Raw genomic sequence first — 57,671 nt, 5'->3', positions numbered from 1 at the left:
CACCCTGCGCCAGCTCGAACGCGACGGCCTGGTGGAGCGCACGGTCTACCCGACGGTCCCCCCGCGCGTGGACTACGCGCTGACCCCGCTCGGCGCGAGCCTGCACACGACCATCAAGGCGCTGGTCACCTGGACCGAGGCGCATCAGAACCAGATCGCCGCGGCGCGAGACACCTACGACCGGCAGCAGGCACTGGCCGAGTCGGGCGCGCTACCCGTTGCGCTCGCGCACTGACGTTCGGAACCGGCAGGGCGCGGGCGCACTGGCTCATCGTGAGTGATTCGGGCCGCCACCGTGGTGACGGCCCGTCGGATCAGGCCGACGCGAGGAACTCGGTGACGATGCGCGTCAGCGCTTTCGGGTCCTCCAGCATCGGGAGGTGGCCCGTCGCCAGCTCTCGGGGGGCGGCGGGGGTCAGCCGGGCGGCGTAGCGGCGTTGCAGGGCGGGGGCGAACTCGCGGTCGGCGGTTGTCACCACGTAGCCGGCCCTTTCGGGAAAAGCGTGCGGGGACAGGCGATCCCGGTACAGGCGCTGCGACTCCGGGGTGAAATCGGCGACGAGGCGGGTGAGGTCGCCCTCCCCCAGCCCGGAGCCGAGGCCGGCGCGAATCGCTTTCTCCGGCGGGCGAGTTCCCGCGATGCGCATGATCGGCCCGATGACATAGCGCTGCGGCACGGGCAGCGCCGAGACGAACGAGCCGCCGGGGACGGGGATCGAGGCGGCGACCCCGAGCACCCCCGCAACCCGATCGGGGGCGGCCGCGACGATCTCACCGGCCACGGCCCCGCCCGCCGAATGCGCGACCAGGACGAAAGGCCCCTCCGGGGCCTGAGCCAGCGCGGCCTCGGCGTACTCCCGCAGGCTCGCCCGGCCACCCCGGGGATACTCCGCGACCACCGAGGACACCGGCAACTCGGCGCGCACCGCGTCCCAGATCCACGCGGGCAGCCCCGCGCCGCTGAGGAACAGCACCGGGGTGGAGGACTCGAGCGGCATGTCCGCTCCTTTCCGACTAGTGGCGAGCCCGGATCGGGCACGGGCGGCGGCCATCGGCACGACCGCGCCGCCGAACACGACGACACCTGCAACCGGGTCGCGCACAGCGATCTTCCCCGCTCGGGCCCGGACGGGACGTTCCGGGGCCGAGCGCGGAGATCGCGGCGACGTGGGCGACAACCACGCCGCCGACCGGGGACGGTACCGACGCGGCCGGGATGGGATGCTTGGCGGATGGTGTCGGAAAGCGCGGACGTTCCCGGTGGACGGTGGGGTGACCACAACCTGGAGCGCCGGCGCGCCATCATGGCGGCCCTGATCGCCCTCATCGAGGAGTCCGAGCCCGGGGCCGAGATTCCCCTGCAGCTCATCGCCGAACGAGCCGGGATCCGGCGGTCGGTGGTCTACCGGCACTTCACCGATCGCAAGGATCTGGACGCCAAGACCCGCGAGTTCGCGGTCGAATCGAATGTGGACCGACTACTGCCGACCCTGGACCTGTCGGACAGCCTGTACGACACCGTCTCCGGGATCGTCGGGCCGTATGTGGCGCTGGTGGAAGCGCATCCGCGCCTGCACGAGTGGGTCGAACACGGTCCCGGCAGCCATGACCCGGCCGGGCGCGCGGTGGTGACCGGCACGAAAGCCGCCATCGCGGAACGTGTTTCGACGCTGTTCAGCATGTCGATGGCGCTGCTCGACATCCAGGAGCCCGGGGTGGAGATCGCCGCCTTCGCCGTGGTGTCCATGGCGGACGGCGCGATCACGCGCTGGATGCGAACCATCCCCAGGGAGTATCCGGCGGCCGAGGTGACCCGGCTGCTCACCGATTCCATCTGCTACATGATCGACGGCCACGCCCGCGCGCACGGCGTCGAGATCGATCCGCACCTGCCGCTGCGCGAACTGCTGGACCGGACCACCACCGACGCCTGACCGGCCGCCGCGCGCTCGCGGCCGGCCGCGCATTCTGTTTGCGACACGATGTCGCGATCACTCTTGTTCGACGCCACCCCGCCGGGGTACGGTCGTGTCACGACGTGATCGCGACACCGTGTCACGTTCATTCGATCAGGAGTGCTGGGGATGAATTCCACGACGCAGACCGCAGCCGCGCAGTCCGACGCGCACTACACCGAGACACTGGCGACCCTGTCCTACGGGTCCGTGCACAAACGCTTCGACCCGTACCTCGACATCGACTGGGACCACCCGGATTTCGCGGTCCGAGCCGATGACCCACGCTGGGTCATGCCCCCGGAGGACGCGCTCGGCGCGCACCCCTGGTACCGCGCGCTGCCGCTGGATCGGCAGATCGAGATCGGCATGTGGCGCCAGGCCAATATCGCCAAGGTCGGCCTGCAATTCGAGAACATCCTGATCCGCGGGCTCATGCAGTACGTGTTCTCGGTGCCCAACGGCTCACCCGAATTCCGCTACTGCACACACGAATCCATCGAAGAGTGCAACCACACCATGATGTTCCAGGAGGTGGTGAACCGGATCGGCATGGATACCCCGGGGATGCGGACCTGGGTGCGCTACGTCGGGCCGCTGGTCCCGTTCCTGGCCTCGATCTTTCCCGAGTGGTTCTTCGTCATGGTGCTGGCCGGGGAGGAGCCCATCGACCACGGGCAGAAGCTGCTGCTGCGCGCGGGCCGCGACACGCACCCGATGATCCAGCGGGTGATGGCGATCCACGTGGCCGAGGAGGCCCGGCACATCAGCTTCGCGCACAACTACCTGGAGAACGCGGTGCCGCGGATGGGGCGGATCCGCAAATTCGCGCTGTCCCTGCTGTTCGCGCCGACCATGCGCATCATCTGCGATCTCATCGCTGTGCCCACGCGCAAGTTCCGCGAGGACTGCGACGTGCCGAAACACGTAGTGGACGAGATCTTCTGGAGCAGCCCGGAATCCCGGAAGAACCTGCGCGACTTCTTCGCCGACGTCCGGATGCTGGCGGACAAGCTCGGCCTGATGAATCCGGTCGCGCGGCTGCTGTGGAAGCTCTGCAAGATCGACGGCCCGGTCTCGCGCTACCGCAGCGAGCCCGCTCGCACCGCGCACTGAGCCGCGCCCATGCCGCACATCATCACCCAATCCTGTTGCAACGACGCCTCGTGCGTCTACGCCTGCCCGGTCAACTGCATTCATCCCACGCCCGACGAACCCGATTTCGGGCGGGCGGAGATGCTCTACATCGATCCGGCCGCCTGCGTGGACTGCGGGGCGTGCGCGGCGGCCTGCCCCGTCGACGCCATCGTCCCGCACACCAGAATCACAGCGGGGCAGCAGGTTTTCGTTCAGCTCACGCCGACTTCTACGCCGGCCTCCGGCCGCGCCCGGCCATGGCTCCGGTGCCCGAGATCCCCCGGGTCCGCCCGGCGCGGGTACCACTGCGCGTGGCGATCGTGGGCTCCGGCCCGGCCGCGATGTACGCCGCCGACGAACTGCTGCGCCACCGGGGAATTCGCGTCAACGTCTTCGAACGTCTCACCCGGCCGCACGGATTGGCCCGCTTCGGGGTAGCCCCCGATCACACCGCCACCCGGCAGGTCACCGATGTGTTCGACACCATCGCGCGCCAGGAGGGCTTCCGCTATCACTTCGGCGTCGAGGTGGGCCGCGACATCAGCCACGCCGAACTCCTCGAGCACCATCACGCGGTGATCTACGCGGTCGGCGCGGCGACCGACCGGCCGCTGGGCATTCCCGGCGAGGACCTGCCCGGCAGCGTCTCGGCGACCGAACTGGTGGCCTGGTACAACGGACATCCCGACTGCGCGGGCCGGGAGTTCGATCTGAGTTCCGAACGCGCGGTGGTCATCGGCAACGGCAATGTGGCGCTGGATGTTGCCCGCGTCCTGACCACCGATCCCGAACGGCTGGCCGCGACCGATATCGCACCCTACGCGTTGGAAGCATTGCGGCGCAGCCGTATCCGCGAGGTGGTCGTGGTGGGCCGCCGCGGCGTCGAACAGGCGGCGTACACCATGCCCGAGCTCGCGGGGCTGGTCCGGCATCCCGATGCCGTGCTGCGTACCCTCCCGGCGGAAGTCGGATTCACCGGGCACGCGCACGAGGTCGCGGGCCCGCTACCGGCCCGGCACGAATGGGCCAAGGCCGATCTGGCGCGCGCCCAGGCCGGACGCGCGTTCGGGCCCGGCGATCGCCGCGTCATCCTGCGGTATCTGCGCAGCCCGCGCGAGATACTCGGGCACGAGCGCGTGCGCGGAATCGTGCTGGCCCGCAACGAACTCGTGTACGAGAACGGAATCGCACGGCCGGTCACGACCCCGGACTACGAGACCCTCGACACCGGTCTCGTACTGCGGTCGGTCGGCTATCGCGGCACTCCCCTGCCCGATCTGCCCTTCGACGCCGGCACCGCGACCGTCCCGCATCGGCGCGGGCGAGTGGTGGATCCCGGCTCCGGCGCGGAGGTCGCCGGAGCCTACGTCGCGGGCTGGATCAAGCGCGGTCCCAGCGGATTTCTCGGCACCAACAAATCGTGCTCGCGCGAGACGGTCGAAACGCTGCTCGCCGACTCCGGCCGCGACCCCGCCCGGTTCCCCGTGCGCGACGACGCCGCGCTGTACGCCCTGCTCGCGGGCCGGATCCCCGGCTACGCACAAGTGAACGACGATCCTGCGACAACACAGAGCCGGTGGCGCAACGCTTTTCGCCGCACACCCGCGACCGTCTGACATCGAAGAGAAGAGTTCCGCACGTGACAACCCCCTACCGCTCCCGCTGGATGGACGATGACCTGGACGCGCTGCGCGACCTGGCGCGCTCGTTCTGCGAGAAGGAGATCGCCCCGCACATCGAGCGGTTCATCGACCAGCACCACGTGGATCGGGAACTATGGCAGGTCGCGGGATCGCTCGGTCTGCTGTGCATGTCGATTCCCGAGGAATACGGCGGCGGCGGTGGCACTTTCGCACACGAGGCCGTGCTCATCGAAGAGCAGGCCCGCATCGGCGACTCCTCGTGGGGCGCGGCGCTGCACAGCGGCATCGTCGCGCACTACCTGCTCGCCTACGGCACCGAGGAGCAGAAACGGCATTGGCTGCCGCGGCTGGCCTCGGGCGAGGTGGTGGGCGCGATCGCCATGACCGAACCCGGTACCGGCTCCGACCTGCAGAACGTGAAGACGCGCGCGGTGCGCGACGGTGACGAGTACGTCGTGGACGGCGCGAAGACCTTCATCACCAACGGCGGCCAGGCCGATCTGATCATCGTCGTGGCCAAGACCGGCGGCGAAGGCGCACAGGGCATTTCGCTGATACTGGTCGAGGGCGACCGGCCCGGCTTCCGGCGCGGCCGGGTGCTGGACAAGATCGGCCAGCGCGGGCAGGACACCTCCGAGCTGTTCTTCGACGCCGTGCGGGTGCCCGCGACCAACCTGCTGGGCACGGTCGAGGGCCAGGGCTTCATCCAGCTCATGCAGCAGCTGCCACAGGAGCGGCTGATCATCGCGGTGGGTTCCACCGTCGCGGTGGAAACCGCACTGGCGCAGACCCTCACGTACACCAAGGCGCGAGAAGCGTTCGGCAAACCGGTGTTCGGCTTCCAGAACACCAAGTTCACCCTGGCCGAGGTGGCCACCGAGGCACGGATCATGCGCGTGTTCACCGACGACTGCGTGGAGCGTCATATTCGCGGTGAACTCGATATCCCCACGGTGGCCATGGCCAAGTGGTGGACCAGCGAACGGGCCATGGCCAACATCGACCAGTGCCTGCAACTGCACGGCGGATACGGCTACATGACCGAGTACCCGATCTCCCGGCTGTGGGTGGACAACCGCGTGCAGAAGATCTACGCGGGCACCAACGAGATCATGAAGGAGATCATCGCCCGCACGCTGTGAGCTCGCCGCCCGGCTGGCCGGAGGTGATGACGGGCGGGTCCACCGGCGGCGCTCGGGACGCTAGCCGGCGCGAGTCAGCCTGCGGCTCAACTCTTCCCACGGCCAGGTGTTGATGACGCGGGCGGCGGGCACACCGTTGTCGGTGGCGCGCTGGGCGCCGTACCCGAGGAAGTCGAGCTGGCCGGGGGCGTGGGCGTCGCTGTCGATCGAGAAGTCGCAGCCCATCTCCAGGGCCTGGCGCAGCAGACGGGACGGTGGATCGCGGCGCTCGGGGCGGGAATTGATCTCTACGGCCACACCGTGGTCGCGGCAGGCGGTGAAGACCTGGTCGGGGTCGAAGGCCGATTCGGGGCGGGTGCCGCGGGCGCCCTCGACCAGGCGGCCGGTGCAGTGGCCCAGGACGTGGGCCTGCCCGCCCGCTACCGCACGCACCATGCGCCTGGTCATGGCGTCGCGTTCCATGCGGAGTTTGGAGTGCACGCTCGCGACCACCACGTCGAGCCGGGCCAGCAGGTCGGCGTCTTGATCGAGCGAGCCGTCGTCCAGGATGTCGACCTCGATGCCGGTGAGGATGCGCATCGGGGCGAAGCGTTCGCGCAGTTCGTCGATGACGTCGAGTTGCCGTCGCAGCCGGTCCGCGGACAGGCCGTTGGCGACCGTGAGGCGCGGTGAGTGATCGGTGAGGGCGCAGTACTCGTGACCCAGAGCCTGTGCGGCGGACATCATCTCGTCGATCGGCGCCGAGCCGTCCGACCAATTCGAATGCAGGTGCAGGTCTCCTTTGAGGGCCGCGCGCAGCTCGCCGCCGCCCAGGTCCCCGGCCGTGGCCCGCAGCTCCACGAGCAGATCCGGGTCCCGGCCCGCCCACGCCTGGGCGATCACCGCTGCCGTCTTGGGCCCGATGCCGGGCAGGGACTGCCAGCCGCCGGATCGGCCCAGCGCCTCGCGCTGCGCGGGGTCGAGTCCTTCGACGATGTCGGCGGCCCGGCGATAGGCCATCACCCGCCGGGACTCCTCGCGGGCGCGATCCTTGTAGTAGGCGATCTCACGCAGTGCGGCGACCGGATCCATCCCTCCAGTGTGCGCGCGGGCCCGGCGCGGCGGGCGGCGGCTACGGTTGTCGGGTGACGAGTTCGACTGTGCGTACCTACGGCGGGCTGGCGGTGGAGGATCGCCGGGCCCACCGACGGCGGCAATTCCTCGCCGCCGCGCTGGTGGTGTTCGGCGACGACGGTTACGCCACCAGCTCCATCGCGACGATCTGCCGGACCGCCGGCCTGGCTCGGGCGCAGCTGTACGAGCACTTCGACAATCGCGAGGACCTGCTGCTCGCGGTGTACGACATGATCCAGGACGACGCGCGGACCGCGCTGGTGACCGCGCTGTCCGAGACCGACGCGACCGGTATCGCGGCGCGGGCCCGGATCGCGGTCACCGCCTACGCCGAATCTCTCGGCCAGGATCCGCGCCGCGCGGCGATCTCGTTCGTGGAGATCATCGGGGTCAGCGCGCGCGTGGAACAGCACCGGGTGGATCAGCGCCGGATCTGGTTGCAGTTCGCCGAGGCCGAGTTGCGCTACACCTTCGGCGAGGATTACACGCCGCCGGGCGGATACGCCTCCGCGGCAATGGGATTCGTCGGCGCGCTGATGGCGCTGGTGCACAATTGGAGCGCCGCGCCGTCGCGGGCCGCACTCGACGACATCATCGAGACGCTGACCTGCTTCCTGACCGGACTGGCGCCCGCGCCGAGCTGACGGGCCGGCGCCGCCCGCGTTCGGCCCGCCGAAGCCCGGCCGGCAACGACCGCGGATACCCGGCCCGCTGCGCCTCGGCGCATGCCCGAAGGTGAGACCGTGCAGTATCACAATTAGGACAACCCGGCGGCATTCGCGCCACCGGCCAGCTACCATCGGCGATTTGTTAGACGAATTCGTTCAACAAATGGTCCGGGTGCGGCTCCGGGATACGCTCGACCACGAGCCTGCCCCGCATCGATCCTTCGTGAAGGGAGCATTCCTCTCCGATGCCGCAGCACAGCACGCCGCCGCACCTGTTCGGCCGCGACCGGGAACGCCGGGAACTGGACCGGCTGCTGGAACGGGCGCGAGCGGGCGCGGGTTCGGCGCTGCTACTCGTCGGCGAACCGGGTATCGGGAAGACCGCGCTGCTGCGCTACGCCGCCTCCCGGGCCACGGACTTCCGGGTCCTGGACTGCCGCGGGGTGCCCAGCGAGACCGAACTGGCCTTCGCCGGACTGCATCAGCTGCTGTGGCCGGTGCTCGACCGCATCGACGCGCTGCCGCCCGCGCAGGCCGCCGTGCTCCGGGGCGCGCTGGGGCTCGGCGGTCACACCGGGGACCGGCTGCTCATCGGCGTCGCGGTGCTGACCCTGCTTTCGGAGCTGTCCGCGGACCGCCCGGTGCTGGTCCTGATCGACGACCTCTACCTGCTCGACGAGCCGAGCCGGAACTGCCTGCGCTTCGTCTCGCGGCGGATCGCCGAGGAATCCGTTCTCATGCTGGTGGCCACGCACCCCGGCACCGCGAGCGAGACCGGTGAACCGACGCCGAGCCTGGCCATCGAGGGGCTGGACCTCCACAGCTCCGAACAGCTGATCGCCGAACACCATCCGACGCTGAGCCCGGTGCGGAGCAGGCGACTGCTGCTGCTCACCGGCGGAAACCCGCTCGCGCTACTGGAATTGAGCCGCGACGCGGGTTCCGAACTCGGCCCCGCCGTCAATTCCCCGCTCGCGCTCGGCCCTCGGCTACGCGCCTCGTTCGACTCCCGCCTGCGCGCGCTGCCCGTCGCGGACCGCACCGTCGCCCTCGTCGCCGCCGCCGCGGACGGCGCGGACGCGCGCACGGTGCAGCAGGCGGCGGCGCTGCTCGGTGTGCCGGCCGAGAAGTGGCCGAGCGCACTGGATTCCGACCTGCTGCACCTGTCCGACGGGCGAATCACCGTCGGGCACCCACTGATTCGCGCGGCGGTCTACGAGAGCGCCGATCCGCTCGCGCGCCGGGCCGCGCACGTGGCCCTGGCCCGGGTGTACGCCGAGAGCGATCCGGACCGGCACGACTGGCATCTCGCGGCCACCGCGAGCGGACCGGACGAGTCCATCGCCGCCATGCTGGACATCGCGGCCGAACGCGCCGGAGCGCGCGGCGGCGCCCTGTCCGCGGCGAGGCTGCATCGCCGCGCCGCCGCGCTGTCCCCCGACACGACCGCCGCGGCACATCGCCTGGCCCGAGCCGCCCGCGCGGCCTGGGACGGCGGCGATATCGAGTCGGCGCGGGAACTGCTCGCCGCGGCCGACGACCGCGTGGGCGCGGCGGCGGTCGGGGCGGCCGCCGGTGGCCTGGCCGGTCTGCTGGAACTGGGGCTCGGCGATCCCGAACGCGCGCGGCACATGCTGCTGCGCGATGCCGGATCCACGGCGCCGCGCTTCGGCGCCGAACTGCGGCATCTGGCGCTGCGCGCGTCCTGGGCGCTGCGGGATCCGCTCGATCCCGGTGCGCTGGACGAGATCGCCGCCCGCGACATCGCAGACGGCACGGACCTGCCACCGTACCGGCTGCCGATCGCCGAGGTCGCCATCGCACTCGGCGTGGAAAGCCATGCGCTGCGGCAGTATTCGGATTGTATCGAGCGAATGCGCACCGAAGGTCCCGTCACCTGGCTCGGGTATTCGCTGTGCCAGCGCGCCATCCTGCTGTGCACGCTGGGCCGGTGGGACGATGCCATCGCCGACGCGTCCGAGGCGATAACGATGGCCGCGGATTTCGGCGGCTTGCAAACGCCCGCATACGGTTACAGCACGCTGGGTCTCATCGCCGCGCTGCGCGGTGACACGGCCGCCGCGTTCGATCTGACCGAACGCTCCCTCGCCTTCTCGACGCCCCGCCGCTACTACCCCATCACCGCCGGAGCGTTCTTCGCGCGCGGGCTCGGTGCGCTGGGTGCGGGCCGCCCGGACGACGCCTTCGAGGCACTGGACCCGATCGCGACCCCCGGGCACTTCGCGCACCACCCCACCCTGGCGGTGTTGAGCGCGGCCGACGCCGCGGAGGCCGCCGTCCGAATCGGCCGATTCGACCGTGCCCGTGGCTATCTCGACCGGCTGATCGCGCACGCCGAGAGCAGCGGAGCCGCCTGGGCCACCGCGGACAGCCACCGGGTCCGCGCGCTGCTGGCCGGCGATGACGCGGCGGAGGAGCTGTTCGCGGCCGCACTGGCGGCAGCGCCCGCCGCACGCCCGCTGGCCCGCGCGCGCATCCAGCTGCAGTTCGGTGAATGGCTGCGGCGGGTACGCCGCCGCCCCGAGGCCTTGGAACAACTGCGTCCGGCCCACAACGCTTTCCAGCGCCTGGGCGCGCATCCGTGGTCCGAGCGCGCCGGTCGCGAGATCATCATGGCCGGTGACCGCACCGGCTCGACGACGAACCCACGGGTCATCGAGGTACTGACCGCACAGGAACTTCAGGTGGCCCGCCTGGCCGCCACCGGCCTGACCAACCGCGAGATCGCCGCCCGCCTGCTGATAAGCCCCCGAACGGTCGGAAATCACCTGTCCCACATCTTCGCCAAGCTCGGCCTGGCCGGTCGCGGCGATCTGGGCAACATCGATTTCGAGAACGGCTTCCGCCTGACGACCTGATTGGACGGCAGCGTAGTTGCTGCGGCGGAGCGCCCCCGTCCCGAACACGGCACGATCGCACACGGCGGAAGCGCTCCGCCCCAAGGCTTTCGCGTGGGCCGCTCCTCAGCGAGACGACAGCCGACTTCAACGAGTACTTCGGCGTTGTACCCGACCAGCTTCCGCACGGCGTGGCACCCGGGGCCGGCTGATTCCGCTGCGGCGGGTGCCCGTGCGGCGGTTGTTGCCGGCCGTCGAGCCAGCCGAACCGGCCCCGATCGGGATCGGCTCATCACGCTGTTTGCGACTGCCGCGACGGTGCTGACCCCGCAATCGTCGGTGATCCCGCCGACATCGACGACGGCTGCGCGACTCCGGGCGGCACTGGTTTTCGACTCGCACCCGCAGCGCCCCCGCGGCGGTGGCTTCCTCAGTGCGTCGGAATCGGGCGCGAGTCGGCCCGAGCCGGGAGCTCGGGTTCGGACGTCGCCGACCGCAGCCGCCATACCGCCAGCGCGACCGCGCCGCAGCCGATCGCAACGACGACCGTGGTCCAGCCCGGAACCCAGGGGTCGGCGGGCGGGCCGTGGAACCACACCTTGGCCTCGCCGACGTGCCCGAAGCGGCGGCTGGTGATCACCGCGACCACCGAGGGCGCGACCAGCGTCATCAGGGCCAGCGCGGACGTGGACAGTTCGCGCGGCACGATCGTCCCGAAGCAGTAGCCGCCGATCGCGGCCGTCACGGCGGCCCCCGCGACGGTGAGCGACTCGGCGCGCACCGTGTTGTTGAGCACGGCTTCGAAGACGGCGAGCGACACCGTGGCCGGCACGGCGAGCACCGGGCGCGGATATCGAGCCCCCGCGGCCAGGCCGACGGCCACCGCCACCACCAGCACCGGCGCGGCCCAGCCCGGACTCGGCCCGGTCCCGACCACGCCGCCCGCCACCGCGAACGTCACCGCCATGGCGACGAGCACGCCGTCGCGCGCGGGCAGCAGCAGGGCGGCCAGCAGTGTCGCGAGCACCACGAGCACGCTCCCTGCGATCACCCGGAAGAACCAGTTGTCCTGTTCGGCAAGTACTTCGGTGCGGATCAGGGACGCCGACACCAGCACCAGCACCGCCGCGACCGGGCGCAGCGGGATCTCCTCGACCGGCACCGCCGAGTCATAGCGGTGCCGCCACAGACCCCAGCCGAGCAGCCCCAGCGCGATCACGAGGAGCACCAGGGAGGGCGGGTCGACCAGGGCCCACCGCACGAGGGGGTGCAGGTGCTCGCGATCGGCCGACGGCGTGACGCGGTTGCCGATGATGATGCCGGACAGCGCGCCGAGCAGCAGTCCCGCCCGGGCGAGGCTACGCCGGCCCGCGAGCGCGGTCAGCGCGCCCAGCAGGGCGCCGCCGACGATGGCGTCGACGTAGCCGAAGGTCGCCAGTTCGTGGGTCAGCCCGCGGGCCACCACGTGGCTGAGCGAGAGCAGCGCGCCGAATCCGACGGCGGTCAGCCACACCATGCGCATCGTCGCCGCCGCACACAGCACCGCGACGACCACCGCCGCCAGCGCCGCGGTGGCGGTGGCCCGCGGGACGTTGAAGATGAGCATCTGCAATTCCACGACCGAACCCCTTGCTGCCCAAGGGAAGTCGATCGGCACGGTGACCGCGAGACCCGCGACCGCCGCCGCGACGCACAGGGTCGCGACTTCCAGCCGATACCGCGCACCGCTACCCATCGCGCACTTCCTTCCGAACCGCCCCGGTCACTCCCGCCGGGTTCGATCGCACGCTACGAGCCCGCACGACGCCCGGCCTCACGCGATCCGGGTGAACAGCGCACCGTGTGACGGCCCGCACACCCGGAGTACGCTTTCTTCCGGTTGTCCGGTTCACCAGGCGCTTTGTCCGGTTCGCCACGTGCCGATCGGGTCGCTTCACCCGCAATGGGTGGGGTCCGGCGGACGCGGCGCTCCTAGCGTGAAGGCGAATCGATCGGAGCACCGCTCGGATACCCGTGTAGCCCCGCAGGACCGGTCCGGAAACGGAACAGGAGGATCCATGCGAATCGATGTACACGCGCACTACTGGACCGACGACTATCTCGACCTCCTGGTCGGACTCGGCAAAACCGACACCGCTACCCAGCGCGGAATGGGCGCGGAACTCGCGACCAGACTCCGGCTGATGGATCGCGCCGGGGTCGATATGCAGGTGCTGTCCAGCGCACCGCAGAACCCCTACGGCGAGGATCGGGTAAAGGCCGTCGCCGCAGCGCGTTTCGTGAACGACCAGTACGCCGGCGTGGTCGCCGCGTATCCGGATCGGTTCATGGCCTTCGCTTCCGCGCCACTACCGCACATCGACGCCGCCATCGCCGAAATACGCCGGGCGCTGGACGATCTGGGCATGGTCGGGGTGGCGCTGAACACCACCGCGCTCGGTCGCGCGCTGGTGGATCCCGAATTCGCCCCGGTGTTCTCCGAACTCGACCGGCGCGGCGCGGTGCTGTACCTGCATCCGGCGGGGAACAGCGCCTGCTCGCCGCTGATCGCCGACTATCACCTGACCTGGATGGCCGGCGCCCCGATCGAGGACACGATCAGCGTCATGCAGTTGATCACCAACGGTTTTCCGCTGCGCTATCCCAACATCCGGATCATCAATTCCCATCTGGGCGGTGCGCTGCCCATGCTGTTGCAGCGCGCGGACAACCAGTACCCGTGGGAGGCGCCGCAGACGCCCGAAGCGCCGAGTGTGATCGCCCGCATGATGTGGTACGACACCGTGGGGCACGGTCATCTGCCCGCGCTGCGGGCGGCCATCGACTCCTTCGGAGCGGATCGGCTCCTGCTGGGCACCGATTTCCCCTACGAGGCCGACAAGATCTTCGTTCGCGCGATCGACTACATCTCCGATCCGAGCATCGCGCCCGAGGAGTCGGCCGCGATCCTGGAAACCAACGCCGAGCGATTGTTCGGACTCGTGCACGCCGCGAGTCGCACCGCGTGATCTCCACGGCCGGCCCGCGTGGCCGGCGCGCCCGGGTGCTCCCGGTCGCATTCGTTTCGACCAGGCACGACATCAGCAGGCACGACATCAATGGAGAGGTAGACCCGTAATGGCAAAGCCGGCAATCGTTCTCGTCCACGGATTCTGGGGCGGCGCCGCCCACTGGGCGAATGTCATCGTCGAACTGAAGCAGCGCGGCTACACCGATCTGCACGCCGTGGAGAACCCCCTGACCTCGCTCGCCGACGACGCCGAGCGCACCCGCAAGATGGTTGCCCAGATCGACGGGCCGGTGTTGCTGGTCGGTCACTCGTACGGCGGCGCGGTCATCACCGAGGCCGGTGACCTGCCGAACGTGGTGGGCCTGGTCTACATCGCGGCCTTCGCCCCGGACGCGGGCGAGAGCCCGGGACAGATCACCCAGGAGCAGCCGCCCGCCGCCGCGGCGAACCTGGCCCCCGATTCCGACGGCTACCTCTGGGTCCGGCAGGACAAATTCCAGGAGAGCTTCTGCCAGGACCTGTCCGATGACGACGCGCTGGTCATGGCGGTGACCCAGAAGGCGCCGCTGGCCTCCACCTTCGGCGATACCGTCACCGCGCCGGCCTGGAAGGTCAAGCCCAGCTGGTACCAGGTGTCGACCGAGGATCGAATGATCCACCCGGACAACGAGCGTCGTATGGCGGCGCGGATCGAGCCGCGCAAGACCATCGAACTGGCCGCGAGCCACGCGTCGCTGGCCTCGCAGCCCAAGGCCGTGGCCGATCTGATCGACGAGGCCGCCGCCGAGCTCGGCTGAGCCCGGCCCGGCTCGCGGGCGCGGCGTCCTCCACACCGCCGGGGATACCGCGCCCGCGAGCGTCGGCACCGCCCGCGAACGCGTGTGAGGAAGACCATCGAACGCTTGACCAGCTCTTATTTGCGGTAGAGTCGCTGGCGGCGGTTGTGATGTGTCTGCACTCGAACCGGAGGTTTCGGTGACCACCTCACAACGAACAACTTCCTGTCCGCGATCGGCCATGGAGCGCTACGCGCCCTACCGGCCGCCCACGCTCGACTGCGATCCGCTCCCCCGTGCCGAGCTCTTCGACCGCATGGTCGCCCCGGATCCGGAACGCGGGGCGCCGGTGATCGTGCTGAACGCACCGGCCGGCACGGGTAAGACCGTACTGCTGCTGGACTGGCTCGAACGCCGACTGCGAACGCGCGCACCCCGGATCACCATCGCCTGGCTGACCATCACCGAATCCTTCGACCGGGATCGCACCCGCTGGCCCGTGGTCACCGGCGCGCTGTGCGAAGCACTGGGCATCGCTCCGACCCCGACCGGCAGCACGTTCGCCGCGCACGTCATCGACGCACTCGCAGATCGGGAGACCCCGACCGTGTTGGTTGTCGACGACGCGCACCTCATCACCGACTCCTTCGTGCTGGCCGCCGTGCAGTATCTGATCCGGCACGCACCGCCCGCACTGACCATCGTGCTGTCCGGCCGCTACGAGCCGCCGCTGCGCTGGCACGCCCTCGGGGCAGAGGGGCGCGTGGTGCGGATTCGCAAATGGGATCTGGCCCTGACCGAAGCCGAAGTGGCAGAACTGTTCACCCGGCACGGGTGCACCCTGGACGCACCCGGGCTGGCCACCGTCATGGCCCTCACTCAGGGCTGGCCCGCGCTGGTACGGATCGCGGCGCTGGTGGTGTCGGGCAGTGCGCAGGACCGTGCCGCCGCGCTGGCGGTGCTGGCGCGCCCCGCACCCGCCATGGTGGATTTCGTGGTCGGCGAACTGCTGCGACCACTGCCCGCGGACCTGGTCGAATTTCTGGTCCGGACAAGCGTTCCGGAGCGCTTCACCGAGGCGCTCGCGGACCGGCTGCAGGACACACCCGCACATGAGGCGCTGGATGAACTGCAGCGCAAGGGTTTTCCCTTCACCCGGCAATCGGAGCACGGCGAGCTGTGGTTCACCTACCACCCCATGGTGCGGGCGCACCTGCTCACCGAGGCTCGCGCACGCGGTGACGTCGCCCTGGCGCGGCTCCGCCTGGACAGCGCCGACTGGCTCATCCGCGCGGGGCAGCCGGCCGCGGCGCTACCGCACCTGGTGGCCCTGCCCGATCCGGAGCCACTGCGAAAGTTCATCCGGGACAACGGTCTCGGACTCGTTTTCGATGGCGACGGGCCGCGGCTGCTCGCCGAGCTGGACCGCGCCGGATCCGTGATCTCCGACGATCCCTTCGTGTGGCGATTGCGCGCCATCGACGCGATGGGACGCGGCGAGCACCGTGAAGCGCTCGCCTATCTCGATTTGATTCGCAGCCAGCCGATGTCGATACCGTCCCTGGCGCCGGCGTCCTGGCTCGACGCCCTGGGCCACGCACTGCGTATCGACGCCGTCCTCAGTTCCGGTGCGAGCCCGGACGACCTGGACGCGCACACAGGCCTGCCCGCGACCGGCAATCTCGATATCGACTGCTATCTCGCGATCCAGGCGGCCGGGGCCATGCTGTTGTCCGGCCGGATCGACCGGGGCGAAGCACTGCTGCGGTCCGGCATCACCCTGGCCGAGCACACCGGACGGCAGCGGCTGGTCATGCGGGCGCTGTCCCGATTGACGGTGGCGTCCATCTACTCGGGCGCGATCACCATCGCCCGCGCCCGCGCCCAGCACGCGATCGACTTCGCGGTACGGCACGAATTGCACGATGTCGCCGATACGCGGCATATGCGCCTGGTCATCGCGCTGGCCCGGTACGTCCAGGGCGAGAAGTTCGATGAACAGGCGATCTACGACATCGTGACGCACTGTCTCGAGTCCGAGAGTTCCGGAATGCCCGGCACCGGCCCGGCCACCCTGGCCTCGTGCCGCTTCCTGCTCAGCCGGATAGAACCGGACAAATACACCGCCGTCCATCGGGCGCGCACGAGCCTGCTCCGGCTCCTGGAGTCCACTCCGCTGCCACCGGGCAATCAGGGTGTGCAGCTGCCGGGCGTGGTGCGTTCCCTGCTGAAACTTCGTGAGCCGCGCCCGGCGCGGGAACTCACCGATCGGGCGCACGCGGCGCTGGGTGATACCCCGGAAGTGGTTCTGGCGCAGGCCATGCTGGCCGATGCGGCACACAAGCCGCGCTCGGCGCGCGCACTGCTCGAACCCCTGCTGCGGGGGGCCGAACGGATGTATCCGGTGACAGAACTGTCGGTGTGGCTGCGCTACGCGAGCGTGCTGCACCAGCTCGAGATGCCGGCCAAGGCCGCCACCGCGCTGGAAGCGGCACTGCGGCTCTCGGCCGCGGACGGGCTGGTCTCGCCGTGGATCGATGTGCCCGAGGCGATCGAGCTCCTCGATATCTACGCCGGGCGCTTCGGCCGCCTCGACGAGTACGCCGAAGGGCTGCGCCATCATCCGGCGGCGGTGCGCGACGGCACGCTGCCGCCACTGACCGAATCGGAAACCATTGTGCTGAAGCAGCTTCCGTCCGGGCGGACCACCGGGCAGATCGCGACGGACCTCGGGGTTTCCATCAATACCATCAAGACTCATCTGCGCGGGATCTACACCAAACTCGAAGCCAATACGCGGGTCAACGCCGTGGAGCGGGCCCGCCTGACCGGTCTGCTATAGCGGTTCGCGGACGAGACGGGCCGCCTCCGGCGGCGGTTGTGCTGGAAGGGTGGAGTGCGGCCCTTCTCGTCCGGGAACGCCGGACGATCTGCGGGGGATCGACCGACTCCGCCATGGTCCCCCGCCTCGGGCCGACGCCGCCAGGGCACTACCCATAGGGCTACCCATACCCGGCGGAACCCCCGCCCCGTTGACGCGAGGCACTCCGGATGCCACGAAGCGCCTCGCGTCGACGGGTCATGAACCGGCCTGGCGTGCGAATCACCATTGATTCCATCGTCCACCCGGCCGGGAAGCAGGTCGCGCGCCGATGCGGCGCGCCTGCGCGAAAGTGGGAGGTCGCCGGGAATCGGGCGAATTCGGGGGCGACCTCCCGGCTTCCAGCCTGCCGGATGGCGTGCCGCCCGCCCAGGGCCGAAGACGCCACGTTCGTACGAACACGCCACGAATGCCGGAAAAGCTCAGTTACGCATGGCCCAGCGGCGCAGTGCGCGCCGCAGGGAGGCGGGATCGGCGTAGCCGAGCAGGGCGGCCTGCTCGTCCCGGGTGAGCGCCGCCCCGGCGCTCGCCAGCAGTCGCCGGTGCCGGGCGCGTTCGAGTTCGCGGCGCCAGGTGGTGCCCTCGTCCGCCAGCCGGCGCTGCAGCGTGCGCGGGCTGACCGCGAACCGCCGCGCCACCGCTTCCAGGCCCGGAGCGCCCGCGGCCAGCGCGGCGTCCACTTCGTGCTCCAGCCGGTCGGTCCATCGAATGGAGCGGACCGGCGGTCCAGGCGGTGCGATATCGGAATCGCTGCTCCCGTCCGCCTTTCGCCCGGCCGGGAAACACGCCCCGGGGGCGTGGAAAACGGTGTTCATGTGTCCTTACCCCGCCGCGACACAAGTATGACCGGCGCACACCGGAATTCTGCGGGTGAGTATCGAATTACGTTTCCGCGCAATAGCTCTCGAGTTGGACCGAGTATCGCGTATACGCGCGCGAATAGCGTCGCCCGCGGTGAGCCCAGCCACATCGGGGTGATTTCACCCCGGCGACATCGCTTATTGCGGTCCGGGTCACAGGGATGGCATAGTGGGCGCAATTCTGAGACCGAGAAGTCTCACAGTCCGTGAAGGAATGTACCCATGAAGACCAGGGACAGGTTCAGCCGGTTGGCGCGGTTGGCGGTGGTCCCCATCTCCGCGCTGGTCGCGGTGATGGCGATGACCGTGCCGGCCGCGGCCGAGCCGGACGCACCGGCAACGCCGCCGATCGAACCCGTGAAGATGATCCCGCTGCCGCCCGAACTCGATCCGGGGTTCTACCGCCCCGCGCCCGAGATCGTGGCCGCCACCGCGCCCGGTGGGATCATCGCCGCCCGCCAGGTGAATCTCGCCAATTTCGGGCTCATCCCGCTCAACGTGGACGCCTGGCAGGTGTCCTACCGGTCCAATGACAGCCGGGACGACGCCATCGCGGCGGTCGCCACCCTGATCAAGCCGCGGGGCACCTCGCCGACCCCGCGGAAATTGCTCTCGGTGCAGATCGCCGAGGATTCCACCCAGGGCTACTGCAGCCCGTCGTACGCGCTGCAGCACCTGTCGCCCTCGACCTTCCTGGGGCAGATCGTCGCGCCCGCCGAATTCCTCTTCGCGCAGGCCGCGCTGCAGCAGGGGATGGCCGTGGTGATCCCCGATCACCAGGGTCCGAATTCCGCGTACGCCGCGGGCCCGCTCGGCGGCCGCATCACCCTGGACGGCGTGCGCGCCGCGACCTCGTTCGCGCCGCTGGAGGCCGGACCGGGCGCGCCGACGGCGCTGTACGGCTACTCCGGCGGGTCCATGCCGACCATGCACGCAGCCGAGATGCGCAAAACCTATGCGCCCGAATTGAATATCGTCGGCGCGGCCTCCGGCGGCACCGGCGCGGATCTGGGCGCGGCGCTGAACATGGCCAACAACCAGGCCACCGCGGGCCTGGTCTTCGGCGCGGTGCTCGGCCTGTCGCGCGAGTACCCGGAGTTCAAGGCACTGCTGGACACCAAGCTCAACCCCGTCGGGCAGGTGCTCAGCGCGATCAAGGCCCCGCTGTGCGTGCAGTACCAGACCGCGCTGCTGCCGTTCCTGAACATCTACGGCCTGATCAACAGCCCGGATCCGTTCGCCGAGCCCGCGGTGCAGAAGGTGCTCGCCGATACCAAGCTGGGTACCACGCTGCCGGACGTGCCGCTGTACATGTGGCATTCGCAGTGGGACGAGATCCTGCCGCTGTCCTCGGCCAACCAGCTGGTCGACACCTACTGCGCCGATCCGTCCGCCCGGGTGACCTACACCCGCGACTGGGCGAGCGAGCACGTGGTGGCCGAGGTCGTCGGCGGCCCGGCCGCGCTCATGTGGCTGTTCGACCGGCTCGACGGCAAGCCGGCGCCGACCGGCTGCTCCACCACCGACATGCCGTCCATGCTCGGCACCCCGGGTGAGCTGGAAATGCTCGGCCACACCCTGGGCGAGACCCTGGCCTCCTTCTTCGGAAAGCCCATCGGCGCGGCCTGATTCGGCCCCCCGGCGATGCGACGAGCGCCGGCACGACACCCTCCGCGAGTGTCGTGCCGGCGTTCTGCTGTCCGGCGGAAGCCGGTCGGCGTCCCCGCTCGATGAGGACGAGCCGGAACGAGTTGCCAGCGCGGGACACCCGAGGGCGCGTGCAGTTCCGCGACCCCGCAACGCAACCCGTTGCCGCTCTCCGAATCACGTCCGGAACAGCCGCCGGGCGGCGAGGCAACGGCGCCTCGAGTTCTACGACCCCGCACCGAAATCTGCTGCCGCTCTGCGAATCACAGCCGGGTGCAGCAGATGACACCTGCGACTGGGGGCGGAACCCGGGCCCCGGATACGCCCAACGTCAGTGCGCGGTCGCCGGTTCGGCGCGGGCGAGCAGTTCCTCGATGACCCGGAGCGTCTCCCCCGCGCCGTCTTCGGCGGTTATGCGGGCGGCGACCTGGACGGCGTTGGCGCGCAACGCGGTATCGGTCACGGCCCGGGTGATCGCGTCGGTGAGCCGGGGCGCGGTCAGCTCGGACTCGGGGATCAGGTCGGCGGTCACGCCGAGCAGTGCGGTGCGGTGCGCCCAGAACCGCTGTTCGGGGATCTTCGGTACCGCGACGGTCGGGATGCCGGCGCGCAGCGCGGCGGCGCAGGTGCCCGCGCCGCAGTGGTGCACGGCCGCTGCCAGCTGGGGAAAGAGCCAGTCGTAGGGGATCTCACCGATGTTCAGCACATCCTCATCGGTGACGCCCAGCCCGGACCAGCCCGCCTGAACCAGGCCGCGCACCCCGGCCGCCCGCAGCGCGATGCGCACCATCGCGCCCAGCTCGGCGGTGCGTTCCGGGGAGTTCATGTTGCTGCCGAAGCTCACCAGTACCGGGGGCGGGCCCGCCGCGAGGAATTCCACCAGCGCCGCGGGCGGTTCGAAATCGGCGGGCCGGGCGGGCCACCAGAAACCCATCACCTCGAGTCCGGGCCGCCAATCCGCCGGCCGGGGCACCAGGGTGGGTGAGAACCCGTGCAGGATCGGCCATTCGGCCGCGGTGCGCCGACGGCGCAGTGTGCGCGCCGAGACCCGGGGCAGCCCGAGTTCCCGCCGGAACCCGGCGATGACCGGGCGGTAGTACCGATCCACCACCCACGCTCCGGCGTCGGCGAACAGCCGATTGCCCAATCGGCCGCGCGACCAGGCGCCGGTGAAGGACGGCGGGAAGTCGCCGGTGGCCGACATGTGCTGCAAACGCACACCCGCGGTGGGGATTCCGCGCGCCTGCGCGAACGGATGTCCCGCGAACTCGGCGTACGGCGAGAGCAGCAGCAGGTCGACGGGCTCGTTCCGCAGCGCCGCGATCAGCCCTTCGCCGATCACGCGGAAGCCGAGCCGAGTGTTGAACTCCTTGGTGATCCGGTCCTGAATTTCCGCCTCGGTCCCCTCGAACCCGAAGTTCAGACCCAGTTCGATGAAGCGCAGTCCACACCCGGAAATCATTGCCGCATAGGGCTCGTGGGCGGCGATGGCCACCTCGTGCCCCGCGTCGCGCAGCCGCAGGCCGAGCCCGGTCAACGGCGCGACATCCCCCCGCGTACCGATCGCGACGATCACTATCCGGCTCATCGTTCCCCCGCTTCCGTGAATGCAGAGGTCGCGGTGGGCTGCGCCGGAATCGCCGAGGTCTCAACGGACTGCGTTGGAACCGCCACAGTCTCAACGGACTGAGATGTGACCGACGGGGTCTCGACGGTATGCACCGAGGCCGACGGGGTGACGAGCGGCTGTGTCGAGTTGGCTCCCCCCGATGCCGCGATGGTCGATGCCGGTGAATTCGCGAGGTGCGATTCGATGATGCGCACGGCTTCGCCGATCCCGTCCTCGGCCGCGAGGGCGGCGGCCGTGCGGGCGGCGTTCATCCGCACTCCGCTGCCGGTGACCGCGAGGCGGATCGCGGCGGCCAGGCGGTCGGCGGTCAGTTTCGGGTAGGGAATCGTCGCGGCGCTGACCCCGAGCCGGCGCAGGCGTTCGGCCCAGAAGGGCTGATCCGAGTACACGGGCACGGCGACCGCGGGCACCCCCGCGCGCAGGCCCGCCGCCGTGGTTCCGGCTCCGCAGTGGTGCACGACCGCCGCCATGCGCGGGAACAGCCAGTCGTGCGGCACCTCACCGATGGTGAGGATGTCCTCGCCGGTGACGTCGAGCTGGAGCCAGCCCGCCTGCACGACGCCGCGCACACCCGCCTTGGCCAATGCCTCGCCCACGAGTTTCGAGGCCCGGGCGCTGTGTTCGGCGCTGTCGACCATGCTGCCGAAGCTCAGGAAGACCGGCGGCGGACCGGCTTCGAGGAATGTCACCAGATCGGCGGGCGGTTCCCAGTCCAGCGGCCGCGGCGGCCACCAGTACCCGGTCACCTCGAGGCCCGGCCGCCAGTCCGCCGGACGGGGCACGACGTGCTCGGAATACCCGTGCAGCACCGGCCATTCCGCTGTGGTACGGCGGCGGCGCAGTTCGCGGGCGGGCACCGCGGGCAGGCCCAGTTCCGCGCGCAGATCCGCGATCGCCCCGCCGTAGGCGCGATCCACTATCCACGCGCCCGCCTCGGCGGCCATCCGGTTGCCGAACCCGCCCAACGAGAACGCACCCATGGACGAGGGCGGATTGTCGGCGGTCGCGGACATCGGCTGGAATCGCAGCCCGATCGCGGGAATCCCCTTGGCCTCGGCGAGCGCGAGACCGGCGAACTCCGCGGGCTGGGAGCACAGCAGCAGATCGGCGGGCTCGTCGCGCAGGGCCTCGATGATGCCCCGGCCGGTGGCGCGCACCCCGGCGGGCGAGGCGAAAGCCCAACCGGCCTTGCGCTTGTCGACGTCCGGGGAGGTCATGTCGATGTCGAGGTTGGTCGCCATGAGCCGGAATTCGAGCCCGCAGCCGGTGACCAGTTCCTCGAAGACCGAATGCGCGGCGACCGTCACCCGATGCCCGGCCTCGCGCAGGCGCACCCCCAGACCGGTCAGCGGCGCGATGTCGCCGCGACTGCCGATGGTGACGATGACTATGCGGCTCATGCGCCCGCCTCCACCGTCGCCAGGATCGAAAGCCACTGCGCCACGATCTCGTTCACCCGCTCGATTCCGATGCCGCCGGTGGGCGAGTGCACCGAGTAGTGCACGCTGCGCACCCCGCCGAGTTCGCTGGTGCCCAGGAACATGCTCAGGTCGAAAACCGTCAGGCGCGCCTGTTCGGCCGAATGCGCGCCCGGAATCCACACGCCGACATCGCCGAGGAAATTGAAGTAGAACTTCGGGAAATTGAATCGCGCCACGTGCGGCCAATTGCGCGGGTCGTGCCAGAAGAGCAGGGTGAAGTCCTCGGGGTGGGCGGGATAGCGCGCGATGGCATCGCGCAGGCGGGCGCCGTGATCGCCGGGCGCCGGGCGGACCAGCCAGGGATAGTCGTCCGAGAGCCAGGCCACGGTGCGGCTCAGGTCGGTGCCGGGGCGCAGGCGGCTGTAGCGGCCGTGCTTCTGGACCTGGATCGAGCGCGGCACGCCGAGCACGTCTTCGATGGCCAATCCCAGTGCCACCAGCAGGATTCGCGTGTAGGAGGCGTCGAACGCGCCGGGCAGCGCGTCGAGCAGGCGGGCGGCGACCGCGCCCTCGATGACGCCGTCCCGGTGCGCGGAGGCCGGTTCGGCGGCGCGCTCGAGCAGATTGGGTTCCGAATCCGAGGCCGCGAGCCAGGATTCCAATTCCCCGGCGCGGGTGGGCGCGAGCTCATCCAGGAATTGCGCCCACTCCGAACCACTGATGGGTTCGGGCGTCAGCGAAATGGCTTCGCCCGCTTCCCATTGCCGGCAATAGGTGGCGACGTCGTCCCACATGACCCACATGGCCACGCCGTCGATGGCGATGTGGTGAATGGTGAGCAGCAGGATATTGACGTCGAACGAGCGGGTGAGCAGCGCGGCGGTCACGATCTTGCCGGTCGGCGGATCGATGCGCAGATTACTCTTCGCGGTCTCCTGCGCGATCACCTGCGCGATCTCCTCGGGGCCCACGTCCTCGATGTCGACGAGCCGCAAATCGATTCTGTCGCTGTTTGTTTCGGCGCCGATCTCGGTGTCGATCAGGCAGGCGGCCTGTTCGCCGTAGCTGTACCGGCTGCGCAGCGATTCATGATTGTCGATGAGCGCGCCGAGCAGTTTCCGGCCCTCGTCCGCGCCCATCGACACCGGGACGGGGCAGGGAATGGTGATCCCGAATACGCCCGGATTCGCGTCCCAGGTCAGGAATTTCTTGGCGGCTGCGGTGAGCCGCCCGGGGCGCAGGGCCGACTGGTCCGGCCGGGTGGAATTCATCAGGCAAATATTGAATGCGCAGTGCCGGTTGGCAACTGGCCGGATACCCCAGTCATGACCTCGATCGGCGGGCGGTACCACCGGGCGGAATACCGGCGCCGACGGGTACCACCGGCAGGGGTACCCGTGCTCGCGTCCGCCGAGGTGGGCGCGGCGGATCGAATCCGGCGATTCGCCGAGGCGAAATGCCGTTCCCGCCACCGGATGGCAAGTCCGCCGGGTACATTCGATCGGCCCGTCACGATCTCGACCATCGCTGCCGTGAAGTTCCCGCGCGTCCACCGGAGGAGTCATGACACCGCTGCATGTTCTCGCGCTCGTCGGCAGTCTGCGCGAGGCGCCGGTGAGCAGACTGCTGGCCGAGGCCGCCGAGCGGACGGCGCCGCCCGGTATCGAGGTGGCGATCTTCGAGGGGCTGGATCAGCTGCCCGGCGTCCCGGCGGAAGGCGACGGGTCCGCCGAGGACTCGGAGGCGGTCGCACGGCTGCGCGAGTCGATTCTGGTCGCGGACGCGGTGCTGGTGTTCGCGCCCGCTATCGACGATCTGCTGCCCGGCCCGTTGCGCGCCGCCATCGACTGGGCCTCGCGCCCCTACGGCGAGGGTGCGCTGGAGGGCAAGAAGACCGCGCTGCTCGCACCGGCCGGCGGGGTGAGCGCGCAGGCGCGCGCCCTGGTCGACCTGCGCAGAATCATCACCGTGGCCGGGGGCGTGCTGGTGGAGAACGCGTGCGCGACCATCGGCCGGGGTACGGACCGGCCCGAGCACGAGCATCCGGCCGACGACGCCGACACCGTCGCGCAGCTCGCCGAGCAGTTGCGCCTGCTCGGCACGGCGGTGCGGCCCGGAGCGGTGCGCACCTGATCACGGCCCCGGACACCGGGCGGTAAGCCGAAGTTCCGCGGGGCACCGCTCGGTGTTCACGAGCCACCCGCGTCCGGGACGTACCGTGAGATATGGCCATGTCGCGTCGGCAGTTACTGAGATTCGGCGCCGCCGGATCCGCCGCGGTGCTCGCCGGCACCGGCGTCGCCGCCGGTTCCCGGTTCACCCGGACCCGTCCACTGGGCGGCTACCCCTTCCGGCTCGGGGTCGCCTCGGGTGATCCGCTGCCGGACGGAATCGTGCTCTGGACACGGCTCGCACCCGACCCGCTCGCCCCGGACGGGCACGCGGGGATGGCGAACGCACCGGTCACCGTGGAGTACGAGGTCGCGCACGACGAGGCGTTCACGCGCGTGGTCACGCGCGGCAGCGCGACAGCCACCCGCGAACTGGGCCATAGCGTGCATCCGGAGATCACCGGTCTGGAGCCGGACCGGTGGTACTTCTACCGCTTCCGCGCGGGCGCGGACATCTCACCGATCGGGCGGACGCGCACCGCGCCCGCCGCCGGGCAGGCCATGGCGCGCATGCGCTTCGCCTTCGCCTCGTGCCAGTCCTGGAGTTCGGGGTACTTCACCGCCTACGACCACATGGCCCGCGAGGACCTGAACCTCGTGGTGCACCTGGGCGACTACATCTATGAACGGGCCTGGACCAACGGCCGCGGGCAACCGGACGAGGAGGCGCCCACCGGTGAGGCCGTGGACCTGCGCGGTTATCGGCTGCGCTATTCGCAGGCCAAATCCGATGATTCGCTGATGGCCGCGCACGCCGCGTTCCCGTGGCTGGTCACCATGGACGACCACGAGGTGGACAACAACTGGGCGGGCGATACCGGCGGGATCGGCGTGGACGTATACCGCTACCTGTCCCCCATCTTCCGCCAGCGCCGGGCCGCGGCCTTCCAGGCCCTGTACGAGCATCAGCCGCTGCGGATCGCGCAAATGCCCAGCGGCCCGAACATGCTGCTGCACCGGCGCTACGGCTTCGGCGACCTGGTGGACTTCACCCTGCTGGACACCCGCCAGTACCGCAGCAAACAGGCGTGCGGCGACGGCAGCCTGGTGTCCGGCTGCGACGATCGGTACGCCGATGACCGCACGATTCTCGGTGCCCGCCAACGGGATTGGCTACTGGACGGGCTCACCTCCTCCCCCGCGCGCTGGCAGATCCTGGGCAATCAGGTGGCCATGGCGCGCTCGGATTACGACCCCGGGCCCGCGGTTCGCCTGGGCACCGACGCCTGGGACGGCTATGTCGCGGACCGCAATACGCTGCTGGGCGCGGCGGCCGACCGCGACGTGCGCAATCTGGTGGTGATCACCGGGGACCGGCACCACAACTACGCGGCGGATCTGCGGCGCGAGTTCGACGATCTCGAATCCGCGGTCGTCGCGGCCGAATTCACCGGCACCTCGATCAGCAGCGGCGGTGACGGCGCGGATATGAACGACACCGGCCGCACCCTGCTGGCCGCCAATCCGGATGTGAAGTTCTTCAACAGCCAGCGCGGATACGTGCGGGTCACCCTCGATCACGAGCGGTTGCACAGCGACTTCCGGGTCGTCCCGTACATCCGCCGACCGGGCGCGCCCATCGCCACCCGGGCGGGCTACGTGGTGCGCGACGGCGTGCCCGGGGTCGTGGAGGCGTGGAGTCCGGCCGCCCCGGATTCGGGCGCGGCAGCGGATTCCGCCAACCGGGCGGGCGGGGTGCGCGGGAGCGGCAACTGATCAGTCCAGCGGCCCGGTGATCGATTCCGCGGCCGCGACCAGTGCCCCGGTGGCAGCCAGGCGCACCGCCGCGGCGATCTCGGGCGCGAGATAGCGATCGGCGCCGGGGCCGGGGACCGACTCCCGCAGCGCCGCGATGACCGCGGCGGTCGCGGGCGCCGGGGACAGCGGCGCGCGTAGGTCGATTCCCCGTGCGGCGGTGAGTATCTCGATGGCGAGCACCCGGGTGAGGCCGTCGACCGAGCGGCGGAGCTTGCGGGCCGCGGCCCAGCCCATGGAGACGTGATCCTCCTGCATCGCCGAGGACGGTATCGAATCGGTGCTGGCCGGATTCGCCAGCCGCTTGAGTTCGGACACGATCGCGGCCTGGGTGTACTGGGCGATCATGTGGCCGCTGTCGACGCCCGGATCGTCGGCCAGGAAGGCGGGCAGCCCGTGATTGCGCGCCACGTCCAGGAAGCGGTCGGTGCGCCGCTCGCTCATGCTCGCCACGTCGGCGGCGGCGATGGCCAGGAAGTCCAGCACGTAGGCGACCGGGGCGCCGTGGAAATTGCCGTTGGATTCCACGCGCCCGTCCAGGGTGACCACCGGATTGTCCACCGCGCTGGCGAGTTCGCGCTCGGCGACCGTGCGGGCGTGGGCGAGGGTGTCGCGGGCCGCGCCGGCGACCTGCGGGGCGCAGCGCAGGGAGTACGCGTCCTGGACACGGGCGCAGTCCGCGCCGCGATGGCTGGCCACGATCGCCGAATCCGCCAGCAGGCGACGCATGTTCGCCGCGGCGGCCGCCTGGCCCGGATGCGGGCGCAGGGCCTGTAGATCCGCGGCGAACACCCGATCGGTGCCGAGCTGACCCTCCACGCTCATGGCCGCGGCCACATCGGCCAGCCGCAGCAGGTGTTCGAGGTCGGCCAGCGCCAGCACCAGCTGGCCCAGCATGCCGTCGGTGCCGTTGATCAGCGCCAGGCCCTCCTTCTCCCCGAGCACCACCGGGCCGAGACCGTGCCGGGCCAAAGCGTCGGCGGCGTCCAGGATTTCGCCGTCGGCGGTGCGCACCCGCCCTTCCCCCATGACCGCCAGGGCGACGTGCGCCAGCGGGGCGAGATCGCCCGAACAGCCCAGGCTGCCGTATTCGTACACGACCGGGGTGAGCCCGGCGGCGAGCAGATCGGCGTAGGCCCGGGCGAGTTCGGGTCGCACGCCGGTGCGGCCGGTGGCCAGGGTGGACAGGCGCAGCAGCATGAGCGCGCGCACGACCTCGGGTTCGACCTCGGGTCCGGATCCGGCGGCATGCGAGCGGATGAGACTGCGCTGCAACCGCGTTCGCAGCTCCGGCGGAATGTGCCGGGTGGCGAGCGCGCCGAAGCCGGTGGAGACGCCGTACACCGGCTTCGGATCGGCGGCGAGCTCGCGAATCCGGGCGTGGCTCACGGCCATCGCGGTCACGGACTCCGCGGCCAGTTCCACCGCGGCGCCGTACCGCGCCACGCGGAGAACCTCATCGCGTCCGACGGGCCCGACGCCCACCGTGACGGGACCGTCCGGCGCAGGTCGGGCGGCGGTGTGATCGATGGAGGCGCGCAGCGGCCTCTCCCTTCTCCTCGGCGAGCTCGAACCCCCGGGCACGATCATGCCTAGTATCGGAGTATGCGGGTGGGACGAGGAATTTCCGGGCTTCTGGCATTCGCGCTACTGCTGGTGTTGGCGGTGATGTCGGCGTGGGATCAGCAACCACATGGTTTCCGCGGCGAATCCGCGCCCGGGGACGTGTTCAGCGCCGAACGGGCGCAGCGCGTCATCGAGGAGATAGCGCGGGCCCCGCACGCGGTCGGCTCGGCCGAACACGCCCGGGTGCGTGATCATTTGGCGGACGAACTGCGGAAGCTGGGGCTGGCGACCGAGATTCAGCGCGGCGTCGGCACCTACCCCGGTGGCCTGAGCGCCCCCGAGTCGGCCTTCGCGCAGGTATCCAACATCGTGGCCACGCTGCCCGGCGCCGATTCGACCGGCACCGTGTACCTGACGGCGCACTACGATTCGGTCACCTCGGGCCCCGGCGCGAACGACGACAGCGTGGGCGTCGCGGCGATCATGGAAACGGTGCGCGCGCTGCGGGACGGCGACGGCACGCTGCGCAACAACGTGGTGGTGCTGCTGACCGATGCCGAGGAGCCCGGCCTGCTCGGGGCGGAGGCCTTCGTGGCGGCGGGCGGCTACGACACACGCGGGGTGGTGATCAATCACGACGCGCGGGGCGCGAGCGGTCCGGCGCTGCTGTGGCGCATCACCCACCCCGACGGCCCGCTGATCCGCGCGGTGGCGCGCGCGCCGTATCCCAACACCGATTCCACGACCACGGCCGCCGCGGGCGCGGGCATCCCCAGCAGCACCGACTTCGTCTCCTTCGAATCGGGTGAGTTGCGGGTGCTGGATTGGGCTTTCGCGGGCAGCAGCGCCTACTACCACAATCGCGAGGACACCCCGGAGCACGTCAACCTGCCCACGGTGCAGCAGCTGGGCGAGAACACGCTGGCGCTGACAAGGGATTTCGGGCAGCGGGATCTGGCGGAAACGAGCGACGGCGCCGACGCCGCCTATTTCCCACTGCCTTTCGCCGGTCTGGTCGTGATCCCGGCGTGGGTGATCCTGGTGCTGGCCGCGCTGGGAACGCTGGGGGTGATCGGACTGGCGTGGCGGGTCCGGCGGGCCGGCGAGGCCAGTGTGAAGGCGATCGCCGGCGGCGCGATCACGCTGGTGGTCGCGGTGCCGATCGCGGTCGCGGCGACCTACGGGCTGTGGTGGCTGCTGCAGGAGATCCGCCCCGAGTATCAGGCCTCGCCGGTGGATCCGTATCGGCCGGAGTTCTTCCACATCGCGGTGCTGGTGTTGTCCACGGCGGTGCTCATCGGCTGGTATGCCTTCGCGCGCCGGGTATTCGGGCCCACCGGCACCGCGATCGGCCTGCTGGCCGGGGTGACGCTGCTGGGAGCCGGGATCGCGGTGGTGTCCCCGCCCGCGGCGCAGGTGCTGGTGCTGCCCGCGGCCGCGGCGGTGCTGGGGGTCGGCGCGAGCTTCGTCATCGGGGATCCGTGGCGGCTGCCGGTGCTGACCCTGCTGCTGGCGCCCGCGGCGCTGTTCCTCGGCAGCACGGCCTGGGCCGGGGTGCAGACCGGACTGGTCACCGCGCCCTTCCTGGCCGCGCCGGCGATCGTGCTGCTGGGCGCGCTGCTGTTGCTGACACTGAGCCGGAGTTGGCCGGCCCGGCGGGGCTGGCTCGTTCCCGGTGCGGCCCTCGTGCTCACGGTCGTGCTCGCGGCCGCCGGGATGGCGGTGGACAGGTTCGACGATCGGCATCCGCGGCTGTCGCAGATCATCTACGCCCTGGACGCCGACCGGGCGCAGGCCCGATGGCTCTCGATGCTCGCCCCGGACGCGTGGTCGCGGGACTTCGTGAGCACGGGCGGGCCCGAGGGGTCCTTCGCCGAGCTGTGGGATTACGCGGTCGCCACGGGCGACGCTCCGGCCCAAGCGCTTTCGGCCCCGATCGCCGAGGTGACCTCCGATCGGACCGAGGCGGGCCGGCGCACGGTGACCCTGCGCATGCGGTCCACGCGCGGCGCGTATCGACTGGATCTGCGCTGGCCGGACGGGTCGGTCGAGTCGGTGAAGGTGGCGGGCCGCACGGCGCATTCGCTGCCCGAGCACGGTTTCCGCTTCTGGGCCCCGCCCGCGGAGGGCGTCGAGGTGGAACTGTCGGCCCCGGCCGGGGCGCTGCCGCTGACGCTGGTGGACTACACGTGGCTGCCGGACTCGGGCATCGAATCCTTCGGCACGCCACCGCTGGACACGTACTTCCGGCAGGACAGCACGGCGGCCGTCTTCGTCAGGGTGCCGGGTCTGTAGGCCGCGCGTTCAGGCGCCCGCGCAGGTAGCGGCCGGTCGGGCTGCCGGTGGCCGCGGCGATCCGCGCGGGCGTCCCGGCGGCCACGATCCGGCCGCCCTCGGGTCCGCCGCCGGGGCCCATGTCGATGACGTGGTCGGCGTCGCCGATGAGATCCAGGTCGTGGTCGATGGCCACGATGGTGGCCCCCGCCCGCAGCAGCCGCTCGAACACCCCGACCAGGGTGCGCACGTCGCCGGGGTGCAGTCCGGTGGTGGGCTCGTCGAAGACGTAGAGCACGTGGGTCTGCGCCGAGCGCAAGCCGCCGGCCAGGCGCATGCGCTGGGCCTCCCCGCCGGACAGCGCGGGGGTGGGCTCGCCGAGCGCCAGGTAGCCGAGCCCGACTTCGCGCAGGGCCTGCAACGGCGCGCCGATCCGCGGGACGCCCGCGTAGCGATCGGCGGCGTCGGCGACGGTGAGGGCCAGCACGTCGGCGATGGTCAGCCCGTCCACCCGAACCTCGAGCGTCTCGGCGTTGTAGCGGGCCCCGTGACAGGCCGGGCAGGTGATCGTCATGTCGGGCAGGTACTGCACGTCCAGGGACACCTCGCCGAGGCCGGTGCACACCGGGCACTGCCCGCCCTTGACGTTGTAGGAGAAACGGCCTGCGCCCCAGTGCCGTTCGCGCGCGAGCGGGGCCGCGGCGAACAGCGCACGCAGCCCGTCGAACGCGCCGGAGTAGGTGGCCGGGGTGGAACGGCTGTTGTTGCCGATCGGCGTGGAGTCCACGGTGACGACCCGGGTGATCCCGGCGGCGTTCAGTTCCGCGACGTGTCCGGGCAGCGGCTGCCCGTTCAGCGTCCGGGTCAGCGCGGGCACCAGGCTGTCCAGGATGAGGCTGGTCTTGCCCGAGCCGGAGACGCCGGTGATCAGGGTGAGCCGCTCCAGCGGAATACGCGCGGTCACCCCGTGCAGGGTGTAGAAATCGCCGACGGTGAGCTCGAGGTGCGGGTCCGCCGCCCGCACCGGCCGCGCCTGGCGCGCGTGCGGTTCGGCCGCGCCCGAAAGATAGGGGCCGGTGATCGAATTCGGGTCGGCGGCCAGTTCGGCGGCGGTGCCCCGGGCGATGACCCGCCCGCCGGCGCGGCCCGCGCCCGGTCCCATTTCGATGAGGTGATCGGCCCAGCGCAGCAGTTCGACCTCGTGATCCACCATCACCACCGAATTGCCGTTGCCGACCAGGGCGCGGATCACCGCGCGCAGGCCCTCGACGTTGGCCGGGTGCAGCCCGATGGAGGGCTCGTCCAGCACGTAGAGCATTCCGGTGGAACGGGTTTGCAGAGTCGAGGTGAGCTGGATGCGCTGGCGCTCCCCCGTCGAGAGCGACTCACCGGCGCGGTCCAGGCTCAGATAGCCCAGGCCGAGGGTGCGCAGCGGTTCGATGGCGCGCACGAACTCGGTGGTCAGGCGGGTGGCGAGGGCGTGCATGTCGGCGGGCAGGGCGGCGGCCAGTTCGGTTGCCCAGGGCTCCAATTCGGCCAGGGTCAGCGCGCTGGTCTCGGCGATGGTGCGATCACCGATCAGGGTGGTGAGCGCCTCGGGACGCAGCCGGGCGCCGTGGCAGGCCGGGCAGGTGTGCAGGGTGAAGAACTTGCTCAGTCGCTCGCGCGTGGTCTGGCTGGCGCTGTTCGCGAGTGAATGCCGCACCGCCGCACGGGCGTTCTCGTAGGTGCCGTTGAGTTCGGCGGCCCGCCCGGATTTGGTGGTGACCACTACGTGCCGCTTCTCGGCGGGGCCGTTCAGGACGATCTCGCGCTCGCGCGCGGTGAGGTCGCGGTAGGGCACGTCGATGCGGACGCCGAGCTGTTCGGCGATCTGCGGCTGGAAGTCGCGTAGCGGCAGCTTCCACGGCGCGACGGCGCCGTCGGCGATCGACAGGTCCGGATCCGGGATCAGGGCCGCGTCGTCGATCTCCTCGACGGTGCCCAGACCGCCGCAGCGCGGGCACGCGCCGAAGCTGTCGAAGGCGAAGGACTCCGCGCCCGGTAGTTCGAACTCGCCGCCGCACTCGGGCAGGTCCACCCGGCCGCGCAGCGCGGTGTCCAGCGACGGGGGCAGCCGGAAACCCGTGGGGCACAAATGGGAACCGAGCCGCGAGTACATCAGGCGCAGCACGTTGTAGACCTCGGTCATGGTGCCCACGGTGCTGCGACGGCCGGGGATCGGCGGGCGCTGGCGCAGGGCCAGGGTGGCGGGCAGGAAGTCGATGCGGTCCACGTCGGGTCGCTCGGCCTGGCTGATCCGGCGGCGCGTGTAGGTGGACAGCCCGCCGAGCAGTCGCTGATAGCCCTCGCCGTAGAGGACGTCCATGGCGAGCGAGGATTTCCCCGAGCCCGAGAGCCCGGTGATCGCCACCCAGGACCAGAGCGGGATGTCGACGGTCAGCTCGTCGAGGTTGTGCACGCGCGCACCGACCACGTGGATGGCCGCGGGCAGGTGCTCGGTGCTCATCAGCCGTTCCAGTGCAGCTGCAGTCCGCGGGCGATCTCGGTCAGCGGAATCGGCTGCGCCATACCGATATGCGTGGCCCGGATCGGGATGTCGAGGACGTCGCCGGTGACGTGCTCGTGCCAGCTCGCCGCGGGCCGGCGGTCGGCGATCGCCGTGTCGGTCGCGGTGAAGTGCACCAGGTCGCCGCGGAAGCGGCCGCCGGGTTCGCCGGCCACGGGCCGGGTGAGGGCGGCGGTGGCGCGTTCGACCAGGTCCGGGGGGAAGCTCTCGGCCGCGCGGGTCAGTTCCGCCATGCCGTGCAGCTCGGCCCAGGCCGCGGCGGCGTCGTGCGGTTCGGGGGCCGCGACGCCGTCGGGCGGCGCGCTGTCCATCAGGGCCAGCAGCGCGACCTCCGCCCCCTGATCCTGGAGCCGGACCGCGATCTCGTGGGCGATGCGCCCGCCGAGCGACCAGCCCAGCAGCCGATACGGCCCGGTAGGTCGCACGCGCAGGATCTCGTCCACGTAGCGGGCCGCGTAGTCGTGCAGGGTGGCGTAGGGCTCCTCGCCGCACGCGACCCAGGGGTCCTGCAGGCCGTACAGCGCGATCGAGGGGTCGAGCCGGGTGAGCAGTCCGGCGTAGGGCCAGGCCAGCCCGCCCCCGGGATGCACGCAGAACAGGACATCCCCGTCGGTGCGGCGCAGCGGCAGCAGCACCCGGTAGGACTCGTTCGCGGTGGCGTCGAACGGGTCCGCGCCCCCGGCGGCGAACGGGTCAGCGCCCGCGGCGGCGAACCGCTCGGCCAGTGCCCGCACCCGGGGCGCTTCGAAGAGATCGCGCAGCGCCACGGCGCCGTTCAGGCGGGCGATGACCCGGGCGGCGGCCAGGGAGTTGCCGCCGAGGGCGAAGAACTCGTCGTCCAGCCCGACGCGGTCGAGCCCGAGAACCTCGGCGAAAGCGGCCGCCACCGCCTGTTCGGCGGGGTGCACCGGGGCCAGGTAGTCCGTGCGGACCGGTGGCGGGGTGGGCAGGGCGGAGCGATCCACCTTGCCGTTCGCGGACAGCGGCAGGTGGTCCAGCGGCACGATGGCCGGGCGCAGGTAGTCGGGGAGCCGCTGTGCCGCAACCGAGCTCAGTTCGGCCGGGTCGAGCGTGTGACCCGGCTCGGGTACCACGTAGGCCACCAGGGCCGCGCCCGCCGGGCCGTCGGTGCGGGTGGCGACGACCTGGGCGACGCCGGGCGCGCCGGCCAGCACCGCCTCGATCTCACCGGGTTCCACCCGCATTCCGCGGATCTTGATCTGGAAGTCGGTGCGGCCCTGGTATCGGAGTTCGCCCGCGTCGGTCCAGGAGACGAGATCGCCGGTGCGATAGAGCCTCTCGCCGGGCCCGCCGAACGGGTCGGCGACGAAGCGGGCGGCGGTGCCCGCGGGGCGGCCGAGATAGCCGCGCGCCACCCCGGCGCCGCCGATGTACAGCTCGCCGACCGCCCCGACGGGGAGCGGGCGCAGCGAGCGGTCGAGGACGTAGCAGCGCGTGCCCACGGCGGGCCCGCCGATGGTGATCGGGCGGCTGCCGTCGAGCGCTCCGCTCACGGTGCTGAGCACCGTGGTCTCGGTGGGGCCGTAGGCGTTGACGAGCCGGCGGCGCTCGCCCCAGATCGCGGCGACGGCGGGCGGGCAGGGTTCGCCGCCGGTGATCACCACCGCGAGATCGGGCAACCGCGCGGCCGGGGTACAGGCCAGCACGGCGGGGGTCACGCAGGCGTGGGTCACCCGTTCGCGGCGCAGCAACTCGGCCAGCTCGGGACCGGCGTAGATCTCGGGCGGGGCGATGACCAGGGTCGCGGCGGCGTCCGCGGCCAGCACCAGTTCCCACACCGAGACATCGAAACTCGGTGCGGCCAGGCACAATACGCGCGAGGTCGAATCGGCGCCGATGCAGCGCGCCTGGGTGGCGGCCATGTTCGCGAGGCCGGTGTGCGACACCACCACCGCCTTGGGCCTGCCGGTGGAGCCCGAGGTGTGCATGACATAGGCGGCGTTGGCCGGGCGCGCGTCACGGGCCGGGATACGCGACCGTTCGGGTCCGGGTGCGCCGACCTCGCCCGCGGGGTCCAGGATCAGCACCTCGATGTCCGGCAGCGCGGTATAGGCCGCGTGCTCGGCGGCGGTGGTGAGCATGACGCGTGCGCCGGTCGCGGCGAGCATGGCGGACAGGCGGGCGGGCGGGCAGCCCGGATCGAGCGGCAGGAAGGCCGCGCCCGACTCGGTGACGCCCCAGCACGCCACCGCCCAGGCCGCCGAGCGCGACATACCGAGGGCCACCACGTCTTCGGGGCCGATGCCGTGTGCACGCAGTCGACGGGCCAGGCGCAGGGCGCGCGCGTCCAGCTCACGATAGGTCAGCGTGATGTCGCCGTACCGCAGCGCCTCCGCGCCGGGCGCCCGGCGCACGGCCGAGTCCAGTAGATCCGGGAGCAGCAGATCGACCTCGGCGGTCTCGGTGCGATTCCACTCCTCCACCACCAGCCGGTACTCGTGGCCGCCCAGGATGCCCAGTCGCGCGGTGGGCCGGTGCGGCGCGGCGGCCGCGACTTCCAGCAGGCGGCGGTAGCGCCCGAGCAGGGCGGTGATGGTGCCGTGGTCGAAGAGTTCGGTGGCGTACTGCACTTCGACGCGGAGGTCGGAATCCACCGGGGTGCAGACGAATTCGAGATCGAAGCGCGCGGTGGCGACCGGCGCGAGCACCGGTTCGGCCCGCAGGCCCGGCAGCCGGAGCCGAATCGGATCCAGGTTCTGCAGCACCAGCATGACCTGGAACAGCGGGTGCCTGGCCCGGGACCGCGGCGGATCCAGGGCCTCCACCACCTGCTCGAACGGCAGCTCGGCGTGCGCGAAGGCCCCCAGATCCGCCTCGCGCACGCGCGCCAGCAGCGCCGAGAACGACTCGGCGGCATCGACTTCCACCCGCAGCGCCAGCGTGTTGACGAACATGCCGACCAGCTCGTCCAGGGCGGCGGCGCCCCGGCCCGCGACCGCGGTGCCGACGGTGATGTCGTCGCCGCCGGACCACGCCGAGAGCAGCAGGGCCAGCCCGGCGTGCAGGGTCATGAAGAGCGAGGCGTCGTGCTGTTCGGCCAGCTCCCGCAGCGCGGTGACGACCGGGGCGGGAATCGTGCAGGCGACGGTGCGGCCGTGCAGGCCCGCGACCGGCGGGCGGGGCCGGTCGGTGGGCAGGCCCAGTTCGGCGGGCGACCGCGCGAGAGTCGCCGTCCAGTAGTCGAGTTGACGGTTCAGCTCGGACCCCGGATCCTCGGGTGCGCCCAGGACCTCGCGCTGCCACCGGGCGTAGTCGATGTACTGCACGCCGAGCGGCTCGCGGTCGGGACGGTCGCCGCGCAGGGCGGCCGCGTAGCCCTCGGCCAGATCACGGGCCAGTGGCGCGAGCGAATAGCCGTCGGCGGCGGCGTGGTGCACGACGAAGGCCAGCAGCCACTCCCGGGGCTCCCCCGCGCCCTCGCCCACCGCGAACAGCGCGTAGCGCACCGGCACTTCGGTCGTGAGATCGAAGGGGTCGGAGCAGAATTCGCCGAGTGCCGCCTCGGCGTCGAAGGTGTCGCAGTGCTGTACGGCGAGTTCGCGCGGTACGGGCCGGGCCGCGACCACCCGCTGTTCGCCGACGCCGTCGCGGTGCGGGTAGAACGTGCGCAGCACCTCGTGCCGGGTCACGACGTAATGCAGGGCCGTCCCCAGTGCGGCGACGTCCAGGGTTCCGGTCAGGCGCACGACCAGCTGGATGTTGTAGGCCGGGGATTCCGGGTCCAGGCGGTTCAGCAGCCACAGTCGCTGCTGCGCGAAGGACATCGGGGATCGGTCCCCGCGCGCGACCGCCCGCGGTTCCGGCCGGGCCGGGCGCGGCGAATCCGCCAGGCGCGCGGCGAGTCCCGCGACGGTCGGCGCGTCGAAGATCTCGCGGACCGGAACCTCGGCGCACAGTTCCGCACCCACCCGGGCCGCGACCCGGGTGGCGCTGAGCGAGTTGCCGCCGAGCCGGAAGAAGTCGTCGTCCAGGCCGATTCGCTGCACCCCGAGCACCTCGCCGAAGGCCCGGGCCACCGCGCGTTCGGGCGCGGTGACCGGGGCGCGGAAGAGCTCGGCGTCCGGTGCGGGCGCGGGCAGCGCGGCCCGGTCCACCTTGCCGTTGACGGTCAGGGGCAGGCGTTCGCACGGGACGATCACCGCCGGGGTCAGATACCCGGGCAGCCGCCGTGCCACGGTGGCGCGCAGTCGAATCGGGTCGAGCGCGACGCCGCGTGCGGAGGTGACGTAGGCGACGATCCGGGGTTCGCCGGGACCGTCGGCCCGGACCATGGCCACCGCCTGGGCGACACCGGGCAGGCTCGCCACCGCCGCCTCGACCTCGCCGAGCTCGATGCGCTGCCCGCGCAGCTTGATCTGGGAATCGGTGCGGCCGACGAAGATCAGCGCACCGTCCGCGCGCCTGCGCACCGCGTCCCCGGTGCGGTACATGCGGCCGGGGGCGAACGGGTCGGGCAGGAATCGCGCGGCGGTCGAGCCGGGGCGCGCGCAATAGCCGCGCGCCACACCCGGACCCGCGACGTAGAGCTCGCCGAGCACCCCGTCCGGCACGGGGGCGAGCCGTTGATCCAGTACGTAGCACCGCATTCCGGCGGCCGGGCCGCCGAGCGTCACGGGCTGATCCGGTTCCTGCGGCGCGCTGATGTTGGAGACGATGGTGATCTCGGTGGGGCCGTACGCGACGAGCAGGTCGCGATCGGCGGCCCAGCGGGCGGCCACGGCCGGGGCGACGGTCTCGCCGCCGGTCACCACCGTGCGCAGAACGGGTGCGCCCCCGGCGGTTTCTAGGACGCCCGGGTCCATGGTGGCCAGCACCGCGGGTGTGATGAAGGCGTGGGTCACGCGGGCCGTGGACAGCAGGCTCGCCAGTTCCGGGCCGGCGTAGACCTCCGGCGGCGCGATCACCAGCGTCGCGCCCGCGCCCGTCGCGAGCAGCACCTCCCACAGCGAGGCGTCGAAGCTCGGGGAGGCGAGTTGCAGGACGCGGGAATCCGCGTCGACCGCACAGTTCTCGGCCTGTGCCGCGATCGTGTTCGCCAGACCCGCGTGGGTGACGATCACCCCCTTGGGCACTCCGGTCGACCCGGAGGTGAACAGCACGTAGGCCGCGTCGGCCGGACGGATCGGGCGCACCCGATCGGCGTCGGTGACGGCCCCGGCGCAGACCCCGCCCGGGTCGGCCGGCGGCCCGTCCTCGACCACCAGCCAGGGCAGATCGGGGAGTTCGGGCCGGGCGCCGGGGCCCGTCAGGCCCAGCGCCGCGCCGGAATCGGCGAGCATGAGGGCGATCCGCTGCCCGGGATGTCCCGGATCCACCGGCAGATACGCGGCGCCGGTCTTGGCCACGGCCCACAACGCGACCACCCATTCCACGGAGCGGCGCAGGGCCACGGCCACCACGTCGCCGGGGCCGATGCCACCCCCGATCAGCAAGCGGGCCAGTCGATTCGAGCGCTCGTCGAGTTCGCGATAGGTGAGCGCGCGATCGCCGCACGCCACGGCGCGAGCCTCCGGGAACCGGGCCACCGCCCGCGCGAGGATCTCGGGCAGGGTGATCCGTACCGGGTTCGCCTCGTGCGCGCCCGCGGCCAGCACCCGCCGGCGCTCACCGGCCGAGAGCACGTCCACGCTGTGGATCGGGCGGTCGGGATGACCGGCGACGGCGGTGAGCACCCGCCGGAATCGATCGATCAGCGACTGCGCGGTGCCGGCGTCGAACAGCTCGGTGTCATAGCGCAGCAGGATCACCAGGCCCGAATCGCGCTCGGTGAGTTCGAATTCCAGGTCGAATCGAATCGCCGTGGCGGGCGCGGCGAGCGTCTCCACGCGCACGCCGGGCAGGCGCAGTTCGGGCACCTCGAAGTTCCGGAAGGACAGCGCGACCTGGAACAGCGGATGCCGGGCCGCGGAACGCGGTACCCGCAGCGCCTCGACGATGTGCTCGAACGGCGTCTGTGCGTGGGCCATGGCGTCCAGATCCACCTCGCGCACGCGGTCCAGCAGCTCGGCGAAGGACGCGTCGGGATCGACCGGCACCCGCAGCGGCACCGAGTTGACGAACATGCCGACCACATCGTCCAGAGCGGGCGCGGCACGGCCGGCGGTGGGTGTGCCGATGACGATGTCGCCGGTGCCGGCCAGTTTGGCCAGCAGCAGCGCCAGCGCGGCGTGGGTCACCATGAACATCGAGGCGCGGCGCGCCGTTGCCAGTGCGCGCAGCCGGGCCGTGATCGGTTGCGGCAGAACCGATTCCACGCTCGCACCCGCGTGGCCGGCGACGTCCGGGCGCGGCCGGTCCAGGGGCAGCGCGAGTTCGATCGGGGCGTCGGCCAGGGTCGTGCGCCAGTACGAGAGCTGCCGGGTCAGCTCGGAACTCGGATCGCCGGGGCTGCCCAGCAGCTCGTGCTGGGCGCGGGCGTGGTCGGCGTAGCGGGTGGTGAGCACGGGCCAGTACGGCGCGGTGCCCGTGGTGCGGGCGGTGTACGCCGCCGCGAGATCACGCGCGAGCGGGGCGAGGGAGAACCCGTCGGCGTTCACATGGTGCACGACCAGGGCGAGCACCCATTCGGATCGGTGCGCGGCGTCGCCGGAGGCGTCGACCGCGAAGAGCCGGGCGCGCACCGGCGGAGCGGCGGCCAGGTCGAAGGGCTGGGCCTCGAAGTTCGCCAGGGCGCGTTCCAGCCGGGCGGGCGGGATGCGGCGGATGTCCATCGCGCCGACATCCTCCTGTGCCACCGCCTGATACGGCACGCCCTCGTGTTCGGGGAAGTAGGTGCGCAGGGCTTCGTGGCGCTGCACGACGTCGGCAACGGCCGCCGCCAGCGCCACCACGTCCAGTGCGCCGCCCAGCCGGACGGCCAGCAGAATGTGGTAGGCCGCGCCCGCGCCGCCGCGATCCAGCAGCCAGATGCCCCGCTGCGCGCAGGACAGCGGCACCCGATCCGGTTCCGCGACCGGTTCGGGTGCGGCGGAATCGGATTCGAGGTCGGCACGCGCCGACAACCGTTCCTCGAGCAGGCGGGCCAGGCCGGGAACGGAGGGTTCGTCGAAGAGGTCACGCGACCGGACCACCGCCGCGCCCGCGAGTTCGGCCCGCAGCAGCGTCACCGCGGCGGCCGCGCTCAGGGAGTTCCCGCCGAGGGCGAAGAAGTCGTCGGACCGTCCGACCGGGTCGGCCGCCAGCACCCGGGCGAACACCCGCGCGACGAGTTCCTCGGTGGCCGTGGCCGGTTCGTGGAAGGCGACCCGCGCTCGCTCGGGGGCGGGCAGGGCCGCGCGGTCGAGTTTGCCCGCCGGGGTGAGCGGTAGGTGATCCAGTATCCGCACCTGGGCCGGAACGTAGTGCGCGGGCATCCGATGCGCGATCGCGGCGCGCAACGGCTCGGGATCGGCGGTCGCACCCGGTGCGGGCACGACGTAGGCGACGAGTTCGGGGTCCCCCGGCCCGGTGCGCAGGACCACCGCGGCCTGGGCCACGCCGGGCACCGCCGACAGCGCGGCCTCGACTTCGCCGGGCTCCAGTCGCACCCCGCGCACTTTCACTTGGAAGTCGTTGCGGCCGTGGAAGTCCAGTGTGCCGTCGGTGCGCCACGACCCGGTGTCACCGGTGCGGTACATGCGGGACCCGGGCGCGCCGAAGAGATCGGGCACGAAGCGCGCGCCGGTCCGGCCGGGCCGGTGCGCGTAACCGCGCGCCACCCCGGTGCCCGCCACGTAGATCTCGCCGATGACGCCGGGCGGGACCGGTCGCAACCGCGGGTCCAGGACGTGCACCCGGGCTCCGGCCACCGGTGCGCCGATCGGGACCGGCCCGTCCGCGGCGCGCAGCGGACGGGTGACCGTCGCCCAGACGGTGGTCTCGGTGGGACCGTAGGCGTTGACGAAACACCGGTTCGGAGACCAGCGCCCGGCCAGTTCGGGCGAGCAGGTCTCCCCGCCGGCCGCCAGCAGCCGCAGGTCCGCCAGCTCCGCCGCGGGCAGGGTCGCCAGGACGCGCGGGGTCAGCATGGCGTGCGTGATGCGTTCGCGGGCCAGGAAATCGGCCAGCTCGGGACCGGCGTACACGTCCGGGGGCGCGATCACCAGGGCTCCCCCGGAGCACAGGGCCTGCAACAGTTCCCAGATCGAGGCGTCGAAAGCGGGCGAGGAGACCGCCAGCACGCGGGCGCGCGGATCGGCGTCACAGCGCTGCGCCTGGGTCACCACGACGTTCGCCAGTCCGGCGTGGGTGATGCACACCGCCTTGGGGATTCCGGTGGATCCGGAGGTGTACACGAGATAGGCCGGGTGGGCCAGGTGCAGCGGCCGGGTCCGGTCGGCGTCGGAGACGGGCTCGGCGCTTTCGCCGAGTTCGCCGAACTCGAGAGACAGCCACTGTCCGCCGTGCAGGTCCACCGGCTCCGCGCCGGGACCGGTGATCCCCACGCGCACCAGGGAATCGGTGAGCATGAGGCGGACGCGCTCGGCGGGTGTGCCGGGGTCCATGGGCAGCGCCGCCGCACCGGCGTGCGCGACCGCGCACATCGCCACCACCCATTCCAGCGAGCGGGGCAGCGCGATCGCCACCACGTCCTCCGGGCCCGCGCCGAGCGCTATCAGCCTGTGCGCCAGGTGATTCACACGGAGCGACAGCTCGTGATAGGTCAGCGTGCGGTCCCCGCACACCACCGCCGCCGCCCCCGGCGCGTACGCGGCGGCCCGGGTCAGCAGCAGCGGCAGCGTCGCGGGGACGGCTTCGCCGCCCGCGTTCCACTCCCCCAGCGCCGTGCGCTCGGCCGCGGACAACAGCTCCAGTTCACCGACCGGCACGCTGGAATTCCGTGCCAGCTGGTCGAATACACGGAACAGGCGATCGGCAAGGGCGGTCATGTCCGGCCCATCGAACAGATCCGTGGCGTAGTCCAGGGTCAGGGACAGCCCCGCCGCCGTCTCGGCGAAGGTGAACTCCAGATCGAATTTGGCCACCGGCAACGGGATGTCGAGCGACTCCGCGTGCAGGCCGGGCAGGTCGAACGTGGTCGTTCCGGCAGCGCGCAGCGACAACCCGACCTGGAACAGCGGGTGCCGGTCGCGGGCGTGCGGCAGCCCGGCCGCGCGCACCACCCGCTCGAACGGCGCGTCGTCGTGCGCGAAGGCCGAGAGGTCGATATCGCGGACCCGCGAGAGCAATTCGGCGCACGACTCGGCGTGGTCCACCGGGACGCGCAGCACCAGGGCGTTGACGAACATCCCGATGAGGTCGTCCAGCCGGGCGTCGCCGCGCCCGGCGACCGGGGTGCCCACGGCGATGTCGGCGCCGCCCGAGACCCGGGCGAGCAGCGCGGTCAGCCCCGTGTGCAGCACCATGAACAGGGTCGCGCCGTGCCGGTGCGCGAGTTCGCGCAGGCCGGCCACGGTGCGCTCGGGCAGCTCGGCGGTGACGCGCGCCGCCCGGCGGGTGCGCCGGGCGGGGCGCGGACGATGGGGCGGGAGACCGGATTCCGGTGGCAGGCCGTCGAGGGTTGTACGCCAGTAGCCGAGTTGGCGGGACAGTTCCGATTCCGGATCGGTGTCGTCCCCGAGCACCTCGCGCTGCCACAGCGTGTAGTCGGCGTACTGCACCGGCAGCGGGGTCCACTCCGGTGCGGCACTGCGCAACCGGGCGCGGTAGGCGGTCGCCAGGTCGCGGGCGAAGGGCGCGAGCGACAGGCCGTCGGCGATGATGTGATGCACCAGGACGGCGAGGACGTGCCGTTCGGCGACGGGCTGCGCGGCGGATTCGGCACCGGGGGCGGCAGTCTCGGCAGCGACGTTCTCGGCGGCGACAGTCCCAGCGGTGACGGTCCCGACGCCGGTAATCTCAGCCGCGACGGTCCCAGCCGCAGTGGTCCCAGCCACGACGATCTCAACGGCGGAGGTCCCGGCAGCGGCAATCTCGGCGGCTGGAATATCAATGACGACAGGCTCGGCGGCAGCGGGCCCGGCGGCGGCAGTCCCCACGGCAGCAGACCCGGCAGCAGCAGACCCCACGGCAGCAGACCCGGCAGCGGCAGACCCCGCGCCAGCAGACCCGGCAGCGGCAGACCCCGCGCCAGCAGACCCGGCAGCGGCAGACCCCGCGGCAGCGGAATCCAGCACCCGGAGCAGGCGAATGCGAAGGGGGGACCCGTGCGCCAGATCGATGCCCGCACCGCCGAATTCGCTTAGCTCCCGCTGTAAGCCGGACGCGGGCACCGGTTCCGGCGTCAGCGCTTGCACCACCGTGCCGACCGGTGAGAGCCGCTGCAGCACACCGTCGTCCGTCTCGTGGAACACCGTGCGCAGGGCCTCGTGGCGACCGACCACATCGGTCAGCGCGGCGGTCAGCGCGCTCGCGTCCAGCGGGCCGGTCAGGCGCAGGGCGAGCAGCATGTTGTAGGACGGCGCGGCCGGATCGAGCCTGTTGATCAGCCACAATCGCTGCTGCGCGTAGGACAGCGGCACCCGCTCGGGACGCGGCCGCGGCGCCGGTCGCGCGCGCTCGGCCAGCAGATCCCGGGCGCCGACGCGCTCGGCGAAGCCCGCGACGGTGGGCGCGTCGAACAGATCGCGCACCCCCGCCGCCACGCCCAGCGCCGCGCCCACCCGAGCGGCCACCACGGCCGCGCTCAGCGAATCCCCGCCCAGCGCGAAGAAGTCCGCGTCCAGGCCGATGCGGGCGGCGCCGCCCGCGGGCGCGGCCGGGAGTTCGGCGAACGCCGCGGCGACGGCCTTCTCCGCCACCGTGACGGGTGCGCGGTAGACGGTCGCGGGCGCGGCGGGAGCCGGCAGCGCCCGCCGGTCCACCTTGCCGCTCGGGGACAGCGGGAACCGGTCGAGCAGTACGATCGCGGGCACCATGTACCCCGGCAGTCGCTGGGCGGCGGCCACTTCCAGCTCTCGCGTGGTGAGCAGGAATCCCGGTTCCGGCATGGCGTACGCGACGATGCGCGGGACCCGCGGGCCACCGTGCAGCACGACGACCGCCTGCGCGACGCCGGGGCAGTCGGCGAGCACCGCCTCGATCTCCCCGAGTTCGATCCGCAGACCGCGCAGCTTCACCTGCGCGTCGGCGCGGCCGTGAAAGACCAGCGCGCCCGCGGCATCCCGGGTCACCAGGTCGCCGGTGCGGTAGAGCCGCGCACCGGAGCCGGTGAACGGGTCCGCCACGAAACGGGCCGCGGTGAGCGGGAATCGCCCGAGGTAGCCGCGGGCCAGTCCCGGGCCGCCGAGGTACAGCTCACCGACCACGCCCGGCGGCACGGGGCGCAGCCAGGGGTCGAGCACGTGGGCGCGCACGCCGGGCACCGGGTCGCCGAGGGTGATGGGGCGGTCCGGAACCATCGGGCCGAGGTGGGTGACGATGCTGGCCTCGGTGGGCCCGTACATGTTGACCAGGGTGCGCCCGCGCGCCCACGCGGCGACCACGGCCTGCGGGCAGGCTTCGCCGCCGGTGGCCAGCAGTCGCGGCGCACCCGGCGCGGGCGCGGTGGCCGCCAGCACCGCCGGGGTCAGGAAGGCGTGCGTGATGCGCTCGCGGCACAGGAATTCGGTCAGGCGCGGACCCGCGTACGCGTCCTCGGGGGCGATCACGAGGGTGGCGCCGGTCGCGGTGAAGAGCAGTTCCCACAGCGAGGCGTCGAAGGTGGGCGCGGACCCGCACAGCACGCGGTCGCCGGGACCGGCGGGCAGCGAGACCGATTGGGCGGCCAGCAGATTCGCCAGGCCCGCGTGCGTCACCGCGACGCCCTTGGGCGCGCCGGTGGAGCCCGAGGTGTAGATGACGTAGGCCGGGTGGGCCGGGTGCGCTGGACGGGGGCGGTCGGCGTCGGTCACGGGTGGCGCGCCGGCGGCGGCGTGGTTCCGCGTCGGCTCGTCCAGGACGATCCAGTCCGCGACCGCGCGCACTTCGCCGGCCAATTCGGCCGTGCCGGTGTCGATTCCGACGCGGACGCCGCATTCGGCGAGCTGGGCGCGGACCCGTTCCACGGGATGGCCCGGATCGATCGGCAGGTACGCGGCGCCGGCGGCGAGCACACCGCGCAGGGCGATCAGCCAGTTCACGCTGCGCCGGGCGGGGACGGCCACCACATCACCGGGGCCGATGCCGAGCCCGCACAGCCTGTGCGCCAGCGCATTCGAGAGTGCTTCGAGCCGCGCGCCGCTGAGCACGGTATCGCCGCAGACCACGGCCTGCTCGACGTCGTGGCGCGCGGCGGCGGCGAACAGCTCGGGCAGTGCGACCGGGTCCGTCCCGCGCTCGCCGGGCGCGGCGCGCAGTGCGGCGACCTCGGACTCGGACAGCAGGCCGATCCGCCCCACCGGGGTATCCGGGCCGGCCGCCACGAAATTGCCGAGAAATAGCAGGAAGCGGTTCAGGTGGTCGTCGAGTTCGGGTTGGTCGTACCTGTCCGGATTGGCGAGGATGTCGACCGACAGACCCTCCGCGGCGCCCGCGCGGTACAGGTTGAAATGGGTGTCGGCGACCGATCCCGAAGCGAGGATGCGGTATTCGCCGATCGCCGCGCCGAAGCGGCTCGTGCGTTCGAAGAACATCAGGTTCACGGTCGGGCCCGCGACCTGCTCGGCGCCGACCCCGAGATCGCGGCGCAGTTCCTCGAAGCGATAGCGCTGATGGCGCAGGCCCCCGGTGACGTCGCGGGCGGCGGCGATCACGAGTTCGCGCACCGTCACCGCGCCCGCGCAGCGCAGCCGGACGGGCAGCACGTTGGCGAGCATGCCGCCCGACTTCTTCAGCGCGGCGGTGGTGCGCGCCGAGGCGGCCAGCCGCAGCAGGGGTTCGGTCTCCCCGGTGCAGCCCGCCTGGAACGCGCAGATCGCCGCGACCAGCAACTGCGCGGGACTCGCGCCGCAGTCCGCGGCCAGGCGTTCGAGCTCCAGCCAGCGCGCCGGACTCAGCGCGCCGGCGGCCCGCAGCGCGGGCGGCAGCGGCGCCCGGCCGCGGCGCACGCGCGCGGGGCCGGGCGCGGGCAGCGGCGCGGTCCAGTCCGAGAAGCGTTCCCGCCAGTACTCGCGGTCGGCGAGAAAGCGCGCCGAGGACCGGTATTCGGCGTCGGCGGCCTGAATGCGGGCCGGGGACAATCCGCCGAAGGACGGCGGTTCTGCCTGCGCCAGCAGCGCCTCGTACCACTGCCCGATCCGGGCGATCAGACTCAAGCCGCCGTAGCCGTCGATGGCCACGTGATGCATCTGCGCGTACCAGATGTGGTGTTCGGGTCCGACCCGCAGCAGCGCGCCCGCCCACAGCGGAGCGTCGAGCAATTCGATGGCGCTGCGATGGCGGCGATTCATCCAGTCCAGCGCGGCCGCATGCGGTTCGGGCTCGCTGGCGCAGTCCACGCGCTCGAGGCCGCCGCCGATGTCGGCCGCCATCCACTGGTACGGCCGCCCGTCGACCTGACCGATCCGGAGCCTGCCGACGCCGAATTCCTCGAAGGCCCGCCGCGATGCGGCGTCGAACAGGTCGGCGTCCAGCGCGCCGCGCAGTTCCAGGTAGTGCGCCTGGCCGGGCAGCGCGCGCGGGCGGCGGCCCGCGGCGTCGGCACGGTGCCCGAGGTCGTCCGCGAGCCACAATTCCATTTGGGCCCTGGACAATTCGAACGGCACGGAGTGGAGAACGTCCGGAGAATCGGCGAGCACTGTCCCTCCCGGAGTCGAGACCTGCGGAAAACGCCGGGCGAGTTCGAATTACGCGCCCGTGATTGCGGACAGTACCGGAAGTTTGCTGGAAGTCTGCTGTCATTCGATCCGTGCCGTAAGTGGACGAATGATCAGGCGGGCGAGCCGATCACCGCGCGGCCCGGCGACGGCAACCCGGCGACAGCCGCCGTCGGGCCCGTACTCCGCTCCCGCACAACGAGAACGGCGGCCGCCCCGAGGGACGACCGCCGTTCCGGAACGGACGGATCAGCTGGTGATCGACTCCCGCTCGTCCACCCGATGCGACTTCGTGCCCCAGCCCACGTGGGCCTCGGCGCGCATGCGCTCCACCATGTGCGGGTAGTGCAGCTCGAATGCCGGTCGCTCCGAACGAATCTGGGGCAGCTCGTAGAAGTTGTGCCGCGGCGGCGGGCAGGTCGTCGCCCACTCCAGGGAGTTGCCGTAGCCCCACGGATCGTCCACGGTGACCACTTCGCCGTACCGGTAGGACTTGAAGACGTTCCAGACGAACGGCAGCATCGAGGCGCCGAGGACGAAGGCGCCGATGGTGGAGATCGTGTTCAGCAGCGTGAAGCCGTCGGTGGGCAGGTAGTCCGCGTAGCGGCGCGGCATGCCCTCGTTGCCCAGCCAGTGCTGCACCAGGAACGTGGTGTGGAAACCGACGAACGTGGTCCAGAAGTGCCACTTGCCCAGCCGCTCGTCCATCATGCGGCCGGTCATCTTCGGGAACCAGAAGTAGATGCCCGCGAAGGTCGCGAACACGATCGTCCCGAACAGCACGTAGTGGAAGTGCGCCACCACGAAATAGGTGTCCGACACGTGGAAGTCCAGCGGCGGCGAGGCCAGGATGACGCCCGACAGACCACCGAAGAGGAACGTCACCAGGAAGCCGATCGACCACAGCATGGGCGTCTCGAAGGTGAGCTGCCCGCGCCACATGGTGCCGATCCAGTTGAAGAACTTCACCCCGGTGGGCACCGCGATCAAGAACGTCATGAACGAGAAGTACGGCAGCAGAACAGATCCCGTCGCGTACATGTGGTGCGCCCACACCGCGATCGACAGCGCCGCGATGGCCAGCGTCGCGTAGACCAGGGTGGTGTAGCCGAAGATCGGCTTGCGGCTGAAGACCGGGTAGATCTCGGACACGATGCCGAAGAACGGCAGCGCGATGATGTACACCTCGGGATGACCGAAGTACCAGAACAGATGCTGATACAGGATGGCGCCGCCGTTGGCCGGGTCGTAGATGTGCCCGCCGAGGTGCCGGTCGTAAGCCAGGCCGAACAGGGCGGCGGTCAGCAGCGGGAACGCCAGCAGCACCAGCACACTCGTCACCAGGATGTTCCAGGTGAAGATCGGCATGCGGAACATCGTCATACCCGGGCAGCGCAGGCAGACCACGGTGGTGATCATGTTGACGCCGCCCAGGATCGTGCCCAGGCCGGAGACGGCCAGGCCCAGGATCCACAGGTCCGCGCCGACGCCGGGCGAGTGCACGATGTCCGAGAGCGGGGTGTACGCGGTCCAGCCGAAGTCGGCCGCGCCGCCCGGGGTCACGAACCCGGCCGTGGCCATGGTGCCGCCGAACAGGTACAGCCAGTAGCTGAACGCGTTCAGGCGCGGGAACGCCACGTCGGGCGCGCCGATCTGCAGGGGCAGGATCACGTTCGCGAAACCGAACACGATGGCGGTCGCGTAGAAGAGCAGCATGATCGTGCCGTGCATGGTGAACAGCTGGTTGAACTGCTCGGGCGAGAGGAACTGCATGCCCGGGCGGGCGAGTTCACCGCGCATGAGCAGGGCCATGAGCCCACCGATGAGGAAGAAGGTGATGGCGGTGCACAGGTACATGACGCCGAGTACCTTCGGGTCGGTCGTCGTCACCGCCTTGTAGATGAACGAACCCTTGGGGCCCATGCGCGGCGGGTAGGGCCGGGCGGCCTCCAACCCCGATTCCGGCTTGGGAGCTACGGCAGTCACCACATCCTCCTCGAGGTCGGTCCGGGACTGGTTATCGGCCTCGGAACCCACGATGAACGGCGCTCAGCGTACGCACAGCAATTCGATTCTGGCAGAGAACACTCCGACCGGACGGTCAGGACACCGCTCGGATCTCCGGCGGCTGCCAGCGGCCGTCGACGGCCTCGGGGCGGGGCGCGTACAACCGCAAGGTCAGCGAGAACATCCCCGTGGCCGGAATCGGGAGCCAGTTGCCGCGCGGAACCGCGGGCCCGGGGTCCGCGTGCTGGATCAGGATCTCGGCCGACCCGTCCGGCGCCGGGACCACCGGCAGCCCGTGCCCCACGGCGTAGATCCGGTCCGGATTGTCGACCAGGAAATTCTCGGCGTCGTACGCGGTGAGCGACCAGAAGGCCGCCACCGGCGGGAACCGGCCCGCCTCGAAGCGAATACGGAACATGCGCGGTTCGCCGTTGACGTCGGCACTCAGCTCGGGCGTGGACGGATAGAGCGCGTCCTCGGGCAGATTCGCGCCGAGCCCGCGCTGGGCGATCGCGGCCCGCTGGAGGTAATCGGTGCCGTAGGCGCCCAGCGCGGTGGAGAAGAGCCAGCCGTTCTCGGTGCGGGTGCTCGGATCGATGTGCGCGGTGATGCGCTTGCGGGCGGCCGCGGCCGCCGCGTCCAGGGTGGCGATGGGGAAATCGTCGACGCGGCCGCCGGGTTCGATGCCGATCCGGGCGAACCGGCGCAGCGCGGGGGCATCGGCGGGCGCGGGGGCGTCGATCGTCATCAGGGTGCACAACCGGTCGAAGAAGGTCCGCCCGTCCAGTGCGGCCACATCCGCGAGCGGGGCCGTGAGCTGCTCGCTCGGGACGATCGCCGGACCGGTCCGGGTGGCCTGGGGATCGGCGAGCCAGTCGGGCAGGGGCGCGAGCCGCATCCGATCCTGCAGCGCGCGCACCGCAGGCACGTCCCCGGCGCCGTTGACCTGGATCCGGCCCAGCAACCAGGTGGTGTTCGTCGGCACGGCCAGGTGCGTCACGCCCGGGGGCACCGTGCCGTCCCAGCCCGGGCCGCTGATCAGGTAGGTGTACAGCGCCGGTGTGCCCGCGACCCCGGGGCGCGGGGCGCTCGGGTGGTGCACCGTGTTCGTCCACGCGTCCAGCAGCTGCATGATCCAGTAGCGGTCCGGTTCCATGGCGGGCACCTGCAGCACCATGGGTTCGCCGGACAGGTCCAGCCAGGCGTTGGAATACAGGGTGTCCTGGTTGGCGCGGACCATGAGGCGGTCCTCGTCGGTGGGCAGGGCGCGGCTGTGCCGGAAGGCGTTGACCGGACCGCCGGCATCCCGCGTCGCGTGGATCAGCACCAGTGGATAGCCGAAAACATAAGCGTCGGTGGCGATTTGCAGTGCCTCGTCCGCGCCGGGGGGCGCGTCCTCGTCCGCCTCGCCGGAGCTGCCGCACGCACCGGTCAGCGCGGCGGCGGCCAGACCGGCGGCCAAGCCGAGCAGCGAGCGTCGACCGATGAGGGCATCCATGGCGAATCACAAGCTACTCTCGCGGCGCGCTCGAGTACGCGAGGTTTAGCGCCGCGCGTCGGGGTTATCACGAATCAAGCGCAGTGATAACCTGATTCATCTCAACGCAGCGGGGGGCAGCGTCGCCTGACCGTATCTCCCAGGCAGCGGTGTCCGGTTCCACTACGCACAGCGCTCCCCCACGGCATAGGCGAATCCGATGGATCTTCTCAACCCGCTAGACGCGATCTTCCTGGCAATCGAATCCCGCGAGCACCCCATGCATGTCGGCGGGCTGCAGCTCTTCGAACCGCCCGCGGAGGCCGGTCCGGACTTCACGCGCGAACTGTTCGCCGGCATGGCCGGCGCCACCGACGTGCGCACCCGCTTCCAGCGCCATCCCAGCCGGAGCTTCGGCGGCTTCTCCAGCGTCAACTGGTCGCATGCCGAACAGGTCGATCTCGGCTATCACCTGCGGCGTTGCGCCCTGCCCGGCCCCGGCGGCATGGGCGATCTGATCGATCTGACCGAACGCCTGCACGGCACGCTGCTGGACCGGCACCGGCCGCTGTGGGAGGCCAGGCTCATCGAGGGTCTGGACGACGGCCGGTTCGCGATCTACATGAAGATGCACCACGCGCTCATCGACGGCGTCTCGGCCATGCGCCTGCTGCAGCGCACCCTCACCGACGACCCGCTCGACACCCGGGTGCGCGTGCCGTGGGGCACCCGCCCGGTCGAGACCGACAGCACCCCCGAACCGCGCAACCAATGGCAGCAGCTGCGAAAAGCCTTGCCGCGCATGGCCCGTAGCGCAGCATCGATCGCCGCGCCGCTGCGCGGAGCCATCGACGGGCGGCTCACCATGCCCATGACCGCGCCGCGCACGATGCTCAACGTGTCCATCGGCGGCGCGCGCAGCGTCGCGGTCCGGTCGTGGCCGCTCGAACGCGTCAACGCGATCCGCCGGGCCACCGGGGCCACGGTCAACGACGTGGTGCTGGCCATGAGCGCGGCCACGCTGCGCTCGTACCTGCTCGAGCACGGCGCGCTGCCCGACGAGCCGCTCATCGCGATGGTGCCGGTCAACGTGCGCAGCGCCGCCGAGTCCGACACCTCCGAGGGCAACATGGTCGCGGCGTGCCTGGCGAACCTGGCGACACACATCGCCGATCCGGTGGACAGGCTCACCGCCATCAGCACCTCCATGCGCGAGACCAAACAGGTCTTCACCCAACTACCCAAGATCGAGGCGATGGCGCTGTCGGCGCTGCTCATGTCGCCGCTCGGGGTCTCGCTGGTGCCCGGCTTCGAAGCGCTGCCGCGCATGCCGTTCAACCTGGTGATCTCGAACGTGCCCGGGCCGCGCAAACCGGTGTACATGCGCGGCGCGCGGCTGGACGCGAACTACCCGCTGTCGATTCCCTTCGAATCGCAGGCCATGAACATCACCCTCACCACCAACGGCGACAACCTCGACTTCGGTTTCGTGGGCTGCCGGCGCACGGTGCCCGATCTCTATCGGCTGCCGCAGCACATGGAGAACGGCCTGGCAGAACTGGAACGGGCCGTCGCCTGAGGGCACGGGCGGCGGCCGAACGCACCGGGCCGAGCCCGGACGCACCGGGATGAGCCGCGCGGCGGCGTGATCTCTACGCTGGCCGGGTGGACACCTCTTGGCCCGAACTGCGGAAACGAAGTCTGATCAGCGAGGACCCGGCGGTACTCGCGCTGAACAAACCCGCCGGGATCTCGGTCACCGGGGAACGCCACGACACCGACATCGTGGAACTCGCCGCGGCCGCCGGGGAAACGCTGTACCCCGTGCATCGCATCGACAAGGTGACCTCCGGGCTGGTGCTGCTGGCCAAGGAGCTGCCCGCGCACGGCGAGCTGACGCGGCAGTTCAACAAGCGCACCGCGCGCAAGGCGTACCTGGCGGTGACCGCCTCCACCGGACTGCCCGAACGCGGGGTCATCGAGCTGCCGCTGAGCGTCGGGCGCAAGAACCGGGTGCGCATCGCCGCACCGCGCGAAAGCATTCGGCGCGTGGGCGATCGGTGGCAGGTCCCCGAGCAGGAGCTGCTCGCGGGCAAGAACTATCCGTCGGTCACCGAGTTCGTGACCCTCGCCGACACCGGGACCCACACGGTGCTCGCGCTGCGGCCGCTCACCGGGCGACGGCATCAGATCCGGGTGCACCTGGCGTGGATCGGGCATCCCATCGTCGGCGATCCGCTCTTCGACAAATCCGGTGCGCACGCGCGCACGCATCTGCACTCGTGGCGCCTGGGACTGGACGCCTCCTGGCGCACGCCGCCGGTGCTCGACCTCGAGGCCGATCCCGATCCGGACTTCTGGCAAGTCGGCGGCGAACCCGTAACCGGCGCGCCCGGGCAACTACTCGGCATCGCGCGGGACGCGGTGACCGCCGCCACCCCCGAAGTGCATTGATGTGAAACCGCTATATTCGGTGGCGAGTCTCACCGAGACCGCATATGGGCAGGTCATCTAGCCTGAATCGGTGGCGCAAGGGTGCGGCACGTTCGGGCGCGACGATGCGGCCCTTCACAGAAAGCGAACGCCGATGGTTCTGCTGGCACAGCTGAGTGACACCCACTTCGATCTGGGCGCCCGTAACGTCGAACGCGCCGAGCGGGTGATGGGGTTCCTGGCCGAACTGCCGCAGCGACCCGACGTCATCGTCGTCACCGGGGACATCGCCGACGAGGGCGACATCGAGGAATACCGCCAGGCCCGCGCGGCGCTGGTGGCCGACGTGCCGGTGCTGATCATGCCGGGCAATCACGACGACCGCGGGCACATGCGCACCGTGCTGTTCGGCGTGGACTCCGACTACGCGCCGATCAACCAGGCGCACAGCGTGAACGGTCTCACCCTGGCCCTGCTGGACTCCAGCGTGCCCGGCAGGCCCGAGGGATATCTGGACGAGCAGACCTACGCGTGGCTGCTCGACCTGCTGGCCGCCACGCCCGCCGACGACGTCGTGCTGATCGCCATGCACCACCCGCCGGTCGCGGTGCACAGCACCGTGGTCGATCCCATCCGGCTCACCAATCCCGAACGGCTGGCCGAGATCGTCGCCGGGGACGACCGGGTGCTGGCCGTGCTGACCGGGCACGTGCACTCGGGGCTGGTCACCTCGTTCGCGGGCAAACCGCTGGTCGTGGCGCCCAGCATCTCCTCCACCATCGGCTGCGAATGGGAAACCGCCGCACCGGGACACGTGCCGATCGACTTCGCGCCCGATCCCTCGATCCTCTTCCACTCCATCCGGGACGGGCGGCTGCTGTCGGCGTTCCGCCCCATCGCCATGCGCGGGCAGCTCAGCGCACCGGCGGAGTGAGCAGCGCGCGCCGATAGGTCGAGGGCGTCGTGCCGGTCCAGCGCTTGAACGCGTGAATGAAGGTCGACGCCTCCGCGTAGCCCAGCCTGATGGCCACATCGCTCACCGAAAGCGGTGTGGCCGTGAGCATTTCCTCCGCGAGTGCGCGGCGGACCTCGTCCAGCAATTGCCGGTAGCCGGTGCCCGCGGCATCCAGGTGCCTGCGCAGCGTGCGCGTACTGACGTTGAGATCTCTTGCCACGGAATCGATTCCGGGAGGCGCGGCGAAACCGTCGGCGCCCCCGCGCGGGACGAGCAGCTCCCGCACCTCCGCGGCGATGCCGGTGCGGGCGCGCCTGCGCGAGACCAGCTCGCGGCACTGGGCCAGGCACATGGCCCAGGTGTGCTCGTTGGCCTGGGGCAGCGGGCGTTCCAGCACCGCCGGATCGAGGCCGAACAGGTTGTGTGGACGCTCGAATTCCGGTCGCAGGCCGTAGATTTCGTCGTACAGACCGGCATCGGGCGGAGCGGGGAAGTCGAACTCCGCGCGGACCAGGTCCAGCCGGTGCCCGAGCAGGTCGTTCAGCATGCCGAACATCGCGGTGACATCACGTTCCACCAGGAAACGCCGGACATCGCCGGGCACCCGCTCGTCGTGGATGCGGGCCACGAATTCGCCCGGCTTCCAGCGAGCGACCGGAATGCAGAAGGTGAAACTCAGCTCCAGATAACGCAGTGCGAACGCGATGGCCTCACCCAGGGTCGGACTGCTGACGCACGCGAAACCGAAGATCCCGAACGTGGTGATCCGGTACCGCCGCCCGACCTCCAGGCCCAGATTCGGCCGATCTCCCAACTCGCGCACCAGGTTCCGGATGACGGCCAACTCGGCCTGGGCGTCCACCTGGGCGTCCGGATCGCCCAGCCCGCGCTCGCTCACCCCGCTGCCCTGCAGTATCCGACCGGCGCCGACCCCGTGCTCGCGCGCGAACCCCGTCATCAGCGCGATACTCGCGACGCCCCGGGGGAAGTCCCAGTCCCGAATCCCCGCCTCCTGAACCGTGCTCATAGCCAAAGTATGGCCGAAAATCTCGATTAAGACACCCACGTGGACGAGGTCCCGGTTTTAGAGTGGAGGGGTCTGCGCTAGGCGAGGAGGGCAGCATGCCGTCGGTGATCATCATCGGGGCCGGGTTCGGTGGGCTGGGGATGGCCATGGAACTGCAGCGGAACGGTTTTCACGAGGTCACCATTCTCGAACGAGCGGATGACCTGGGCGGGGTGTGGCGGGACAACACCTATCCGGGCGCGGCCTGCGATGTGCCCTCGCCGCTGTACTCCTACGCGCGCGGGCCCAAACCGCAATGGCGGCAGCGGTATTCGGGACGCGAGGATATTCAGTCCTACATCCGGGACGTGGCCGAACGGCACGAGCTCGGACAGCTGATCGTCTTCGGGGCGGAGGTCGGCGAGGCCGAGTTCGACGCGGTCGCCGGGCAGTGGACGGTGCGCACCACCGACGGCACGGTGCGCACGGCGACCGTGCTGATCTCGGCGGTCGGGCAGCTGTCCCGGCCCGCGATGCCCGCCATCCCCGGGATCGAGAGCTTCGCGGGCGCGTCCTTCCATTCCGCGCGCTGGGATCACACCGTCGACACCGCGGGCAAGCGGGTGGCCTGCATCGGCACCGGAGCCAGCGCCATCCAGTACATTCCGGAGATTCAGCCGGGGGCCGGCGCGCTGACGCTGTTCCAGCGGACCCCGGCGTGGGTGCTGCCCAAGTTCGACACCGACTACAAGCCGGTTCATCACCGCGTGCTGCAGCGGGTGCCGGGAATGCCGCTGGCGGAGCGGTTCTCGTGGTGGGCGATCGCCGAGTTCGTCGCGCTGGGGCTGGTGGAGTTTCCCGGGATCACGCGGGCGGTGGCCAAGCTCGCCGAGAAGCAGCTCGACGAGCAGATCACCGATCCGGAGCTGCGGGCCGCGCTCACCCCGGACTATCCGATCGGGTGCAAGCGGGCACTGTTCTCCTCCGACTACTACCCGGCGCTGGCGCAGCCGAACGTGCGCGTGACGACCGCGCCGATCATCGACATCGTGCCCGAGGGGGTGCGCACCGCGGACGGCGCCGTGCACGCGGCGGACGTGATCATCTACGGGACCGGGTTCAAGGGGACCGAGTTCCTGTGGCCCATGGAGATTCGCGGGCCGGGCGGGACCACGCTGTCCAAGGTCTGGGCCGACGGCGCGCACGCCCACCTGGGAATCACGGTGCCGGGATTCCCGAATCTGTTCCTGATCTACGGGCCCAACACCAACGTCGGGGTGGGGTCGATCATCTACATGATCGAGTCGCAGGCCCGGTACATCCGGCACGCCGTCCAGATTCTGGCCGAACATCCGGGGCACGTGCTCGAGGTGCGGACGGAGGCGGAGCTCGCGTTCAACGACGCGCTGCAGCAACGACTCTCCCGGACGCCGTGGAACTTCTGCACCAGCTGGTACCGCACCGCCGCCGGGCGCATCACCAACAACTGGCCGGGCACCACCCGCAGCTACCGGCACCGGACCCGACGGGTCCGGCTCGCCGACTATCGACTCACCAGCGCACGCTGAAACCGCAGGTCGGGGCGATCCTGTGGCATATTCACGCCCATGCGCACTCGCCCGAGGCTGATCGCCGTCGCCGCGCTCGCCGCGGCCCTGCCGCTGACCGGCTGTTCCTCGTCCTCCGATGAGCACGCCAATCACGCGGTGACCGGGTCGTCGAACTCCGCGCCCGCGGCCACCACGACCGCCCCCGCCGGCTCGCCGGCCTCGGTCCTGCCGACCGTCGCCCCCGGCGCCGAACAGTTCGAGATCTACGTCGGCCCCGCCACCGTCCCGTGCACCGGCGTAGCCCCGATGGAATGCCTCCGGGTCCGCCGAGACCCGAACGCCGCCTGGGAGAATCACTACTCCGGCATCGAAGGCTTCGACTTCGAACCCGGCTACACCTACCACCTCCTGATCGAGCAACGCCCCCGCGCCGATCCCCCGGCCGACGCCCCCTCCGCCACGTGGCACCTCGTCTCGGTCCTGTCGAAGACCCCGGCCTAGCGGCTCGGCGCGAATCAACAGCTACGGCGCGCAGCCCCAGTGCCCCCGACCGGTCAAGAATCTGAGCTCCGAATCGACACGGACCGGGCCCTGCCGAGCAGCGCGAATCGAAGAGCCCTCGACCCGAACCCGCGACCCGGCCGCAGTCCGGCCGGAACGAGCCCGCGCCAACAGAATCGGCGCGGGGCGCTTCGACTGAGCCGACTGTCGAATACCTCTGCAACACAGCGTTTTTGATGGACTATTGCGACAGCCGCCGCCGCTGAATCCGGCACTCGGTCTCGGATCTGTCGAAACCGCCCGCATGAATGCCGATGTTCGCCCGCACCGACACTGTCCGGGTCCTGGCGAGCAGCGCGGATCGACGAGCCCTCGACCCGAACCCGCGACCCGGCCGGAGTCCGGCCGGAACGAGCCCGCGCCGACAGAATCGGCGCGGCAGGCGGTTCAGCCGGACGGGTTGTCAGATGCCGGTGCGGCACGGCTTGTTTGGCGGATTCTGTCGCTGCTGGGCCGGCACCTGGTCTCGGGGCTGCCGAAGCTGCCCGTGTGAGAGCTGATGTTCGCCCGCACTACCGCGCTGCGAACGCGCGTCGGTAGCGAGCGTCGCACGGCACGACCGCTCCCGTTACGGTGCGGTCCGTGCCGGTGGTCCGGCCACCGTGTGTCGGAGGCCAGGGCGAACCGCGGTTTCCATCGTGGTCAGGTGGACGGGGTGGGGTCCGTTTCGCCGACGGTGACGGTGACGGGGGCGTCGAGGGCGATCGTCGTGCCGGCGGCGACCGACTGGGCGATGATCTTGTCGGCTTGGGTGGCGTCGGTGACCTTCTTCGTGGTGGTTTGCAGGGTGCCGGTCCAGCCGGCCGCCTTCAGAGCGGCGGCGGCCTGGGTCGTGGTGTGGCCCACGAGGTTCGGCATCGTGACGGTCGTCGTGGTCTCGCCGGTCGAGACGTAGGCGGTGATCTTCGTGCC

Annotated in this window: 32 protein-coding genes and 2 pseudogenes (2 of these 34 cut by a window edge); 20 read left to right on the top strand and 14 right to left on the bottom strand. The window is 71.1% G+C overall.

Features of this window, described 5'->3' with window-relative positions; genetic code table 11:
- Positions 1–235, top strand: partial view of a helix-turn-helix domain-containing protein gene (locus ABZ319_RS02490; protein WP_354984503.1) — the 3' portion only. Its footprint begins 224 nt before the window's first position; 235 of the gene's 459 nt are visible here — the last part of the coding sequence; its start codon lies off the left edge, out of view; its stop codon occupies positions 233–235.
- A 79-nt stretch (positions 236–314) separates the two neighbouring features.
- On the opposite strand, the gene ABZ319_RS02485 is transcribed toward ABZ319_RS02490, so the two are convergent.
- Positions 315–998, bottom strand: coding sequence for an alpha/beta hydrolase (locus ABZ319_RS02485; RefSeq protein WP_354984502.1), 684 nt, complete (start codon positions 996–998; stop codon positions 315–317).
- 234 nt (positions 999–1,232) lie between these two features.
- On the opposite strand from ABZ319_RS02485, the gene ABZ319_RS02480 reads away from it, so the two are divergent.
- The 5 genes and pseudogenes from ABZ319_RS02480 (at position 1,233) to ABZ319_RS02460 (ending at position 5,877) form a co-directional block, all read left to right on the top strand.
- On the top strand, positions 1,233–1,934 hold the full coding sequence (locus ABZ319_RS02480; protein ID WP_354984501.1) for a TetR/AcrR family transcriptional regulator: 702 nt from the start codon (positions 1,233–1,235) through the stop codon (positions 1,932–1,934).
- Positions 1,935–2,084: 150 nt separating this feature from the next.
- The gene (locus tag ABZ319_RS02475; RefSeq protein ID WP_354984500.1) at positions 2,085–3,071 is read left to right on the top strand and encodes a diiron oxygenase; all 987 of its coding nucleotides are present in this window, start codon (positions 2,085–2,087) and stop codon (positions 3,069–3,071) included.
- Between the two features lie 9 nt (positions 3,072–3,080).
- Positions 3,081–3,245: pseudogene (locus ABZ319_RS02470) on the top strand (ferredoxin family protein); the annotation flags it as partial.
- 113 nt (positions 3,246–3,358) lie between these two features.
- Entirely contained in the window at positions 3,359–4,708 is a 1,350-nt protein-coding gene (locus tag ABZ319_RS02465) for an FAD-dependent oxidoreductase (RefSeq protein ID WP_354984499.1), read from the top strand.
- A gap of 50 nt (positions 4,709–4,758) precedes the next feature.
- Positions 4,759–5,877, top strand: coding sequence for an acyl-CoA dehydrogenase family protein (locus tag ABZ319_RS02460; RefSeq protein WP_354984546.1), 1,119 nt, complete (start codon positions 4,759–4,761; stop codon positions 5,875–5,877).
- A 60-nt stretch (positions 5,878–5,937) separates the two neighbouring features.
- Here the strand turns inward: ABZ319_RS02460 and ABZ319_RS02455 are convergent, their stop codons facing one another.
- A complete protein-coding gene (locus tag ABZ319_RS02455) occupies positions 5,938–6,948 on the bottom strand; it encodes a PHP domain-containing protein (RefSeq protein ID WP_354984498.1) in 1,011 nt (336 codons plus the stop codon).
- 53 nt (positions 6,949–7,001) lie between these two features.
- Here ABZ319_RS02455 and ABZ319_RS02450 point away from each other — a divergent pair, with 53 nt between their 5' ends.
- Positions 7,002–7,634: a TetR/AcrR family transcriptional regulator gene (locus ABZ319_RS02450; RefSeq protein ID WP_354984497.1), complete on the top strand. Its 633-nt coding sequence runs from the start codon at positions 7,002–7,004 to the stop codon at positions 7,632–7,634.
- A 269-nt stretch (positions 7,635–7,903) separates the two neighbouring features.
- Positions 7,904–10,537 carry a LuxR family transcriptional regulator gene (locus ABZ319_RS02445; RefSeq protein ID WP_354984496.1) on the top strand — a complete coding sequence of 878 codons (2,634 nt, stop codon included), beginning with the start codon at positions 7,904–7,906 and terminating at the stop codon, positions 10,535–10,537.
- A gap of 409 nt (positions 10,538–10,946) precedes the next feature.
- On the opposite strand, the gene ABZ319_RS02440 is transcribed toward ABZ319_RS02445, so the two are convergent.
- Positions 10,947–12,251, bottom strand: coding sequence for a hypothetical protein (locus tag ABZ319_RS02440; protein ID WP_354984495.1), 1,305 nt, complete (start codon positions 12,249–12,251; stop codon positions 10,947–10,949).
- Positions 12,252–12,573: 322 nt separating this feature from the next.
- Here ABZ319_RS02440 and ABZ319_RS02435 point away from each other — a divergent pair, with 322 nt between their 5' ends.
- The 3 genes from ABZ319_RS02435 to ABZ319_RS02425 all read left to right on the top strand — a co-directional run bounded on the left by ABZ319_RS02435 (position 12,574) and on the right by ABZ319_RS02425 (position 17,144).
- The gene (locus ABZ319_RS02435; protein ID WP_354984494.1) at positions 12,574–13,524 is read left to right on the top strand and encodes an amidohydrolase family protein; all 951 of its coding nucleotides are present in this window, start codon (positions 12,574–12,576) and stop codon (positions 13,522–13,524) included.
- A 109-nt stretch (positions 13,525–13,633) separates the two neighbouring features.
- Positions 13,634–14,323, top strand: a complete 690-nt coding sequence (locus ABZ319_RS02430) for an alpha/beta hydrolase (RefSeq protein WP_354984493.1) — start codon at positions 13,634–13,636, stop codon at positions 14,321–14,323.
- 178 nt (positions 14,324–14,501) lie between these two features.
- Positions 14,502–17,144, top strand: coding sequence for a LuxR C-terminal-related transcriptional regulator (locus ABZ319_RS02425; RefSeq protein WP_354984492.1), 2,643 nt, complete (start codon positions 14,502–14,504; stop codon positions 17,142–17,144).
- A gap of 461 nt (positions 17,145–17,605) precedes the next feature.
- Here the strand turns inward: ABZ319_RS02425 and ABZ319_RS02420 are convergent, their stop codons facing one another.
- Positions 17,606–17,998, bottom strand: coding sequence for a helix-turn-helix domain-containing protein (locus ABZ319_RS02420; protein WP_354984491.1), 393 nt, complete (start codon positions 17,996–17,998; stop codon positions 17,606–17,608).
- 267 nt (positions 17,999–18,265) lie between these two features.
- On the opposite strand from ABZ319_RS02420, the gene ABZ319_RS02415 reads away from it, so the two are divergent.
- Entirely contained in the window at positions 18,266–19,672 is a 1,407-nt protein-coding gene (locus tag ABZ319_RS02415; protein WP_354984490.1) for a lipase family protein, read from the top strand.
- A 349-nt stretch (positions 19,673–20,021) separates the two neighbouring features.
- On the opposite strand, the gene ABZ319_RS02410 is transcribed toward ABZ319_RS02415, so the two are convergent.
- The 3 genes and pseudogenes from ABZ319_RS02410 to ABZ319_RS02400 form a co-directional block, all read right to left on the bottom strand.
- Positions 20,022–21,278, bottom strand: coding sequence for a glycosyltransferase (locus tag ABZ319_RS02410; protein ID WP_354984489.1), 1,257 nt, complete (start codon positions 21,276–21,278; stop codon positions 20,022–20,024).
- 242 nt (positions 21,279–21,520) lie between these two features.
- Positions 21,521–22,720 (bottom strand): annotated as a pseudogene (locus ABZ319_RS02405) (glycosyltransferase); the annotation flags it as partial.
- Positions 22,717–24,012: a condensation domain-containing protein gene (locus tag ABZ319_RS02400; RefSeq protein WP_354984488.1), complete on the bottom strand. Its 1,296-nt coding sequence runs from the start codon at positions 24,010–24,012 to the stop codon at positions 22,717–22,719. The gene ABZ319_RS02400 and the pseudogene ABZ319_RS02405, both read right to left, overlap by 4 nt.
- A 292-nt stretch (positions 24,013–24,304) precedes the next feature.
- Between ABZ319_RS02400 and ABZ319_RS02395 the strand changes: the two genes are divergently transcribed.
- Complete coding sequence (locus ABZ319_RS02395) at positions 24,305–24,874, top strand: NAD(P)H-dependent oxidoreductase (protein WP_354984487.1); 570 nt, start codon at positions 24,305–24,307, stop codon at positions 24,872–24,874.
- A 92-nt stretch (positions 24,875–24,966) separates the two neighbouring features.
- Entirely contained in the window at positions 24,967–26,628 is a 1,662-nt protein-coding gene (locus ABZ319_RS02390; protein WP_354984486.1) for an alkaline phosphatase D family protein, read from the top strand.
- Here the strand turns inward: ABZ319_RS02390 and hutH are convergent, their stop codons facing one another.
- Positions 26,629–28,197 (bottom strand): histidine ammonia-lyase, encoded by a 1,569-nt coding sequence (hutH, locus tag ABZ319_RS02385; RefSeq protein ID WP_354984545.1) that lies wholly within the window; start codon positions 28,195–28,197, stop codon positions 26,629–26,631.
- Between the two features lie 75 nt (positions 28,198–28,272).
- Here hutH and ABZ319_RS02380 point away from each other — a divergent pair, with 75 nt between their 5' ends.
- Positions 28,273–30,528: a M20/M25/M40 family metallo-hydrolase gene (locus ABZ319_RS02380; protein ID WP_354984485.1), complete on the top strand. Its 2,256-nt coding sequence runs from the start codon at positions 28,273–28,275 to the stop codon at positions 30,526–30,528.
- On the opposite strand, the gene ABZ319_RS02375 is transcribed toward ABZ319_RS02380, so the two are convergent.
- From ABZ319_RS02375 to ABZ319_RS02360, 4 genes are all read right to left on the bottom strand, one after another.
- The gene (locus ABZ319_RS02375; protein ID WP_354984484.1) at positions 30,509–33,016 is read right to left on the bottom strand and encodes an excinuclease ABC subunit UvrA; all 2,508 of its coding nucleotides are present in this window, start codon (positions 33,014–33,016) and stop codon (positions 30,509–30,511) included. The two genes, ABZ319_RS02380 and ABZ319_RS02375, sit on opposite strands and share 20 nt — an antisense overlap.
- Complete coding sequence (locus ABZ319_RS02370; RefSeq protein WP_354984483.1) at positions 33,016–46,692, bottom strand: amino acid adenylation domain-containing protein; 13,677 nt, start codon at positions 46,690–46,692, stop codon at positions 33,016–33,018. Before ABZ319_RS02370 ends, ABZ319_RS02375 begins: the two co-directional genes overlap by 1 nt.
- 327 nt (positions 46,693–47,019) lie before the next feature.
- The gene (gene ctaD / locus ABZ319_RS02365; protein WP_354984482.1) at positions 47,020–48,756 is read right to left on the bottom strand and encodes a cytochrome c oxidase subunit I; all 1,737 of its coding nucleotides are present in this window, start codon (positions 48,754–48,756) and stop codon (positions 47,020–47,022) included.
- Between the two features lie 115 nt (positions 48,757–48,871).
- Positions 48,872–50,275: a DUF1254 domain-containing protein gene (locus ABZ319_RS02360; RefSeq protein WP_354984481.1), complete on the bottom strand. Its 1,404-nt coding sequence runs from the start codon at positions 50,273–50,275 to the stop codon at positions 48,872–48,874.
- A 199-nt stretch (positions 50,276–50,474) separates the two neighbouring features.
- Here ABZ319_RS02360 and ABZ319_RS02355 point away from each other — a divergent pair, with 199 nt between their 5' ends.
- The 3 genes from ABZ319_RS02355 to ABZ319_RS02345 all read left to right on the top strand — a co-directional run bounded on the left by ABZ319_RS02355 (position 50,475) and on the right by ABZ319_RS02345 (position 53,621).
- Positions 50,475–51,833 (top strand): wax ester/triacylglycerol synthase family O-acyltransferase, encoded by a 1,359-nt coding sequence (locus ABZ319_RS02355; RefSeq protein WP_354984480.1) that lies wholly within the window; start codon positions 50,475–50,477, stop codon positions 51,831–51,833.
- A gap of 86 nt (positions 51,834–51,919) precedes the next feature.
- Positions 51,920–52,708, top strand: a complete 789-nt coding sequence (locus ABZ319_RS02350) for an RNA pseudouridine synthase (RefSeq protein WP_354984479.1) — start codon at positions 51,920–51,922, stop codon at positions 52,706–52,708.
- A 133-nt stretch (positions 52,709–52,841) separates the two neighbouring features.
- Positions 52,842–53,621: a metallophosphoesterase gene (locus ABZ319_RS02345; protein ID WP_354984478.1), complete on the top strand. Its 780-nt coding sequence runs from the start codon at positions 52,842–52,844 to the stop codon at positions 53,619–53,621.
- On the opposite strand, the gene ABZ319_RS02340 is transcribed toward ABZ319_RS02345, so the two are convergent.
- Complete coding sequence (locus tag ABZ319_RS02340; protein WP_354984477.1) at positions 53,602–54,669, bottom strand: AraC family transcriptional regulator; 1,068 nt, start codon at positions 54,667–54,669, stop codon at positions 53,602–53,604. The two genes, ABZ319_RS02345 and ABZ319_RS02340, sit on opposite strands and share 20 nt — an antisense overlap.
- 95 nt (positions 54,670–54,764) lie before the next feature.
- Here ABZ319_RS02340 and ABZ319_RS02335 point away from each other — a divergent pair, with 95 nt between their 5' ends.
- Both ABZ319_RS02335 and ABZ319_RS02330 read left to right on the top strand, forming a co-directional pair.
- Positions 54,765–56,216, top strand: coding sequence for an NAD(P)/FAD-dependent oxidoreductase (locus ABZ319_RS02335; RefSeq protein ID WP_354984476.1), 1,452 nt, complete (start codon positions 54,765–54,767; stop codon positions 56,214–56,216).
- Between the two features lie 39 nt (positions 56,217–56,255).
- Positions 56,256–56,699, top strand: coding sequence for a DUF4377 domain-containing protein (locus tag ABZ319_RS02330; RefSeq protein ID WP_354984475.1), 444 nt, complete (start codon positions 56,256–56,258; stop codon positions 56,697–56,699).
- Between the two features lie 702 nt (positions 56,700–57,401).
- On the opposite strand, the gene ABZ319_RS02325 is transcribed toward ABZ319_RS02330, so the two are convergent.
- Positions 57,402–57,671: the end of a protein kinase gene (locus ABZ319_RS02325; protein WP_354984474.1), read on the bottom strand. 2,295 nt of this gene lie beyond the right edge of the window; only the last 270 of its 2,565 coding nucleotides appear in the window; its start codon lies off the right edge, out of view; it ends in the stop codon at positions 57,402–57,404.

Source organism: Nocardia sp. NPDC005978 (assembly GCF_040614455.1).
GTDB lineage: Bacteria > Actinomycetota > Actinomycetes > Mycobacteriales > Mycobacteriaceae > Nocardia.
The sequence above is the reverse complement of the archived record's forward strand: the minus strand, read 5'-3'. Positions and strand labels throughout refer to the sequence as shown.

What these genes read in the sequence shown, in the direction of transcription:
- ABZ319_RS02485 (WP_354984502.1), bottom strand. Translation starts at nt 998, where the DNA reads ATGCCGCTCGAGTCCTCCACCCCGGTGCTGTTCCTCAGCGGCGCGGGG.
- ABZ319_RS02480 (WP_354984501.1), top strand. Translation starts at nt 1,233, where the DNA reads ATGGTGTCGGAAAGCGCGGACGTTCCCGGTGGACGGTGGGGTGACCAC.
- ABZ319_RS02475 (WP_354984500.1), top strand. Translation starts at nt 2,085, where the DNA reads ATGAATTCCACGACGCAGACCGCAGCCGCGCAGTCCGACGCGCACTAC.
- ABZ319_RS02460 (WP_354984546.1), top strand. Translation starts at nt 4,759, where the DNA reads ATGGACGATGACCTGGACGCGCTGCGCGACCTGGCGCGCTCGTTCTGC.
- ABZ319_RS02455 (WP_354984498.1), bottom strand. Translation starts at nt 6,948, where the DNA reads ATGGATCCGGTCGCCGCACTGCGTGAGATCGCCTACTACAAGGATCGC.
- ABZ319_RS02445 (WP_354984496.1), top strand. Translation starts at nt 7,904, where the DNA reads ATGCCGCAGCACAGCACGCCGCCGCACCTGTTCGGCCGCGACCGGGAA.
- ABZ319_RS02440 (WP_354984495.1), bottom strand. Translation starts at nt 12,251, where the DNA reads ATGGGTAGCGGTGCGCGGTATCGGCTGGAAGTCGCGACCCTGTGCGTC.
- ABZ319_RS02435 (WP_354984494.1), top strand. Translation starts at nt 12,574, where the DNA reads ATGCGAATCGATGTACACGCGCACTACTGGACCGACGACTATCTCGAC.
- ABZ319_RS02430 (WP_354984493.1), top strand. Translation starts at nt 13,634, where the DNA reads ATGGCAAAGCCGGCAATCGTTCTCGTCCACGGATTCTGGGGCGGCGCC.
- ABZ319_RS02420 (WP_354984491.1), bottom strand. Translation starts at nt 17,998, where the DNA reads ATGAACACCGTTTTCCACGCCCCCGGGGCGTGTTTCCCGGCCGGGCGA.
- ABZ319_RS02415 (WP_354984490.1), top strand. Translation starts at nt 18,266, where the DNA reads ATGAAGACCAGGGACAGGTTCAGCCGGTTGGCGCGGTTGGCGGTGGTC.
- ABZ319_RS02410 (WP_354984489.1), bottom strand. Translation starts at nt 21,278, where the DNA reads ATGAGCCGGATAGTGATCGTCGCGATCGGTACGCGGGGGGATGTCGCG.
- ABZ319_RS02400 (WP_354984488.1), bottom strand. Translation starts at nt 24,012, where the DNA reads ATGAATTCCACCCGGCCGGACCAGTCGGCCCTGCGCCCCGGGCGGCTC.
- ABZ319_RS02395 (WP_354984487.1), top strand. Translation starts at nt 24,305, where the DNA reads ATGACACCGCTGCATGTTCTCGCGCTCGTCGGCAGTCTGCGCGAGGCG.
- ABZ319_RS02390 (WP_354984486.1), top strand. Translation starts at nt 24,967, where the DNA reads ATGGCCATGTCGCGTCGGCAGTTACTGAGATTCGGCGCCGCCGGATCC.
- ABZ319_RS02380 (WP_354984485.1), top strand. Translation starts at nt 28,273, where the DNA reads ATGCGGGTGGGACGAGGAATTTCCGGGCTTCTGGCATTCGCGCTACTG.
- ABZ319_RS02375 (WP_354984484.1), bottom strand. Translation starts at nt 33,016, where the DNA reads ATGAGCACCGAGCACCTGCCCGCGGCCATCCACGTGGTCGGTGCGCGC.
- ABZ319_RS02370 (WP_354984483.1), bottom strand. Translation starts at nt 46,692, where the DNA reads ATGGAATTGTGGCTCGCGGACGACCTCGGGCACCGTGCCGACGCCGCG.
- ABZ319_RS02360 (WP_354984481.1), bottom strand. Translation starts at nt 50,275, where the DNA reads ATGGATGCCCTCATCGGTCGACGCTCGCTGCTCGGCTTGGCCGCCGGT.
- ABZ319_RS02355 (WP_354984480.1), top strand. Translation starts at nt 50,475, where the DNA reads ATGGATCTTCTCAACCCGCTAGACGCGATCTTCCTGGCAATCGAATCC.
- ABZ319_RS02345 (WP_354984478.1), top strand. Translation starts at nt 52,842, where the DNA reads ATGGTTCTGCTGGCACAGCTGAGTGACACCCACTTCGATCTGGGCGCC.
- ABZ319_RS02340 (WP_354984477.1), bottom strand. Translation starts at nt 54,669, where the DNA reads ATGAGCACGGTTCAGGAGGCGGGGATTCGGGACTGGGACTTCCCCCGG.
- ABZ319_RS02335 (WP_354984476.1), top strand. Translation starts at nt 54,765, where the DNA reads ATGCCGTCGGTGATCATCATCGGGGCCGGGTTCGGTGGGCTGGGGATG.
- ABZ319_RS02330 (WP_354984475.1), top strand. Translation starts at nt 56,256, where the DNA reads ATGCGCACTCGCCCGAGGCTGATCGCCGTCGCCGCGCTCGCCGCGGCC.